46 protein-coding genes and 1 pseudogene (1 of these 47 running past the window's edge) are annotated in these 57,671 nt (G+C 43.6%); 15 read left to right on the top strand and 32 right to left on the bottom strand.

What is annotated here, in order from left to right:
• On the bottom strand, positions 1-398 hold the start of the coding sequence (gyrA, locus tag APB76_RS00270; protein ID WP_054963010.1) for a DNA topoisomerase (ATP-hydrolyzing) subunit A. 2,230 nt of this gene lie to the left of the window's left edge; the window shows 398 of its 2,628 coding nt (coding positions 1-398); its start codon is at positions 396-398; its stop codon lies beyond the left edge, outside the window.
• Between the two features lie 285 nt (positions 399-683).
• Between gyrA and ubiG the strand changes: the two genes are divergently transcribed.
• The 4 genes from ubiG to yfaE all read left to right on the top strand — a co-directional run bounded on the left by ubiG (position 684) and on the right by yfaE (position 5,663).
• A complete protein-coding gene (ubiG, locus tag APB76_RS00265) occupies positions 684-1,391 on the top strand; it encodes a bifunctional 2-polyprenyl-6-hydroxyphenol methylase/3-demethylubiquinol 3-O-methyltransferase UbiG (RefSeq protein WP_054963009.1) in 708 nt (235 codons plus the stop codon).
• Between the two features lie 468 nt (positions 1,392-1,859).
• Positions 1,860-4,142: a class 1a ribonucleoside-diphosphate reductase subunit alpha gene (gene nrdA / locus APB76_RS00260; protein ID WP_054963008.1), complete on the top strand. Its 2,283-nt coding sequence runs from the start codon at positions 1,860-1,862 to the stop codon at positions 4,140-4,142.
• Between the two features lie 84 nt (positions 4,143-4,226).
• On the top strand, positions 4,227-5,360 hold the full coding sequence (nrdB, locus tag APB76_RS00255) for a class Ia ribonucleoside-diphosphate reductase subunit beta (RefSeq protein WP_054963007.1): 1,134 nt from the start codon (positions 4,227-4,229) through the stop codon (positions 5,358-5,360).
• Positions 5,361-5,384: 24 nt separating this feature from the next.
• Positions 5,385-5,663, top strand: coding sequence for a class I ribonucleotide reductase maintenance protein YfaE (yfaE, locus tag APB76_RS00250; protein WP_049845180.1), 279 nt, complete (start codon positions 5,385-5,387; stop codon positions 5,661-5,663).
• A gap of 42 nt (positions 5,664-5,705) precedes the next feature.
• On the opposite strand, the gene APB76_RS00245 is transcribed toward yfaE, so the two are convergent.
• A complete protein-coding gene (locus APB76_RS00245) occupies positions 5,706-5,957 on the bottom strand; it encodes a hypothetical protein (RefSeq protein WP_049845179.1) in 252 nt (83 codons plus the stop codon).
• A gap of 244 nt (positions 5,958-6,201) precedes the next feature.
• Positions 6,202-7,443 (bottom strand): CinA family nicotinamide mononucleotide deamidase-related protein, encoded by a 1,242-nt coding sequence (locus APB76_RS00240; RefSeq protein ID WP_054963006.1) that lies wholly within the window; start codon positions 7,441-7,443, stop codon positions 6,202-6,204.
• Positions 7,444-7,620: 177 nt separating this feature from the next.
• Between APB76_RS00240 and APB76_RS00235 the strand changes: the two genes are divergently transcribed.
• Positions 7,621-8,517 (top strand): DUF3943 domain-containing protein, encoded by an 897-nt coding sequence (locus APB76_RS00235; RefSeq protein ID WP_049845177.1) that lies wholly within the window; start codon positions 7,621-7,623, stop codon positions 8,515-8,517.
• Between the two features lie 212 nt (positions 8,518-8,729).
• Positions 8,730-9,242 (top strand): glycine cleavage system protein R, encoded by a 513-nt coding sequence (locus APB76_RS00230; protein WP_054963005.1) that lies wholly within the window; start codon positions 8,730-8,732, stop codon positions 9,240-9,242.
• Between the two features lie 50 nt (positions 9,243-9,292).
• Here the strand turns inward: APB76_RS00230 and nspC are convergent, their stop codons facing one another.
• The 4 genes from nspC to APB76_RS00210 all read right to left on the bottom strand — a co-directional run bounded on the left by nspC (position 9,293) and on the right by APB76_RS00210 (position 19,207).
• Complete coding sequence (gene nspC / locus APB76_RS00225) at positions 9,293-10,432, bottom strand: carboxynorspermidine decarboxylase (RefSeq protein WP_054963004.1); 1,140 nt, start codon at positions 10,430-10,432, stop codon at positions 9,293-9,295.
• Between the two features lie 196 nt (positions 10,433-10,628).
• On the bottom strand, positions 10,629-11,882 hold the full coding sequence (locus tag APB76_RS00220) for a carboxynorspermidine synthase (protein WP_049845174.1): 1,254 nt from the start codon (positions 11,880-11,882) through the stop codon (positions 10,629-10,631).
• A gap of 15 nt (positions 11,883-11,897) precedes the next feature.
• Positions 11,898-14,798, bottom strand: a complete 2,901-nt coding sequence (locus tag APB76_RS00215) for a pyridoxal phosphate-dependent class III aminotransferase (RefSeq protein WP_054963003.1) — start codon at positions 14,796-14,798, stop codon at positions 11,898-11,900.
• 512 nt (positions 14,799-15,310) lie between these two features.
• Positions 15,311-19,207, bottom strand: coding sequence for a VCBS domain-containing protein (locus tag APB76_RS00210; RefSeq protein ID WP_064429676.1), 3,897 nt, complete (start codon positions 19,205-19,207; stop codon positions 15,311-15,313).
• A gap of 290 nt (positions 19,208-19,497) precedes the next feature.
• Here APB76_RS00210 and APB76_RS00205 point away from each other — a divergent pair, with 290 nt between their 5' ends.
• Both APB76_RS00205 and APB76_RS00200 read left to right on the top strand, forming a co-directional pair.
• Complete coding sequence (locus APB76_RS00205) at positions 19,498-20,811, top strand: TolC family outer membrane protein (RefSeq protein WP_054963430.1); 1,314 nt, start codon at positions 19,498-19,500, stop codon at positions 20,809-20,811.
• A gap of 1 nt (position 20,812) precedes the next feature.
• Positions 20,813-21,427, top strand: coding sequence for an OmpA family protein (locus APB76_RS00200; protein ID WP_049842943.1), 615 nt, complete (start codon positions 20,813-20,815; stop codon positions 21,425-21,427).
• A gap of 62 nt (positions 21,428-21,489) precedes the next feature.
• Here the strand turns inward: APB76_RS00200 and nhaA are convergent, their stop codons facing one another.
• The 5 genes from nhaA to APB76_RS00175 form a co-directional block, all read right to left on the bottom strand.
• Entirely contained in the window at positions 21,490-22,674 is a 1,185-nt protein-coding gene (gene nhaA / locus APB76_RS00195) for a Na+/H+ antiporter NhaA (protein ID WP_054963429.1), read from the bottom strand.
• Between the two features lie 255 nt (positions 22,675-22,929).
• Complete coding sequence (locus APB76_RS00190) at positions 22,930-24,054, bottom strand: lipocalin-like domain-containing protein (protein WP_054963428.1); 1,125 nt, start codon at positions 24,052-24,054, stop codon at positions 22,930-22,932.
• Entirely contained in the window at positions 24,055-26,508 is a 2,454-nt protein-coding gene (locus APB76_RS00185) for an ABC transporter permease (RefSeq protein ID WP_049842945.1), read from the bottom strand. It abuts the gene before it with no gap.
• On the bottom strand, positions 26,489-27,160 hold the full coding sequence (locus APB76_RS00180) for an ABC transporter ATP-binding protein (RefSeq protein WP_049842946.1): 672 nt from the start codon (positions 27,158-27,160) through the stop codon (positions 26,489-26,491). Before APB76_RS00180 ends, APB76_RS00185 begins: the two co-directional genes overlap by 20 nt.
• Positions 27,161-27,283: 123 nt before the next feature.
• A complete protein-coding gene (locus APB76_RS00175; RefSeq protein ID WP_054963427.1) occupies positions 27,284-28,660 on the bottom strand; it encodes an MATE family efflux transporter in 1,377 nt (458 codons plus the stop codon).
• A 101-nt stretch (positions 28,661-28,761) separates the two neighbouring features.
• On the opposite strand from APB76_RS00175, the gene APB76_RS00170 reads away from it, so the two are divergent.
• Complete coding sequence (locus APB76_RS00170) at positions 28,762-30,213, top strand: DUF2867 domain-containing protein (protein WP_054963426.1); 1,452 nt, start codon at positions 28,762-28,764, stop codon at positions 30,211-30,213.
• Positions 30,214-30,225: 12 nt separating this feature from the next.
• Here the strand turns inward: APB76_RS00170 and APB76_RS00165 are convergent, their stop codons facing one another.
• The 3 genes from APB76_RS00165 to rsuA form a co-directional block, all read right to left on the bottom strand.
• Positions 30,226-30,885, bottom strand: a complete 660-nt coding sequence (locus tag APB76_RS00165) for a DUF2913 family protein (protein ID WP_054963425.1) — start codon at positions 30,883-30,885, stop codon at positions 30,226-30,228.
• Positions 30,885-32,090 (bottom strand): Bcr/CflA family multidrug efflux MFS transporter, encoded by a 1,206-nt coding sequence (locus APB76_RS00160; protein ID WP_054963424.1) that lies wholly within the window; start codon positions 32,088-32,090, stop codon positions 30,885-30,887. The genes APB76_RS00165 and APB76_RS00160 overlap by 1 nt, the downstream gene beginning before the upstream one ends.
• 192 nt (positions 32,091-32,282) lie before the next feature.
• Positions 32,283-32,984 carry a 16S rRNA pseudouridine(516) synthase RsuA gene (rsuA, locus tag APB76_RS00155; RefSeq protein ID WP_049842951.1) on the bottom strand — a complete coding sequence of 234 codons (702 nt, stop codon included), beginning with the start codon at positions 32,982-32,984 and terminating at the stop codon, positions 32,283-32,285.
• A gap of 73 nt (positions 32,985-33,057) precedes the next feature.
• Between rsuA and APB76_RS00150 the strand changes: the two genes are divergently transcribed.
• From APB76_RS00150 to APB76_RS00130, 5 genes are all read left to right on the top strand, one after another.
• On the top strand, positions 33,058-34,797 hold the full coding sequence (locus APB76_RS00150; protein WP_054963423.1) for a DEAD/DEAH box helicase: 1,740 nt from the start codon (positions 33,058-33,060) through the stop codon (positions 34,795-34,797).
• Between the two features lie 69 nt (positions 34,798-34,866).
• Positions 34,867-35,265, top strand: coding sequence for a PepSY domain-containing protein (locus APB76_RS00145; protein WP_054963422.1), 399 nt, complete (start codon positions 34,867-34,869; stop codon positions 35,263-35,265).
• A 13-nt stretch (positions 35,266-35,278) separates the two neighbouring features.
• Positions 35,279-35,938, top strand: a complete 660-nt coding sequence (locus APB76_RS00140; RefSeq protein WP_049842954.1) for a response regulator transcription factor — start codon at positions 35,279-35,281, stop codon at positions 35,936-35,938.
• Entirely contained in the window at positions 35,928-37,268 is a 1,341-nt protein-coding gene (locus tag APB76_RS00135; protein WP_054963421.1) for an ATP-binding protein, read from the top strand. The genes APB76_RS00140 and APB76_RS00135 overlap by 11 nt, the downstream gene beginning before the upstream one ends.
• A gap of 158 nt (positions 37,269-37,426) precedes the next feature.
• Positions 37,427-38,194 (top strand): DUF481 domain-containing protein, encoded by a 768-nt coding sequence (locus APB76_RS00130; protein ID WP_054963420.1) that lies wholly within the window; start codon positions 37,427-37,429, stop codon positions 38,192-38,194.
• A gap of 62 nt (positions 38,195-38,256) precedes the next feature.
• Here APB76_RS00130 and APB76_RS00125 read toward each other — a convergent pair whose 3' ends face one another.
• The 8 genes from APB76_RS00125 to APB76_RS00090 all read right to left on the bottom strand — a co-directional run bounded on the left by APB76_RS00125 (position 38,257) and on the right by APB76_RS00090 (position 47,181).
• Positions 38,257-38,709 carry a hypothetical protein gene (locus tag APB76_RS00125; protein ID WP_054963419.1) on the bottom strand — a complete coding sequence of 151 codons (453 nt, stop codon included), beginning with the start codon at positions 38,707-38,709 and terminating at the stop codon, positions 38,257-38,259.
• A complete protein-coding gene (locus APB76_RS00120) occupies positions 38,702-39,400 on the bottom strand; it encodes a winged helix-turn-helix domain-containing protein (RefSeq protein ID WP_237767867.1) in 699 nt (232 codons plus the stop codon). Before APB76_RS00120 ends, APB76_RS00125 begins: the two co-directional genes overlap by 8 nt.
• A complete protein-coding gene (locus APB76_RS00115) occupies positions 39,400-42,468 on the bottom strand; it encodes an efflux RND transporter permease subunit (protein ID WP_054963418.1) in 3,069 nt (1,022 codons plus the stop codon). The genes APB76_RS00120 and APB76_RS00115 overlap by 1 nt, the downstream gene beginning before the upstream one ends.
• Positions 42,455-43,645, bottom strand: coding sequence for an efflux RND transporter periplasmic adaptor subunit (locus APB76_RS00110; RefSeq protein WP_054963417.1), 1,191 nt, complete (start codon positions 43,643-43,645; stop codon positions 42,455-42,457). Before APB76_RS00110 ends, APB76_RS00115 begins: the two co-directional genes overlap by 14 nt.
• 198 nt (positions 43,646-43,843) lie before the next feature.
• Entirely contained in the window at positions 43,844-44,293 is a 450-nt protein-coding gene (locus APB76_RS00105; protein WP_049842960.1) for a hypothetical protein, read from the bottom strand.
• Positions 44,286-44,936 (bottom strand): winged helix-turn-helix domain-containing protein, encoded by a 651-nt coding sequence (locus APB76_RS00100; RefSeq protein WP_054963416.1) that lies wholly within the window; start codon positions 44,934-44,936, stop codon positions 44,286-44,288. The genes APB76_RS00105 and APB76_RS00100 overlap by 8 nt, the downstream gene beginning before the upstream one ends.
• A 206-nt stretch (positions 44,937-45,142) precedes the next feature.
• A complete protein-coding gene (locus APB76_RS00095) occupies positions 45,143-46,435 on the bottom strand; it encodes an LssY C-terminal domain-containing protein (protein WP_054963415.1) in 1,293 nt (430 codons plus the stop codon).
• Between the two features lie 14 nt (positions 46,436-46,449).
• Complete coding sequence (locus tag APB76_RS00090) at positions 46,450-47,181, bottom strand: glycosyltransferase family 2 protein (protein WP_049842963.1); 732 nt, start codon at positions 47,179-47,181, stop codon at positions 46,450-46,452.
• Positions 47,182-47,525: 344 nt separating this feature from the next.
• Between APB76_RS00090 and rplY the strand changes: the two genes are divergently transcribed.
• Positions 47,526-47,804 (top strand): 50S ribosomal protein L25, encoded by a 279-nt coding sequence (gene rplY, locus APB76_RS00085; protein WP_049842964.1) that lies wholly within the window; start codon positions 47,526-47,528, stop codon positions 47,802-47,804.
• A gap of 447 nt (positions 47,805-48,251) precedes the next feature.
• Here the strand turns inward: rplY and APB76_RS00080 are convergent, their stop codons facing one another.
• The 9 genes and pseudogenes from APB76_RS00080 to APB76_RS00045 all read right to left on the bottom strand — a co-directional run.
• Positions 48,252-49,538 (bottom strand): ATP-grasp domain-containing protein, encoded by a 1,287-nt coding sequence (locus tag APB76_RS00080; RefSeq protein ID WP_054963414.1) that lies wholly within the window; start codon positions 49,536-49,538, stop codon positions 48,252-48,254.
• Between the two features lie 27 nt (positions 49,539-49,565).
• Complete coding sequence (locus tag APB76_RS00075; RefSeq protein WP_054963413.1) at positions 49,566-50,996, bottom strand: radical SAM protein; 1,431 nt, start codon at positions 50,994-50,996, stop codon at positions 49,566-49,568.
• A gap of 41 nt (positions 50,997-51,037) precedes the next feature.
• Positions 51,038-52,225, bottom strand: a complete 1,188-nt coding sequence (locus APB76_RS00070) for an ATP-grasp domain-containing protein (protein WP_054963412.1) — start codon at positions 52,223-52,225, stop codon at positions 51,038-51,040.
• Positions 52,222-53,193, bottom strand: a complete 972-nt coding sequence (locus APB76_RS00065) for an ATP-grasp domain-containing protein (RefSeq protein ID WP_157633165.1) — start codon at positions 53,191-53,193, stop codon at positions 52,222-52,224. The genes APB76_RS00070 and APB76_RS00065 overlap by 4 nt, the downstream gene beginning before the upstream one ends.
• Positions 53,194-53,467: 274 nt before the next feature.
• Positions 53,468-53,833 (bottom strand): adenosylmethionine decarboxylase, encoded by a 366-nt coding sequence (speD, locus tag APB76_RS00060; RefSeq protein WP_054963410.1) that lies wholly within the window; start codon positions 53,831-53,833, stop codon positions 53,468-53,470.
• Positions 53,830-55,029 carry an MFS transporter gene (locus APB76_RS00055; RefSeq protein WP_167350308.1) on the bottom strand — a complete coding sequence of 400 codons (1,200 nt, stop codon included), beginning with the start codon at positions 55,027-55,029 and terminating at the stop codon, positions 53,830-53,832. Before APB76_RS00055 ends, speD begins: the two co-directional genes overlap by 4 nt.
• Before the next feature lies 1 nt (position 55,030).
• Entirely contained in the window at positions 55,031-56,464 is a 1,434-nt protein-coding gene (locus APB76_RS00050; RefSeq protein ID WP_054963408.1) for a radical SAM protein, read from the bottom strand.
• A 367-nt stretch (positions 56,465-56,831) separates the two neighbouring features.
• A pseudogene (locus APB76_RS23545) lies at positions 56,832-56,947 on the bottom strand (IS982 family transposase); the annotation flags it as partial.
• Positions 56,948-57,002: 55 nt separating this feature from the next.
• Positions 57,003-57,671: IS5 family transposase (locus APB76_RS00045; protein ID WP_064429675.1), on the bottom strand; the 669-nt coding region annotated here is incomplete at its 5' end.

Below are 57,671 nucleotides of genomic sequence, written 5' to 3'. Positions count from 1 at the left end.
TCGTGGGCAATTTTTGCCATGCGAACTTCGGTGTAACGCATTGCTGCCGCTGAGTCACCATCGATCGAACCGAAGTTACCTTGACCGTCGACCAGCATGTAACGAAGCGAAAACGGCTGAGCCATACGTACGATAGTATCGTACACAGCGCTATCACCATGTGGGTGATATTTACCGATTACGTCGCCAACAACACGGGCAGATTTTTTATATGGTTTATTCCAATCATTACCTAGTACATTCATCGCGAATAAAACGCGGCGGTGTACAGGCTTTAGGCCATCACGCACATCTGGAAGAGCACGACCCACGATGACTGACATCGCGTAGTCTAGGTATGAACCTCGAAGCTCATCTTCAATGTTTACGGGCGTGATCTCTTTCGCTAGATCGCTCATAGAGCCATTATCCCTCTATTTATAGATCGTATGTACAATACGCTTAAGGTGCAAAAATATAACATACATTTCAGTGGTTCGGCATTACTTTCCCTCTCCTTTTATCAGGTTGTGAGCTTGGTTGTGAATCAAACGCTGAGAAATTGCACACTCTTCTGATATCTTGCTGATTAATGGTTATATTTTACTCACCTATAGAGAAAAGTGATCCCGTCTATGGAGTGTACGAACTTAACGGGTATAATGCCTTTCATTCTAGGACGCGGTTAATTTAATAGAGTAGTTATGACCCAATCACAAAATGTCGATCCAAATGAAATTAAGAAGTTTGAGGATATGGCCTCACGTTGGTGGGATTTAGAAGGCGAATTTAAGCCTTTACACCAAATCAACCCATTACGCCTTAATTATGTTTTAGATAATTGTGACGGTCTTTTTGGTAAAACTGTCCTAGACGTAGGCTGTGGTGGTGGCATCTTAGCTGAAAGCATGGCCAAAGAAGGCGCTGTAGTCACTGGATTGGATATGGGTAAAGAGCCTTTAGAGGTTGCTAGGCTACACGCTCTAGAGACTGGTACCAAACTGACCTACATTCAAAGTACTATCGAAGACCATGCTGTAGAAAACCAAGGCAAATATGATGTCGTGACCTGTATGGAGATGCTAGAGCATGTCCCTGATCCACTGTCTGTCATTCGCGCTTGTGCCGCTCTCGTTAAGCCAGGTGGTCACGTCTTCTTTTCAACACTTAACCGCAACCTTAAGTCTTATCTATTCGCGATTGTCGGCGCAGAAAAGCTGTTGAAGATTGTCCCTGAAGGCACTCATGATCACGATAAGTTCATCCGCCCTGCTGAGCTGATCAAGATGGTTGATCAAACAAACTTAACCGAGACAGGAATTACTGGTCTTCATTACAACCCTCTCACCGATACCTATAAGCTAGGTCGAAAGGTAGATGTAAATTACATTGTCCACACCCAGAAATTTTAACATTTATCACATACTAGATGTAGTGGTTACGAATAAGGCGATAGCACAAGCTCATCGCCTTTTTTAGTGCCAATTGAAGCAATTTTTGTCGGTTTGATTCCAAAATAATCAACGCAAAAATCGAAGACAACTTTGACCAAAGATCAAGGAATTTTTTTTTGTTTATGGTTACTTCTAAACCGATCTAAAAACGGTAATTAATTACAATCTTATCTACTCTAACTTCATCGGTTAGTAGTCACTTACTGTTTTTTTTAATTTTGTTAGTTATCCACAAGTCATCCAAGATCTGCAACTTGAAAAGACGCATGGATAGCACTATCTTGTAACTCGCACCTTGGTGCACCCCTATATGTTGTGTTTGTACTACAATATATAGATAGACTTTGATCACAAAGCCGGAACGATTTTTACAAGAATTACACAAAAATACGGCTTTTATCAGTTTTGTTAGGGAAATGAAGCAGAATGAACCAACAACTTACCGTTACTAAGCGTGACGGACGCAAAGAAAGTATCGATCTCGAGAAGATCCACCGCGTTATCACCTGGGCTGCCGAAGGTCTAGATAACGTCTCTGTATCTCAAGTAGAACTGCGCGCTCACATTCAGTTCTATGACGGTATCACTACCTCTGATATCCACGAGACAATTATCAAATCTGCAGCGGATCTGATCTCTGAAGAGACGCCTGATTATCAATACCTAGCGGCACGTTTGGCTGTATTCCATCTGCGCAAGAAAGCGTATGACCAGTATGAGCCACCAGCATTATACGATCACGTTGCTCACCTAGTTGATATGGGTAAGTACGACCAGCACATTCTGGAAGACTACACCAAAGCAGAACTTGATGAGCTCGATGCATATATCGACCACAAGCGCGACCTAAACTTCTCTTATGCGGCCGTTAAGCAGCTTGAAGGTAAGTACTTTGTTCAAAACCGTGTATCCGGTGAAATCTACGAAAGTGCGCAGTTCCTTTATATCCTAGTTGCTGCGTGTCTGTTCGCGAAATACCCGAAAGAGACGCGTCTTGATTACATCAAACGCTTCTACGATGCGACATCGACATTTAAAATTTCTTTGCCTACTCCGATCATGTCGGGTGTACGTACCCCTACTCGCCAATTCAGCTCGTGTGTCCTGATCGAATGTGGCGATAGCCTAGATTCTATCAACGCAACGGCAAGCTCTATTGTTCGTTACGTTTCTCAGCGAGCTGGCATTGGTATCAACGCAGGTCGTATCCGCGCTCTAGGTTCAGAGATTCGTGGTGGTGAAGCGTTCCACACAGGTTGTATTCCTTTCTACAAATACTTCCAGACGGCAGTAAAATGTTGTTCACAAGGTGGTGTCCGCGGCGGTGCTGCAACTGTTTTCTACCCATTATGGCACGGTGAATCTCAAGCTTTGATGGTTCTCAAGAACAACCGTGGTGTTGAAGAGAACCGTGTTCGTCATATGGATTACGGTGTTCAACTAAACCGCCTCATGTACCAGCGCTTGGTAGAAGGTGGCAACATTACTCTGTTCTCACCATCTGACGTACCTGGTCTGTACGATGCGTTCTTCGAAAACCAAGATGAATTCGAGCGTCTATACGTTCAGTATGAGAACGATCCTTCAGTAAAGAAAGAATCGGTTAAAGCTATCGAGATGTTCTCTATCTTGATGCAGGAGCGCGCTTCTACGGGTCGTATCTACATCCAAAACGTTGACCACTGTAATACACACAGCCCATTCGATTCAGAAGTGGCACCTGTTCGTCAATCTAACCTATGTTTGGAAATTGCGCTGCCGACTAAGCCGCTAAAGAACGTAGAAGATGATTCTGGTGAAATTGCACTGTGTACGCTATCAGCATTCAACCTTGGTGCAATTAACTCTTTAGATGATTTCGAAGAGCTTTCTGATCTTGTTGTTCGCGCTCTAGACGCACTATTGGATTACCAGGACTACCCGCTACCAGCAGCATACAAGTCAACGATGAATCGCCGTACTCTAGGTGTTGGTGTTATAAACTACGCTTACTACCTTGCGAAAAACGGTGTTAAGTACTCCGACGGTAGCGCAAATGGCCTAACACACCGTACATTTGAAGCAATGCAATACTATTTGCTCAAGGCTTCGGTTGCGCTAGCGAAAGAGCAAGGTAAGTGTCCTTTATTCGAAGAAACAAACTACGCTAAAGGCCTAATGCCAATCGACACGTACAAGAAAGATATAGATCTAGTTTGTGACGAAAAGCTTCATTACGATTGGGATGGTTTACGCCAAGAGATCATGACACATGGCCTACGTAACTCGACCCTAACAGCGCTAATGCCTTCTGAGACGTCATCTCAGATCTCTAACGCGACAAACGGTATTGAGCCACCTCGGGGTTATGTTTCAGTAAAAGCGTCGAAAGATGGCATCTTGAAGCAGGTTGTACCTGATTTCCTAGAGTACAAAGACAACTACGAACTGCTGTGGAATATCGGCTCAAACGATGGATACCTACACCTAGTAGGTATTATGCAGAAGTTTGTTGACCAAGCAATTTCAGCGAATACTAACTACGACCCAACGCGTTTTGAAAGTGGCAAAGTGCCAATGAAGAAACTGCTTCAAGATCTGCTTACAGCGTATAAGTTTGGTGTAAAAACACTCTACTATCACAACACACGTGATGGCGCGAGCGACGATCAGAAAGACGCAGTGCAACCACAAGACGATGACTGCGCAGGCGGCGGTTGTAAGATTTAAACCATAATCCTTACCAAAGGGTTATCAAGGCTTAACAAATAATTCGCCCCTCTCGCAGAGGGGCTTAAAAGGAATTGAGGCACCATGGCTTACAGTACTTTTAACCAAAACAAAAATGACCAGCTAAAAGAACCTATGTTCTTGGGTCAGTCAGTCAATGTTGCTCGTTACGATCAACAAAAATTCGAGATCTTCGAAAAGCTCATTGAGAAGCAACTGTCTTTCTTCTGGCGCCCAGAAGAAGTCGACGTATCAAGCGACCGTATCGATTACAACAAACTGCCAGAGCATGAGAAGCACATTTTCATCTCTAACCTTAAATACCAAACATTGCTAGACTCTATCCAAGGACGCAGCCCAAACGTTGCCCTACTGCCTTTGGTATCACTGCCTGAGGTAGAAACTTGGATTGAAACTTGGTCTTTCTCTGAAACCATTCACTCGCGTTCTTACACGCACATCATCCGTAACATTGTGAATGATCCTGGCCTAGTGTTTGACGACATTGTCGAAAACGAACACATCCTGAAACGTGCAGAAGATATTTCGCGCTACTACGATGAGTTGATCCAAATGACCAATGATTACCATCGCTACGGCGAAGGTAACCATACAATCAATGGCGAAGAAGTGAAGATTACTCTTCACGAGCTTAAGAAAAAACTCTACGTGTGCTTAATGTCGGTTAACGCACTCGAGGCAATTCGTTTCTATGTTAGTTTCGCGTGTTCATTTGCATTCGCAGAGCGTGAGCTTATGGAAGGTAACGCTAAAATCATCAAGCTCATCGCTCGTGACGAAGCTCTTCACCTAACCGGGACTCAGCACATGATTAATTTGCTGCGCAACGGTCAAGATGACTTCTCATTCATGCAAATTGCGGAAGAGTGTAAGCAAGAATGCTTTGACCTGTTCAAAGACGCTGCTGAGCAAGAAAAAGAGTGGGCAGAATACCTATTCAAAGATGGTTCGATGATCGGCCTAAACAAAGACATTCTATGCCAATACGTTGAGTACATCACTAACATCCGTATGCAGGCCGTGGGCCTAGACGTCGCTTACCCAGAAGCAACATCTAACCCAATTCCTTGGATTAACGCATGGTTGTCTTCAGATAACGTTCAGGTTGCGCCACAAGAAGCAGAAATATCATCTTACCTGGTTGGTCAGATCGATAGTGATGTTCGTGCAGACGACTTTAAAGATTTCGAGCTTTAAACCGCAAAGGATTGATAGATCTTTATGCCAAATATTAAAATCAACGCAGTCACGGCTATTCAGTCACATCCGTCAAATACCATTCTAGAAACAATGGAGAACGCGGGTCTAGAGCCAGAATATAACTGTAGAGATGGCCACTGTGGCGCTTGTCGATGCAAGCTTATTTCTGGTGAAGTTGAATACGTTGGTTTTGCGATGGCATACACGCAAGATAAAGAAATCTTACCATGCATCTGTAAAGCGAAAACAGACATCGAAGTAGAAGGTGTCAATTACTCGCTTAAAGAAAAACGCGCATAAGTATGCAGAACATAAAAATGGCCAGCATTACGCTGGCTATTTTTATATTTGAACTCGAACACCTGACAAAAATTCATCTGCAGTCAGCATTGAAACGGGCTTATCTGCGATCTCCCTTCCATCATCATCAAACAACGATAATCGGTAGCCTAAACAGTCACCGCTTGGCTTATCTTCTGGCGCTTGTAACCACAAAGAGATAACATCTTGATGTTTTCCGTTAAGTACTTCACCTAGAAAGACTTTTTGGCTCGCCACTTGATACCAAACGAGGATCTTTGACTGAGTAAACATGCTAACCTCCTTGAGCAATTTAATTCCCGAATTGTCATTCTATAGGTTATTTTGCCGATTGCACGTTTCAAATCTAAGACAATTTCCTGTTCTATTGAAAATCATCCAGTTAAGCTATATTCGAATTTGGCATATAAAAATAATATGCGCACAAATGAGTAATAAGAAACAGTTTCATTCACTTAATACGGAATAGCAGACTGAGCCAATTTGACAAAACTGGCTCTCTCGCCTAGTTGAATATTTATGCTTGCAACATGCTTCGAGGAACGAACATCTCTTTGTTACTAGTAAGTGAACTGTATTGAACAAACATGGGTTTGCCATTGAGGTACCGACGAAGCATATCTGCTGCAACAGTCGTAATCACCAAAGTCCGTTCTTCACGAGTATAACGGCGGTTGAAAGTCAATGTCTGTCCCCACTCACCTTCAGATGTCGCAAGTGCCACTGAAAACGTTTTGTCTGCGACTTTTCCGGTTACAATGGCGATGTCCGTTGCACATTTTTCCTTAGTCGCACCCGCTAATGCAAATGACGCTGCAAGGGGATCATCACTTTCATCACCTACAGTGACACGCTCGCCAAGCACCCAACCATGCCCACAATATTGTGCCGCCGCTTCTTTGGATTGTAGCCAGTGAGATAAAGCACCATAAGTAGATTGCTCTGCAGTCGCTATAGATTGCTTACGCTCTTGGATTAGGTACGCGACGTGGTCTTGCATTGACTCATCCACACTGACCACGTTACTTTCAATAAGGCTGAAGATGATTTGAAGCAACTTAACTCTGTTATCTAGGTCATTTCTAGGCCCGAATAGCTTTACTTCAATGTAGGGAAGATAAGAACGGTAGCCTAAGGTATATCCATCAGGAAGGTGGACCTTATCAAGTTTGTCAGACAAAGCAGATTCTGAGGTTCCAAAAGTATAGAGCTTACTGCACTCCTGCCCTAAAACATTGGTGTGTATGTTTTTCATATCAGGTAGAATTTGCTGTTCTACCATCATTTTAAACTCACTAGGCACACCTGGAGTGAAGTAGAAGTCACAACTATTAAAGCGAACTTTAAACCCACACGCAGTTCCGATCGGGTTATCGAGTAGAACTGAACCTTTTGGCAACATGGCTTGCTTGTGATTACTCTCCGGCATCGCCAGACCACGTGTAGCAAAGAAATGCTCTAGCTTTTCTAACCATTCTGGGTATAGCTCTAGCTCTGTCTCCCCAGCAACAGCCGCAGCCTGCGCACTTAAATCATCGCTCGTAGGGCCCAATCCCCCATTTACAACAACCACATCACAATTGAAGCTCAGCATCATGAGTTCCTCTACCAATGCAGACATTTCGTCCCCAACGGTAGAGCGTTTGGTGACACTGAAGCCATGTTCAAAAAATCTTTGAGATAACCACGCAGCATTCGTATCGACGATGTCTCCATGGAGGACTTCTTCCCCAGTGCTCAGCATTGCGATTTTCAACATTATTTTATCCTTAGTGGGAAAATGTCACATATTTTAAGAGTTTAACTGATATTTATTATGGTATTAGGCCAAAAAAGAACTAAGTTTCTTATTTAAGACAATTATTGGTTCCTAATCTGCCAACTTTGTCGGATACTTGTGACCGTGATCATTAAAATAACAACGATGGAGTACTCCGTGTTAAAAAAAAGCATTACCGCTTTAGTATTATCAGCCTCTGCCCACGCGAGTGCCAATGTCTATGATTCTAACCAACATATTGAGTTCTCATACGCAGTAGATCAAGCTGAATCAGACACGTTTTTCTATCACTCTTATCAATATCAGCAATCCGATCCATTTTCGCTCAGTTTGACAGAAAACGACCTAAAACTAGATGGCCCAGGCCTGCCCAAGTATCTGACAGTATCAGACGGTAAAGATTGGGATTACCTTATGGGGCAAACCTATACCATATTAGGCCTAAGTGTCGCGACAGTCGGCCTGATGACACTTCTACCTGAATCAATCACTAAGTGGGACGAGGAAGACCGCGATATAAGCGGTTTAGGCTCAAAGTGGAAAGATAATGTCACTTCTGGTCCCACTTGGGATCGCGATGAACACTTTCTCAACTACATCATGCACCCCTATTTCGGCGGCGTATATTACACTGCAGCCAGACATGCTGGGTTCAATGAGTTTGAATCGTTCCTCTACTCTGCCACTATGTCGACATTCTTCTGGGAATACGGCGTCGAAGCGTTTGCCGAAGTACCTTCATGGCAAGATATTTTTATAACTCCTTTTTTTGGTGCCGTTGTGGGCGAAATGATGTTTGAAGCTGAACAGGATATCGTCGCCTCTGGTGGTGAAGTGCTCGGCTCAGAAACCGTTGGTGATGTTTCATTGTTCTTCCTTAACCCTGTTGGTCATATTCATGGCTGGGTGAGTGGTGCTTGGGGTGGCAGTGCAGAGTTTCAGTACAGCAGTAAACCTTGGTTTGGTAATCAAGACGCAGCCAAATTCGCTCTGGATGCAGGAGCAAGCTACGACGATGTATTTTATGGCGTAGAAATGAAAGTAACGTTCTAAATCTAATCTTTTTGTAAAAGCGATGTCTTACATCGCTTTTTTTGTGCTCGTTGTAAAAGATCAGTAACAGTGACAACGATTTAGGGGGAAAACTTGACTCAGGTCAAACCTAACCTACCGCTTCATCCTAAAATGAAATTAGGCACTGAATTAGTCTTTCGTCGCTTTAGAGATTGAAAGAGCATGCCTTACTTAGTGTTAGGAGGCCCAATATGAACAGCACATTTATTGTCAATTTTGTTGGTAAAGCGACACCTGCGACTATCAAGCAGCTTGCTGCAATCACTCATGAAAATGGGGGAAAGTGGCTTATTAGTAAAGTTAACTTCATTGAAGATCAGGTCGCTGCGGTAATAAAAATTGAGTTGCCGAGTGTTAATGAACAACTCGTAAAAGACGCATTTACATCTCACCCTGATTTGTTGGTGCAATTGTCAGAATCAAATCAGCATGCTCACGATGTTGATGCAATTTACCAACTCAGACTCGACTCCAACGATCGTGCTGGGATTGTCAATGAAATCACCCATGTATTAGACGGGCAAGGAATCAGTATTTTGGATATGGACTGCCAACGTGTGTTCATTGCAGGTGGTGGCGGTGTAAGTTCAAGCTTATTTACAGCAAATCTATCGATTCGATTACCAACGCAAATCAATATCAACGATGTCGCCAATGAGCTTGAATCTCTTAGTGAAGACACTCGGGTAATGGTTGAAAGCTAGCACCAACCCAAATAAAAAGAGAGCGACCAATCGCTCTCTTTTCTCACCTACTACTTCACGGACCACTGAGACAGTGAACGTTTGAAGTCTGAATAGTCAAATTCATTTAGCTTTTGAACCTCTCCTGAGGTTCTCTCACAAAAGACCGACGGCATACGTAGACCATTAAACCAGTTAAGCTTAACCATGGTATAACCTGCGCTATCCATAATGTGTAAACGTTGGCCAATTTCGAGCGGTTGGTCGAACTTAGCGACACAGAACTGGTCACCCGCTAAGCAAGAGCAGGAGCCTATAACGTATTCGTGCTCACCATTATTCGATGCCTCAAGAATTGACGCTGGCTCATCATAAATTAAGGTATCTAAACGGTGCGCTTCTGTCGCAGAGTCAACAATCGCTGTTTTCTTTACGTTTTCGACGATATCAACCACGGTCACAACAAGGTCAGTGGTCTTGGTAATGATCGCCTCTCCCGGCTCCAAGTACAGTTGAACGCCGTGTTTGACCGAAAACGCTTTCAGCGCCACACCCAGTTTCTCAATATCGTAGCCAGGCCAGGTGAAGAATACTCCGCCCCCCATACTAACCCAATCGAGCTTGTCCAAGTAGTCGCCAAACTGTTCAGAAATAGAATTCAATAACCCAATAAACGCGTCCACATCTTTGTTTTCACAGTTCATATGAAACATTACGCCATCAATATCTTCAAATACTTCTGGTTTTATGTGGTCAACCTGTACGCCTAAACGAGAGAACTGACGAGCTGGGTTTGCCAGATCTTGACCCGCATAACTGACACCAGGGTTCAAGCGTAGCCCAAGCGACGCTTTACCCTCAACAATATGACGATAAGCAGCCAGTTGAGACTGTGAGTTGAAGATCATCTTGTCACAGATATCAGCCACCTCACGTACGTCATCTTCACTGTAACCAACACTGTACGCGTGTGTTTCGCCACCAAACGTTTCATGACCAAGCTTTACCTCAAAAGGACCAGAGCTTGTGGTGCCATCCAAGTAAGGCTTGATAATGTCAAACACGCCCCACGTAGAGAAACACTTGAGTGCCAATACCAGTTTCACGCCGGAGATTTCTTTAAGCTGTTTTGCTTTCTCCAGATTTTCAATCAACTTATCTTCGTTGATCATAAAGTAAGGGGTTTTGAGTTGTTCTTTCTGAAATGTCATCTTATGCACTCAAGCAGAATCTAATGATAAAAAGTCACCGCTGATGAAGTTGGTATTGAGTATGTTTATTTTGTCCTGTTTGAACGAAGTGAGTTACAAAATAAACATGGTTAATACCAACATCGAATAGATCGCCATGACCGAAAAAGGGAACACTGCTGTCCCCTTTTGATACCAAACTAAAAAAATTCAGTCGTTACTTTTTAAGTTCGTGAATTACTGGCAGACCTTGACCCGCTTCAAGCTCTTGAACATGCCAGTCAAGACCAATGCTTGGCATGGTTTCTAGGAATGGGTCTGGGTTTAGCTGTTCCATGTTGAACACACCTTTATCCGCCCACTCACCACGGAAGAATTGTAGCGCTGCAGTAATAGCAGGAACACCTGTAGTGTAAGAAATCGCTTGGTGTTCTACATCTTCGTAAGCCACTTCGTGGTCTGCGTTGTTGTAGATAAATACGCTACGCTCTTTACCGTCCTTCTTACCTTGTACCCAAGTGCCGATACAAGTTAAGCCAGTGTAACCCGGAGCAAGTGAAGTTGGGTCTGGAAGCAGTGCCTTCAGTACGTGAAGAGGTTGAACAACCGTACCATCATGCAGTGTTAGTGGGTCTGGGCTAAGCAGGCCAATATCACGCATACAGTTAAAGTAGTTTAGGTATTTGTCACCAAAGCCCATCCAAAACTCAATACGTTTCGCTGGGATAAACTCTTTCATTGAACGAACTTCATCGTGCGCCATTGAGTAAACTTTGTGTGTGCCACAGTTAGGGAAGTCAAACTCAAGCATACGCGAGTGACAAGGGACTTGTTTCCACTCTTGGTTTTCCCAGTAGAAAGAGTCACCCTGAATTTCTAACATATTAGTTTCTGGGTCAAAGTTAGTTGCGAACTTTTTACCGTGATCACCAGCGTTAACGTCCATTACGTCAATCGTATCGATCTCATCGAACAGATGCTTCACTGCATAAGCTGCAAATACTGACACAACACCTGGATCAAAACCTGCGCCTAGAATACCTGTAATGCCCGCTTCAGCAAACTTCTCACGGTAACCCCACTGCCAATCGTAAGCTTGAGGAACCTGCTGACCTTCAGAACATAGGTCAACCGCCACTGATGTATCTAGGTAGTTCACCTTCGCTTGGTAACACGCTTCCATGATCGTCATATTGACCCACGGAGGACCGGCGTTGATAACAAGATTAGGCTGCACTTCTTTGATGAGTGAAACTAATGCATCTACATCATCAGCGTTCACTGCACGCGCTTCCAATTTCTTCGAGCTATCTTTTAGGTTGTTCTTTTTCTGGATAGATTCGATGATTTTTTCACATTTACTTACTGTGCGAGAAGCAATAGTAATGTCACCAAGAACATCATTGTTTTGCGCTGCTTTATGTGCAACAACCCAACCAACACCACCTGCACCAATTTGTAAAATAGCCATAGTATTACGTTACCTTTAATTCGCTAGCTCAGAAGCTAAAATTTTGATTTTATTTAGTAAAGATTCAAAGTCAGAGATCTTTAAGCAAGGGTTTAAAATAGTAAATTTAAGCGCAGACTTACCATCCACTACCGTTTCTCCAAGAACGGCAATGCCGCGAGTTAGGGCTTCTAACCTTAGAGTTTTATTCAGTTCATCCAAATCACAGGCGCCGGATTCATTAAATCGAAACAGAACGGTAGAAAGCGATGGTTCTACCAGTAACTCAAAACAGGCATCATTATCGATTAGTCCCGCAACCTGCTGAGTCTGTTCAAGCAAATGATCATACATTTGACCTAACGTATCAGGGCCTACACTTTGCATCGTCATAAAGACTTTCAGTGCATCAAAACGCTTGGTCGTCGCAATCGATTTATCGACTAAGTTAGGCAATTCATCATGTTCGCGGTTGAGGTAATCGGCATGATGGAGCAGGAACTTAAAGTTCGCTTTGTCTTTTAGCAACACAGCGCCACAGCTGATTGTTTGATAGAACAATTTGTGGAAGTCAACGCTCACGGAGTCTGCTCGCTCTATACCTGATAAACGCGATTTATGACTGCTGAGAATCAACGCGCCGCCGTAAGCACTGTCAACGTGGAACCACAACTTGTTTTGTTCAGCGATATCAGCAATGGATGCAAGATCATCAATCGCACCATGGTCGGTTGTACCTGCTGTGCCGACAACAGCGAATGGGATCAAACCTTGCGATTTGAGCACTTCAACTTGTGTCGTTAATGCATCTACTTGGATGGTTCCGTTTGAGTTAGCCTCTACACAACAAACCGCGTTTTCACCAAGCCCAAGCAGTGACGCCGATTTTTGCACCGTGAAGTGAGACTTTTTTGAGCACAAGATACGAAGCTTGCTCGCGTACTCTGGTAGCCCTGACTTTTGAATCGAATGTGAATCGAGCTTATCGGCAATCCAATCGCGCGCAAGTAGTAATCCCATCAGGTTACTCTGCGTCCCACCACTGGTGAAGATACCGTCGGCTTGAGTACCCAACTCATACTTCTCGCACATCCAGTCAATCACTTTCTGTTCAACGTAAGTGGCTGCGGATGCTTGATCCCAAGAGTCCATCGATTGGTTTAGCGCAGCGATCATTGCCTCTGCAACAATCGAAGGCATCAGTGGAGGTGTGTGAAGGTGAGCGATACAATCTGGGTGCTGCACTATGATTGAATTCTTGGCAACCAAATCTGCCGTCTCACCAATCACGTCAATCAACGAAGCGTTTTTATTGTCCAAATCAATAGCATTGATTGCTTGCTCTAACTGTTTAGGCTCTAAGCCAGAGTATGGCGCATCAATTTGCTCAAACACAGCTTTCATTTTCGCTGTAGTATGATTCATGACTTTAGCGAACTCGTCACTGCCGGACTCGCCAGTGTGGACGAAATGTTGCTTCCACTCAGAATCACTATATGCGCAATCTAGATGGCGACCGCCCGCGACAATAATCGCCTCTTCAAGCACTCGCAAAGCAAAATCGATCTGCTCAAAAGAGATGATCAGCGGAGGAAGGAAACGAATCACAGAACCGTCACGTCCACCTTTCTCAACCATCAAGCCTCGCTCTAACGCAGCACGTTGAATTTTTAAGGTGAGGTCACCGTCGGCGACAGGCTCACCAAATTTATTCAGTTCATTGCCAGGCTTGCGAATTTCAACACCAAGCATTAAACCCTTACCACGAACTTCTGCGATGCAATTTACTCGTGCTTGAATCGCTTCTAGACCGTGACGTAAATACTGACCAGCAATATTAGCGTGCTCAACTAAGTTGTCGCGTTGGATAATTTCTAACGCTTTGGCACCAGAGACCATCGCTAGCTGGTTGCCACGGAATGTGCCCGTATGCTCGCCCGGTTTCCAAGTGTCATGCTGCTTGTTAATCACTAGCAACGACATTGGCATACCGCCACCAATGGCTTTCGACAAACATAAAATGTCTGGAACTATACCCGCTTCTTCAAACGCAAAGTTGTTGCCTGATTTGCCGACACCACATTGAATTTCATCAAAAATCAGCAAAATTTCATGCTCATCACAAATACGACGTAGTTCTTTAAGCCAGAAAGCCGGAGCTGGAACAACCCCGCCCTCACCTTGCACAGGTTCGACAACGATAGCCGCAGGCTTCATGATACCCGCTTCATCATCGTGTAATAGACGTTCAATGTAGCGAATGCTCGCTTTGGCACCCTCGTCACCACCTAAGCCAAATGGGCAGCGCAAGTTATATGGGAATGGCATAAAGTGAACATCGGACATTAGACCTGTTCTACGCGCTTTAGTACCAAGATTACCCATCATGCCCATGGTGCCGTTGGTCATGCCGTGGTAGGCACCGCGGAAGGCGAACATGGTGTTTCTGCCTGTTGTTTGTTTTGCAAGCTTAATCGCCGCCTCAACTGCATCGGCGCCAGACGGCCCACAGAATTGAATCACACAATCGTCAGCAAGCTCTTGGGGTAAGAACGCTTTTACCGTTTTGATAAAGTGAGTTTTCGCTTCAGTTGCAATATCAAGCGTTTGGTATGGCAGACCGCTGTCTAGCTGAGTTTTTAGTGCTTGATTGATCTCTGGATGGTTATAACCCAAAGCCAGGGTCCCTGCACCTGCAAGGCAATCTAAGAATAACTGACCACGCGTATCCTCAACAAGTGCACCATAGGCCTGTTTTATTGCAATTGGCAAACGTCGTGGATACGAACGAACCTCAGACTCATGCTGTTCTTGCTCAAGCAGTATTTGATCAGGTGTAAGATCGTAAGTGCCTTCCAAGATTGGAATCTGAGATGAAAAAGGAGTTGCGATAGTAGTGTTCGTCACTGTGTTATCGACTTCAAAGGCTATGCTCATGATTTAATCCCTTGAAATGTAGTTCTTTCCCTCATTTGAACGAAATCTAAATTGAGGGTACAGCAAGCCGCAGCGCAAATTAATTAAATAGCGCGTACGGAAAATCGATCCATCGTGGATGGATTACATATCGAGAAATTAGATCAAGGTTCAGTAATGCAACTGTCCTGTAAAACAGGGCATTGTGGAAGAACTAAGCTGATTAATGTGTGTTTGTTATGTGAGTTCAATGTTGGGTTTCCCATTCATATGCCGCACTGCGACATTAGTATCCCGTCTATCGACAAAAGGGCTTGTCGATACCTACCCTACGTGATGTCCACTCAGCCCGAATGCCATCACGCGTATCCCCCAGAATATCCTAATTTTGACTCATCTCCGAGATTGCGGCGAAAATTATCATAAATTGAAATCATCTGGCAATAATTTTTCACCTTCTCGCCAAAATAATCATTCAGCTATCAAAAAAAAGACCAACCGATAAGGGTTGGTCATTTCTCTGGCAATAAAGTTTACGCCGCATCTGTCTTAAGCACCTGAGTCAACATTTCCAGTTCATTGGTAATCGAGTTGTTTTCAACCAACCCCGCGTCTTCGAACGCGTTAGTGACTCCTTCCAAAATAATGGTTTGTTCTCGCCCGTCATCCGTCACCGTCATCACTACATCATCTCCATCGACTTCAGTGCTGATGGAGTCAATTAAGTCACCGACCAATACATTGTCATCTTCTTCTAGGATACCTCGCAAATCGATCAGGTCGTTACCTAAATCAAAGTTATCGACAACATCAGTACCGTTGTCTAGTGTTGAGTCTAACCAAGTAAACACATTGTCGTTTTCATCACCGAGCATAACTTGATTACCCAATTCTGCATCTAGATCATCCCCTTCAGCGGCAGACAGAACCTCATATTCAGGAGACTCAGACACATCAATCGTGACAGTCGATTCATTACTAATCGCAAGGTCTGAATCTACCGCAACATAATCAAACGTGACATCTTCGGTGATATCTTGCGTACCTGATAGGTATCTAAGTTCCCAGTTACCTCCCGTTGAACTCAACTCCATCTCCACAATTGGATTGTCTGGTGAAGAGTAACTGAACTCATAGAGGATTTGCTCGTTGCCAACATCACCTTCATCTTTCTGGTATTGTTCAACGTGCGTCGTACCATCAGCAAAGGTATAAGTTACTTCGACGTAGACACTGCTGTTAGTATTAAACTCCGCACCCATACCATCTAAACCAAAAGTCACCACATCAAGCGGGTTATCGCTAAAGTCAATAATCAAAGCTTCTTGTTTGTTCATCCCGTTACCATCAGTATCACCGATACCCCAACCTACATGCGGTTGATCTCCGGTGTACTGTTTGAGTGGTTTATTATTATTGTCAGTAATGGAAATACCTATGGTGTTGCCATTATCTAATGTAATAAGACGCTCAGTGTCACTCACCCACTCGCCCCAGTTATAAAAACCATCATCATCTAGCACTATGTCATCAGGGTCCCCACTGTAACCAATCTCAAATGGATCACCTGGGCCTGGGACATAGGTGAAGTTATCTGGATCAAACAGCTTCGCTGGGTCTATTTCTTCACCCATAACATGAAGGTCAGCTTCTGTTAGCACTCGTGTCTCACCAAAATCATCGGTGTAGAGTAACGTGCCATATTGAGGAAGATATGTAATCATGACATTGAGTTCAACACCATTAAAGTCATCATCTTCATCAGAGATGTGATCCAAACCCTCATCATCGGAGTCGAAAATAATCGGTACAAAGATCGCGTCTCCGGCATCAACATCAAAGTCTTCGGTAACTGGGAGTTCATTGACATTGAGTTCGCTAAGTACGACATCAATGTCTGTAGATTTCTGTATACCAAACCCTTCTACCTCTGTAGCGGTGACAACCAAAGTATGCTCATTGGCAAGCGCTTCAAAGTTATTGGTAAACGCCAACACCCCTGCTGCAGTTAAACTTATGTTCCCATTGGTTGGATTAATCTCGAATAGCGGCTCGTCGTCGTCATTAAAGATATTTGTTTTAATGCTGTAGGTGACGTCCTCACCGTCTGCATCCGTCGCAGAAACGGTACCAATCACGTAGTCCTCTGTATTGTTCTCCAAATAGGAGAATGCGTACTGGTCGCCGTCGTTTGCATCAAACACTGGCGCGTTGTCATCAAGGTTGACCTCATCAAGGTTTACCGTCACATCGGTGGTTTTAACTGGGCCTAAACCTTCGTCTTCAGTGGCAGTAACCACTATGCTGTGTTCGTTTTCGGCCAACTCATAGTCGTTGGTAAATGCAGCCACACCCGCCGCTGTTAGGCTAATTTCCCCTGTGACTGAATCGATTTCAAACAGTGGCTCTTCCGCGTCATTAAACACATTGGTCTTAATACTATAAGTAACGTTTTCACCGTCGGCATCTGTCGCAGAAACGGTGCCTATCACATACTCATCGGTCGAGTTTTCGTTATATTCGAAGTTGTATTCACCCCCTTCATCGGTGTCTTCAAATACTGGTGCGTTGTCATCAAGGTTGACCTCATCAAGGTTTACCGTCACATCGGTGGTTTTAACTGGCCCAAAACCTTCGTCTTCAGTCGCAGTGACCACTATGCTGTGCTCATTCTCTGCTAGCTCGTAGTCGTTGGTAAACGCGGCCACGCCCGCCGCTGTTAAACTAATTTCCCCTGTGACCGAGTCAATTTCAAACAGTGGCTCTTCCGCGTCATTAAACACATTGGTCTTAATGCTATAAGTGACGTTTTCACCGTCGGCATCTGTCGCAGAAACGGTACCTATTACATACTCATCGGTCGAGTTTTCGTTGTATTCGAAGTTGTATTCACCCCCTTCATCGGTGTCTTCAAATACTGGTGCGTTGTCATCAAGGTTGACCTCATCAAGGTTTACCGTCACATCGGTGGTTTTAACGGGTCCTAAACCTTCATCTTCAGTCGCAGTGACCACTATGCTGTGCTCATTCTCTGCTAGCTCGTAGTCGTTGGTAAACGCGGCCACACCCGCCGCAGTTAGGCTAATTTCCCCTGTGACCGAGTCAATTTCAAACAGTGGCTCTTCCGCGTCATTAAACACATTGGTCTTAATGCTATAAGTGACGTTTTCACCGTCGGCATCTGTCGCAGAAACGGTGCCTATCACATACTCATCGGTCGAGTTCTCATCGTATTCGAAGTTATACACTCCCCCTTCATCAGTATCATCAAATATAGGGGCATTGTCATCTTCGTTCAGTTCGGTGAATATCACATCGACATCGACGGACTGCGGCTCACCAACGCCATCACCTTCGGTCACGGTGACAACAATGTTGTGAACATTTTCTAAGATTTCGAAATCATTGACGAAAGACTCTGCCCCCGCTTCAGTAAGGCTAATAACCCCAGTATCGGGATCAATTTGGAACAAATCCTCTCCACCTTCGTTTTGGATATTGGTCGAAATGCTAAAAATTAAGACATCGTTATCTGGATCCTCAGCCGCAACTTGACCGATCGGGACATCAGCCGCGGTGTTTTCGGGAATATCGAAACTGTATACGCCATCTTCAAACGCAAAGGTAGAGAGTTGCTCATCTTCTCCACCTCCACCACCAGGAATAAAATCATCAGTTGCGACAAATTGTGGTAAGTCATTGGTACCATTAATAGTAACCGTGACACTTCCGACTGTGCCGTCGGTAGACTCAATAGGGAATACATCAATAAGAGAATCACCAATATTAAGCTCATCAAAAGCACTATTGGCAACGTAGGTCCAATTACCATCTGCATCAATAGAAAAGACACCGTTGTCACCCGCTACACCATCTTGGGGGACAAAAGTTGGGACATCAGTTTCTGTTGCGACAACCGTACCAGTAATAACCCAAGGAACATCCGTTTCAAAGACAGTAACCGCATCGTCTCCAACAAAGACCGCTTGTGCCACTAAATCTAGTAAAGTAAGACTTTGGGTCTCAGACAACCCCTGAGATTCAAGCCCAGAAGTATCAAATTGAGTTTCAGCTAATGTTTCTGCACCAGTTCGCTCAATGTCTCCCGTCCCTGTTGGACTGGAACCATTTTGCCCCCCGGCCGCGGTCGCAAAGTCTTCATTCTGAGTCGGGTCGACCCCCTCTTCAATCTGCTCGATGATCGACGCAATTTCATTGTCTAAATCAAGATTGAAGTTGTCACCACCGTCGCCTATAAGTTGCGCCTCTATCTGAGGTTCAGTCGCAGCCGTCGCTCCTTGGCCGACCACTACGATAACTTCTCCCGGCCCCGGCACTTCTCCAGGTACTAGTTCTCTTATTTCACCATTGATGTCAATTACTACAGTCGTACTAGCTAACATGAATGGTGCTAGACTTTTCGCATTCATAACCAAATTCCCATTTGTGCGATATAAGTCCCCCCACCCCCTACAACAGGTGTTAAAACTTTCGCGTACTCCCACACCTTATAAAGCTAGACTCGTCATTACTGACAATCTAGTAAATAACAAAAAAGTCCAAACGAAAGTTTATAAGTCACTAATAAGTAACCCCCGTAATTTCGCATAAAGATTCTCACTTTTGGTTTACGTCGACTAAGCTTTTGGTACTTACTGTGGGGCCATGGTGCTCCTGTAATAACTTGACTATCGACTTGGCGGATATTAAGGAGGCTCCCTTGAACCTGAAAAAGTCACTCATTGCTAGCTGTGTGGTTCTCGCGAGCTTTACTGCTTACTCTCAAACCCTGGAACAAGCAGTCGCAATCACACTCGCTACTAACCCCGAACTAAAAAGCACTTACAACCAATTTAAGAGCGCGGTAAAACAAGCTGATGCTTCAACCGGTGCTTACCTACCTAGCCTAGATCTCGATGCGGGCATCGGTTATGAAGGAATTGACCCGGCGGATTCAACCGGGAGGAGCGATACTGATCTCACAAGAAAAGAAGCAACTCTTAGCCTCACCCAACTGCTATGGGATGGTAATGCAACACTCAATGATATGGACAGAACAGCAGCCGATGCTGAATCTGTTCGCTTTCAACTGCTAGCGGATGCGTCTGATTTAGCACTACAAGTGACACAAGTCTACCTAGATGCAGTGAAAGCCACAGAGATACTTGCACTATCTGAAAGCAACCTTTCCGTGCATAAAGAAATTTATCGCGATATCCAACGCCGTGCCCAATCGGGAATTGGCTCGACTGCAGACGTATCTCAGGTCGAGGCAAGGATTGCTAAGGCACACGGCAATTTACTCGCCGCACAGAACAACTTAGTTGATACCCATACTCAATTCACACGTTTAGTAGGGCAACAACCATTAGGGTTGATCTACCCAAGAGCAGATGAGACTAAACTTCCTCTATCTTTACAAGATGCTCTGGTTGAGGCATTTGATAAGCACCCTGTTATCAAAGTCTCTCTTGTAGACGTCGATTCAGCTCGTTTTCAATACAAACAGTCTAAAGGGAACTATTACCCTACCCTCTCCATTGAAGCGAGCCAAACATGGCGTGATGATGCTGGTGGTGATCGAGGTAGCAGCGATGAAACGCTAGCTATGCTTCGTATGCGTTACAACCTCTACAACGGTGGCTCAGACAGTGACCTGTCTAAACGCGCAGCTTATCAGCTAAACCAAGCTAAAGACCTGCGAGACAACGCTTACCGACAAGTAGAAGAAAGCCTTCGTTTATCATGGAGTGCGTTAGATCTGACACTTCAACAGAAGAACTTTCTTGCAGACCATGTCGATTCAGCCTCCGAAACTGTGATTGCCTATGAAAAGCAATACCGGATTGGACAACGAACCTTACTTGACTTGCTCAATACTGAAAACGAACTGTTTGAAGCGAGAAAAGACTACTTAGATGCTCACTATGCCGAGCAGTACGCTAAATATCGCGTAATGAATGCCACCGGAAATCTACTTGATGCGCTTCTGGTAGATACACCTGACGAGTGGACTGAGCGAGTGGAGTACTGATATGAAAGTAACACAATTAATCCCATACACTCTTATGGCTTTTATACCATTCAGTGCTGTAAATGCCGATGAAGAATATGAATACATAGAAACCCCCATCGCCAATCAAATATCTGACTTGACGGATGATGATAGAGATGGCGTTGTCAATGCTCGTGACATCTGCCCGGGAACCCCCTCAGGTGCGCAAGTTGACAATGACGGCTGTGGCGCAGCGATTTTTGAAGAAGAAGAGCGACAACTTCGTATTTTATTTGCCAATGACTCTTACGAAATTAACCCCATCTTCTCAGACCAAATTCAAACAATGGCAGAATTTTTAGAACGCTACAAATCGGCATCAATTCAAATCCAAGGCTACGCCAGTAAAGTAGGCACAGCGGAATACAATCTAGAGCTATCAAAGAAAAGGGCGCACGCAGTTGAAGATGAGTTACTCTCATTTGGTACTGAACCGAGCCGAGTAACGATTGTAGGATACGGCGATACTCGACTTGAATCGGACGGTGTCGATGAAACTTCTCATGCTCTAAATCGACGAGTGACCGCTACCGTTGTAGGCCTCAATGAAGAAGTAATTGAAGAGTGGACTATCTTCACAGTATTGGAGAAATAGCATCACTTACCCTAAAAAAAGCGCCCATCTCGGGCGCTTTCTGCTTTATCTAGTGTTGGTCTTTAGTGCTGAGATTTGACCTGTGCGTTACTCTCAACACTTGCGCTCTTCTTTGGCAGCGAGATGTGCAGTAGGAAATAACCTAACAACGCTGCTGTCGTCGAGCCCATCAATATGCCAAGCCGCGCATAGGTATCAAACTCTACATTCACTGGACCAAAGGCTAGCGACGAAATAAAGATCGACATCGTGAAGCCGATACCACACAGCACCGATACTGCGAAAATATGGCGGAACGTTATTCCTTCGGGCAATTTAGCTACCCCTGATTTCACCGCAATCCAACTGAACGAGAAAATACCCAAAGGCTTACCAAGCAGAAGGCCCATTGCGATACCTAGTGGTAGCATTGAAGTCAAACCGTCTATCGATACACCCTCTAACGAAATGCCTGCGTTAGCGAAAGCGAATAATGGCAGAATACCGAATGCCACGTATGGGTGCAGTGCATGCTCCATATGCTTGAGCGGAGAATGCTCACCCTTTTTACCTTGAAGTGGAATTGCAAAGCCTATAACGACACCCGCTAATGTTGCATGCACGCCCGATTTCAATACAGCAAACCACAAGATGGCACCAACAATCATATACGGGGTCAACTTGGTTACCTTCTTGGCATTCAGTATAAATAATGCCGCCGTCATAGCAAAGCCCACTGCCAAGGCGGTCGTTGACAAATCGCCTGTATAAAATAGAGCAATGATAACAACAACACCCAAGTCATCAATGATCGCAAGAGCAAGCAAGAAAACTTTCAGGCTAACGGGTACACGCTTACCTAGTAGCGCCATGATACCCAGTGCAAAAGCAATATCCGTTGCCGCTGGAATCGCCCATCCCTGCACCGCTTGAGCATCGCCGTAATTGAACATTAGGTAAACCAGTGCTGGGGCTACCATACCGCCGACTGCAGCGATTGCCGGGAAGATAGCGGTTTCTTTTGACTTTAGCGCTCCCTCAAGCAGCTCTCGCTTAACCTCAAGACCAATCAATAAGAAGAATACTGCCATCAAACCATCGTTGATCCAGTGCGAAATCGACATACCAAAAACATAAGTGTGTAAGAAAGCTTGGTATACATCGTTAAGAGAAGTGTTTGCGATTGTCATTGCAATAGCAGCAGCAATAACTAATAGAATGCCTCCGGCAGACTCCATTTTGAAAAAATCGCGAATAATATCATTCATGATATTGTCCTTATATTTATTATGTTAATAAGCGATTAACAATGAATACAGTCGAGTTTATAGAGTTGGTTACATCAGGGAAAATCGATTGTTTGGATGATATGCTTCGGTTTTTCCGATATGCGCTTCTCAATGTTCGCCTTCATTCTCTGTTTCATTATAGGCAAAGTACCGGAATTTCCACATAAAATACAAAAAGCCACCTTCACATCATGAAAAGTGGCTTCTAGCACGTCCATGTTGGTTTTGAACGACTTAATAACCAGTTAGTTGCATGAAACCTTGGGCTGTATGGCTACCGGTCGTCAAGATCGGCCCTTCCCAATATGGCAATACAAACGGAAGCCATAAATCATCGTTCAACGTCTGGGTTTCAAGGCTAATATCAAGGTCAGGAATGTTGATTATCCAGCGAGTAGGAAGACGCTTGCCATTAGCTAAAACTGTCTCTTGTATTGGAGCAATCTCAATGTCTTGATTATTCAACGTTGTGACTTTTCCATCGTTTGTTGCAAGTGTCCCAAAAACATAAGGAAGTTGACTCTGGTGACGATAACGGTTTATCGACAATGTGGTTTCATCATCTAAGTGGAAAACAAACCAGTCCCAGCCTTGTTGATCTTCAGCCAGTAACCCACTCCCCCACTCCTTACTCATCCACCCTGTGCCTTTTACTGAGAGTACTTTACTCGGTGACAACGCCAGTTGGCCTTCTACTACAAGAAATGGCGCAGTTAGATTTAGTGAAGCAATAGGTAACAAATCATGTTTGATAGCGTAACCGCGCTCACGAGGAATAACAAAAGGACCACGCGTTGTAGTTTTCAACTTCACTTTGAATGTATCGGTTTGCGCATCTAATAAGCCTGGAAAAGGCGTTCGCCCAAGTGATCGCCATGACCAATTGTCAATCCAGATCCTAAAAGGTTTTGAAGTCATACCCGCTTGGCCAATACCACCACGCGCTACGCGCTGCTCTCGCCAAACTTTATCTTTATTCGATACCACTATATGAGAAACAAATAGCTGAGGACTTAACCATCCCGACATATTGCTATCGTTCGAAGCGATGCGAAAGTAACTCCATTGAATACCGTATGTCTCGCCATACTGATCTTGTACGTTGGCAAAAAAGTGCCACCAACCATGCTGATACTCGTTATGAAAAGCAAAATCTCTCGGGATAATGACAGGGTTGTCAGGCAGCACAGGCTCGAACACTTGAGTTGGCTTAGAGACTAAAACTGAACTGACCTCATTAGTTCGAGGCAAGTGACTGTTTTTAGCATCGCTCTGCTCATGCAAGGCTATCAAGGCAAATGCACTGAAAATGATGGTGACGATGAATACCCCAAGGAGTCTTTTGCTTCTATTGCTCATCTATAGGGAGTCTCTTAACGATTTCATTGGTGTATTCTTTACCATTCTCAAAACAGGAATTGCACCGGCAACCATAAGGGAGAACATGGCAAGAAGGCCAGAGTGAAGGTATGCAGTTGGAATAAATTGAACCTCTAGCGTCCAACCAAAAGATTGCTTGATCACGATATCAACCACCAGATTTGCGAGGGCCAGCCCAAGAGGCATAGCAATGAGAATAGCAATCGCACCAAAGACGAACAATTGCAAGCTCCCCATCATGATCAACTCTCTTCCAGACATACCTAAACAGCGCAAGAGCGAGATATGTTTTTGACGTGAAACTTCACCCGCTACAGTAGCAAAGAAAATACCAAACACAGCAATAACAAGCGTAATGTTTCCTAAAGTATCAGCGATCGAGAAAGTGCGATCAAAGACTCTCATAGCCTGACTATGGATATGGCTATTATCATAAATTCGTTCAGAGTCGAGCCTAAATATGGTTTCTAGGCGACGCTTAAGACCAATCGGATTGATCCCATCATTGAGCACAGCACCGAGCGCGACGGAACCACTACCCGCAAATGCATATAGCCAATTACGATGCGAAAGTAAGACTTGATTGTACGGATTACCGTAGTCGTAATACACCCCCACAACTTGCCAACCGGAGCCGAGCTTGCCAGTTAAATCAACATAATCACCTGGTCTAATTCCCAATTTAAGTGCCATTGATTCACTGATCATCACACCTTTCGAATGATGCAAGTGATACCAGTAATTTGGAATACCCAGTTTAACAGTTAAGGCATCAAGCTCTCCTTCAGAAGCGCCTGTACTCACAACTTGTAAAGCACCTTTGTCGGTGGAAATATCTTTTTCCCAGCGCCACCACACAGAATCCACCTCCGGCTGTTTCGTAAGCCAAGTACTCATGCGTGCTGCAGCGCTATTGTTTGGATAGATGTACAGATCTGCCGCCAAGCGTTGTGTTAACCATTTGTCGGTCGTATCGCGGAAACTACCGACCATGGTTTCAACACCAATATTAGCTGCCATAGCCAGCATGAACGCCATCGTCGCCACACCACGATAGCTCATGCTTGCTGCAGCATCAGCAAAGAACCAGCGGACTTTCACCCAACGCAATGTGTACGACAGGGTTTCGAAAACTTTCCAAATAATATAAGGCGTAAATAAAGCCACACTAAGCAGCATTAGGGCAATTATCGCAAAGCCTGTCTCCTGTGTTTGAGGCGCTTGGTAGATTGCAATCGCAGCCACACAGCAGGCACAGGCGATTAACGCTTGAATGGTAAACTCAGCACCAGCAAATCGAACCAAAGACAGTCTCGTTGTCAGTCGACTTGGCTGAGAACGCAACAAGCGAATCAAAGGCCATGCGCAGGCAACAATCGCACCAGCCAAAGAAAGATATAAGCTAGAGATACTCGCCCGCCAATCCCACACAATGGCAAGACCTATATTGGTATCGTACAAATCTCCCAAACTCGCCGATACGGCTGGAATAAGTTGATTGGCTAGTAGCATGCCTAAGATATTACCGCACAACCAACTCACAAAAACCAATACAAATAGTTCGAGGAGCAAAGCCTGAGCAAGTTGCCAACCCGAGACCCCCATTTGCCTTAAATTGCCCACCAAAGGTTGACGCTGCGTTAATGTCATCGACATGGCTTGATAAAAGATAAACAAACCAACAACGAATGCCAGCATACCCATGGCACTTAAGTTCAAATGAAAAGCTTCTGTTAAAGACTCAAGTTCGGCACGGGAGCTTCGACTAAGTACCATGCCATTGGGTAGCACAGACTTTAGCTTGGCAAGCTTGTGATCTGGCATATCGGCACATGCAATCACCGAAATGCCTGAACTTCGCTCAATCATTCGCAATAAAGACATATCTGCAATGATGCGAGTGCCGTTCAATCGACTTTCAGTATCAATGCTAATTGGGCCTAAAGCACTACCATCGTTTAAACGAATAAAATCCCCATTACCCCATTTCATATGCTGCGCAAGATCCGCACTAACAAGAACAGGATAAGGTGGACGCATTAAATTAAGTGAAGAGATATCATCCAGTAAAGAACCCGATTCGAACTCGATCATAGCAACCGGGTCGATACCGACTAACATCAAATCGGTACCACTGGCAGTACTGATACGTAAACTTTCAAAGGGAGCACATTGATGGAACCCATCGCGACGAAGCTGAACATAAAACCCCTGGGGAATCTTGTTAGCAGCATGTTTAGGGCGGATACGGTAAGGAAGTGGGTTCGAGAATAGCTTCTCACCATGTTCGTAACTCTGGCGAGCATGACTATTAATAGAACTTACACCAACAAGAAGAGAGACACCTAAAGTAAGACCGAGCCAGACAAGAATTATTTGGAAAGGGTAACGTCTGTAGTGGCCAAGTAGTGCTTTAACTACGGGCCATAACATGCAGTTGCCCTCCTTGCAATCTAACCTTACCTTCCATATGTTGTGCTACGCGCTCACTGTGTGTAACTAAGAGTAAGGTACACTCTAATTGCTTGGTCAATGTAGTGAGTAGACGCATTACAGCTTCGGCATTACGCTCATCCAAGCTCCCCGTAGGCTCATCGGCAAGCAAGATCTTAGGCTCCATATAAAGAGCGCGTGCTATAGCGGCTCGCTGTTGCTGACCACCAGAAACTTCTTCAGGATAACGGCCAAGTAATGGCATTAAATCGAGAGCAGAGAGAATTTGTCGCCATAAACCAGCATCTTCAGGAAGACCTTTAAGCTGTCTGCAAAAACGAATGTTGTCGGCGATATTAAGTGTAGGAAGGAGATTAAACTGTTGGAAAATAAGACCTATGTTGTTTCTACGATAAGCCGTGCGCTTGGATTCTGCTACTTGATGCATTGAGAACTTTGGAAAAATGACTTCTCCGGTGTCTACCGTATCAAGGCCTGCAATCAAGTTGAGTAACGTACTCTTACCCGAACCACTTTCACCCATTAACGCTATCTGTTCACCTTGCTTTAACGACAACTCAGCACCTTGTAAAACTGGATGAAATTCACCACCATCTACATAGCCTTTACATAGGTCTGTTAGCTGTAACATTAATACTCTCGTAAACCGTCGAAATAGGAGTGTGAATCTACACTAAATCGACAGTTCAAGGAAGCATTTTGGATACTAGATCACAAGATATGCACCAAAGCGCTATGAATACACGCCCAATGTCTAGTTTTCGATCAAATTTCGAATCCACTTCCGCGTTTTCATGCGATAGAGAGAGCCAAACCATTTGATTGCCTCCTCAGTTAAAAACAGTAAATAAATCCACTCAGGCTTCCAACCAAGCCCTATGGCTGCAAATGCTGCGAGCGGAATACCGATCACCCACTGGGCAACCAGATCTTGATATAAACAGAACTTAACATCGCCTCCTGCGCGAAGCACACCTACGATTGTCATCATCGGTAAGGATCTAAGTACAATACCTACACTTAACACCAGCATGAACTTCTCCGACAATGCACGTGTTTCAGGAGTCAGCGCACTAAAGACATCTAATACTAAGCCTTGTACCAAATAGAGCAATCCAGCGACAACAATCCCTACAAGCACACTGAGTAGTGTCACGCCAATCGCCTGATAATAGACTTCGTCGTATTTCTTCGCGCCAATTTGGTTACCAACCAATACTGCGGCTGCGTTTGACATACCGATCAGCAAAGCAAGAGCGATTGACTCAACGGGTGACATGACTGATAAAGCAGCCAAACCTTGTACACCCGACTGACCCATAATGGCATGGTAGGCAAACAGCCCCCCTGCCCATGCGAGGAAATTGAATGTCGTAGGCAGTGATAAGCGCAAGAACTTTGTAACTCGCGTCCACTCCACTACGTCGCGAATATCCAGCAAGCCAAATGCCAATAAGTGCTTTTTGGCATACAAGTAGCCAAACAAAGTTACCACTTCGATAGCACCACTTAACACTGTGGCAATAGCCGCTCCTTTAATTCCCATCGCAGGCACGCCAAACTTACCAAAAATGAGCACCCAGTTGAGGAATATGTTAGAGATGATGCCGATACCACTAAAAAAGGTACTTAAACCCGGTTTGTGCATGGCCCGTAAACCCACAGCCATACTTGCTACACAGGCGACGGCAAACATAGATACCGAAGTGATCACTAAATAGTCAGCACCTAGCTTGTTCACCACTGGATCACTGGTCGCTAACCCCATGACTTGCGTAGGGAATAAGATGAATAACAGCGCAGTAATCGCTGCAAAAACCATACAAACTAGCCAGGTAAGGGCAGTACTTTCTCTGACTCCTTTGCGATCACCCGCTCCCCAGTATTGCGCTGTAAGTAATGCGCCTCCGGTTGTCACACCAACTAGCATGATCGTCGTAACAAACGTTGCACGCGCAGCGACGCCGACGGCTGCGATTTCGGCTTCACCTAACTGACCTAGCATCAATACATCAACCAAACCTCGGCTGGAAAACATAATACTCTGCAATGTAATAGGTAAAGCAATCGCAATTAAACGCCGTATAAAGTCACCACGGGTATTTGTCAAAACATGGGAGAGAGTTATCAATCGCGCACCTCAAAATGCAACAGTATGAAAAGAGAGAAAAAACGAGTCGACTATTATATGATCAGTCTAGATATGAAACCATAAAAACCACAGGGGTTAGGATGAAAAACGTACTGGTCTTGGGCGCCTCTGGCTACGTGGGTTCACAACTGCTTTTACAGCTTTGTGAGCGTGGTTATAAGGTTACAGCCGCCGCCAGACAAATCGACTATCTTAAGGCTCGCGTCGAACCTCATCAAAATTTGTCGCTTTGCTATCTCGACCTTGCTGATAAAGCGGCCACAAGTGCGTTGATCCCCAAGTTCGATCTTATCTATTTTTTAGTCCATGGTATGGCGCATGGGCATGACTTTCTTGAATATGAAGTATCTTTGGCAGAAAATTTTAGTCATGCACTCGTCCAAAGCTCGGTGAAACACGTCATATACTTGAGTGCGATACAACCACAGACTGGCGACTCAAGGCACCTTACTGCTCGCCGGATGACTGGCGATATCATTCGAAAAGCTGGTGTTCCAATCACAGAACTACGCGCTGGTGTCATCATCGGTCCAGGTTCTGCCGCATTCGAGATTATGCGTGACTTTGTTTACAACATGCCAATTCTCGTGACGCCAAAATGGGTCGAATCACGAGCGAATCCGATCGCTCTAGAGAATCTCAACCACTACTTACTGTCTACTGCTGAGGAATCGCCAACCCATCACCAACTTTATGAAGTGGGTGGACCTGATACGCTCAGCTATCGACAGCAGTTCCACGTAATCGCTAATACCATCAACAAACCTATTTCGATTTGGCCCACTTCCCTGCTCACCCCACAAATGGCTTCTCATTGGCTAGGCGTCGTCACGTCTGTTCCTTCCAGTATTGGCGCAGCGCTTCTGTCAGGGCTTGAACATGATTTCATCGCAGACCATCATGCAATTGACAAGAAATACCCGCAATCCCTTATCGCGTTTAAAGACATGGTCGCCAACAGTATTGAGCAAGAGGGTAAGTTCGTGCGAAGTAATGTGTGGGGCTTTGATCCTGCAGCCCTTTCTCGTTGGCAACCTGGTTACGGTTATTACCCCAAGCAAACGAGTGCCGAAATAGAAACGCAGCTGTCAGCTAAGCAGATCTGGAACGTGGTGAAACAGATTGGCAGCAAAAAAGAAGGCTACTTCTTTGCTAACTTATTGTGGCGTACACGTGAATGGCTCGACATCTTCTTTGGAGGGGGTAAACCAGTTCGACGTTCTCCTACCGGCCCAGGACTTCAAGTGGGAGATTACATCGATTCATGGAAAGTCATTCGCTGTGAAGAAAACCAGTTCATCTCATTATTATTCGGTATGAAAGGCCCTGGTTTAGGTCGATTGGAATTTTCAATTGAAGATTTGGGAACAAAAAGAAAACTCACTGTGACAGCATGGTGGCATCCACAGGGATTTAGAGGACTACTGTACTGGTTTGCCATGATGCCTGCCCACCTGTTTATCTTTAAAGGTATGGTTAAAGCCATCATTAGAAAAGCAAAAGAGCTTCAAAATAGTAGAAGCTCTCTTTGAATCCGCTTTAGCTTACACCGTCAGACTCAGTGGAATTTCAGCTAATCGATCACCTCGGTTGGCTGGAAAGACTAAGTACTCGCCGTGATACTTCACGTTAGATTTGTAGTCCGTCACTTTATGAACCATAAAGCCAGCATTCGAGGCTTTCTCAACAAAATCAGCATGGTGACCGCGAACAAACCAGCTCATTGGCTTGATCATATCTTCACCATCAAAGCTGCTCTCACATTGCTCAGTGCACATCGCGAGTGAGTTTGGTCCCTCAGTAAAGATCTGGATTTTACCACAACCAACTAACTCTTCAGACGTTGTGACTTCCCACCCTTTCTCTTCCATCATGTCGATGAAGTCGTTGATTTCATAGTCTTTAACAATACGATCTTCTTGACCTTGCGGGAAGAACTGAGCATAGAATTTCGAAATACGTTGGAACGTTTGCATCAAACCAGCGTTGTTCCCTTTTGAGCGTCCCGTTTTCTGCCAGCGAATTAAATCATCCGCCACAATACGCGGGAACTGCTGCGACTTAATTGCTTTTGTAATCCAACGCACCAAGTAAAGGTTGTTTGCTGTTGGGCCATTGGTCAGTTTGCCAGCCTTATGCTCATTGGCAATCTCTTCCAAAGCCTTGTTTACTAATTTCTGTATTTCTACCGTATATTCAGACATTACGCCTTTCTTCCAAATATCCAATAACAAGCCGCTGAGATGATAGAGCAAGCACTCATCATTGAGATCATCGGCCATGTTACACCACCGGGCATCATTGCCACGATAGCACCAATAATTGAACCTGTGCCAAAGCGCAGAGTTCCTGCCAACGAAGACGCCGTACCTGCCATCGTTGGGTAACCACTTAATAACAGCCCCATTGTGTTGCTCCCGATTGTCGACAAGGTTCCGATAAACATTACGACAAATACAACCGTTCCCCACAGGCCTGCATCTAACAACCAGGTAACAAATAGACCGACGCCTGCGATAAGCTGTATGATCAAACCAAAACGCAGCATGGCGTGCGAACCCACCTTTTTGACCAAACGGCCATTGATACTCGTCATGACAATCATCGCGACAATATTTAAGGCAAACAGATAACCGAATAGATCTGGCCTTACGCCATAGATATCAATATAGACAAACGACCCTGCTGTTAGAAATGCAAACATCCCTGCAAACGAAAAGGCACCGGAGAAAATCAACCCCATTGCCACGGGATTTTTGAATAACCTTAGGTAGTTCCTTAGCGTATTGCGGATTCGAAGTGGTTGTTTGTTCTCTTCACTTAGCGTTTCTGGAATTTTCCATAGCACTAAACATATCACGACGACGGAAAAGCCAGCCAAAATCCAAAAAATAGCGCGCCAGCCAAACCACACAGCGACATAGCCACCGATCATTGGAGCGATCAATGGCGCAATCGTCATCACCAAGGTAACAAATGACATAGCTCGCGCAAAATCTTCACGATCAAACATATCACGTACTACGGCTTGTATGATGACCGCAGCAGCAGCGCCGGCAAAACCTTGCGCTGTACGTACCCAAGTTAACGCTTCAATGCCCGTTGTTGTCGCACTGACCACCGCCGCAAGACCAAAAAAGAACACACCCAGTATCAAAACAGGACGACGACCATAACTGTCTGCCAATGGCCCATGAATCAACTGGCCAATCGCAAATCCGGCGGTATAGGCTGTGAGCGTAATCTGCACTGCACCTTCGACAACACCAAGGTCTTTGGCGATCGTTGGCATCGCTGGCAGGTACATATCAATAGCTAAAGGGGTTAAAGCACCAATTGCACCCAGAACAAGGAATAACAGGAAACTGATTTGGGGGGCTTTGGTTTGATCTAAGGTTCTCTCAGACATAAATCTCCTACTCGGCTGCGAATCAGATGCAGCTTCCGTGCTGCAACCAAACAGAATAAATGAACACTAAAAGTGCAAGGATCTGTTGACCTCGTTCGGTTAACAGACCCTTGATGAATTGATCTATATTGAGCGAATTGCCCCTAAAAGACTAGTTCCCAAATGGAAATAAAGTATTTCCTTAATAAAGGATTATTTCCAAACAGAGTTAATTTCTTCTTCGGTTAAATAACGGTATTCACCCGGCTCTAAAGTGTCACAAAGCTCAATATTACCAATACGCTCTCGGTGCAGGTGTTCAACTTTGTTGCCAAGCGCTGCAAACATCCGCTTCACCTGATGGTATTTACCTTCGGTGATAGTCAGTAACACTTCTTTCTCTTCTTCATCGACGACTTCAAGCTTAGCTGGCAGTGTTATATCTTTCTCGTTGCGCAGTTGAATGCCTTCTGCAAACTTCTCCGCATACTCTGCTTGTAGAGGATCAACAAGCCAAACACGGTATGTTTTCTCACATTTGTGTTTTGGAGATGTGATTCGGTGAGACCATTGACCATCATCAGTTATCAAGACCAGACCTGTAGTATCAACATCAAGACGACCCGCAAAATGTAAATCTTCCATTTTCACTTCATCTAGCAACATGAAAGCCGTTTGATTAAACCCATCTTCATGCGAGCAAACAAAACCATCTGGCTTAAAAAGCATGATGTAGCGAGGGCCCGGCTTTTGAATCTCTCGACCTTGCCATTCTACCGTGCACTCTTCAGTAACCTTAGTTGCGCCACTTTTCTGCACCACGTCATTGACGGTGACATCACCACTTTTAATGATTTTTGTTGCTTCTTTACGTGTTGCCCCAAGTGCATCACATAGATATTTATCTAAACGCATGAATACCTCATCTTTGCTAGGTGGGGTATTATAGTGCGACTAGACTAAATAGTTGAGCTATTTCACACATTTTATGTATACACTTCGTCCCTATCAGACTGATTCCGTCAAAGCGGTCATTCACTACTTTCGTAAACACTCGACACCTGCAGTACTTGTACTACCTACAGGAGCAGGCAAGAGCTTGGTCATTGCAGAGCTTGCTCGTCTGGCTAAAGGACGTGTCTTGGTGTTGGCACACGTGAAAGAGTTGGTAGAACAGAACCACCAAAAATACGAAGGATACGGACTGAAAGGCTCAATTTTTTCTGCCGGATTGGGTCGTAAAGAGACCGATCAACAAGTCGTTTTCGCCTCTGTGCAATCCGTCGTGCGTAATCTCGATCAGTTTAAAAACCAGTTTTCACTTTTAGTTATCGATGAATGTCACCGCGTGCCCGACGATAAGAACACCAGCTATCAAAAAGTCATTAACCATCTTCGTGAACAAAACGCCGGGATCAAAGTTCTCGGGCTGACTGCCACTCCCTACCGTTTAGGCATGGGTTGGATTTACCAATACCATACACGAGGATTAGTTCGCAGCGAGGAGCCTCGCTTCTTCCGCGACTGCATATTCGAGCTACCCATTCGCTACTTACTCGATGAAAAGTTTCTCACTCCAGCACGTATGATGGATGCGCCAGTATTGAGTTATGACTTTTCTCAACTCAAACCCGCCAGTACTGGCCGCTATAAAGAGTCTGAAATGGATATGGTGATTGATAGGGCGAAACGTGCGACACCTCAGATCGTCGAGCAAATCATTCATATGTCTGCCGATAAGCAAGGTATTATGATTTTCGCTGCGACAGTCCGCCATGCGCAAGAAATTTTTGGCCTGCTACCCGAGGGCCAAACCGCTATCGTCATCGGTGATACGCCAACACCCGAACGCGATGCCATCATCCAAGACTTTAAAGAGCGCAAAATTAAATACCTCGTCAACGTGTCAGTACTGACTACGGGCTTTGACGCCCCACACGTTGACCTGATTGCTATTTTGCGCCCGACTGAATCGATTAGCCTTTACCAGCAAATTGTTGGACGAGGACTACGCCTGTCTCCGGGAAAAGAGGAATGTTTAGTTCTGGATTATGCAGGCAATAGTTACGATCTCTATCAACCAGAAGTGGGCGATGCTAAACCCGACTCTGACAGCGAAATCATCACCATCCCCTGCCCAGCGTGCGGCTTTAACAACAACTTCTGGGGCAAGTTAGACAGTAACGGCTTTCTTATTGAACACTTTGGTCGCAAATGTCAGGGCTTCTTTGAAGATGAGGAGAGTGGCGAACGTGAACACTGCGACTACCGATTCAGAGCCAAGTATTGTGGCGAATGCGGAGCAGACAACGATATCGCCGCTAGAATCTGCCATGAATGTGATGCCACTCTAGTTGACCCAGACAAGAAGCTTAAGGAGGCGTTGAACCTTAAAGATGCCCTTGTCTTTGAGTGCCTAGAAATGGCTTTAAGCGTTCACAAAGATGACAAAGGAAAAAGTAGCTTAAAGGTCTCTTACATTGGAGATAATCAGGCTCAGGTGAGTGAATTCTGGTCATTGACCACCAAAAACCAAAAGCAACGCTTCAAAGATCAGTTTGTTCGCCCACACCTTGCAGACAAACATAGGCCATTTGACGATGCCTCGCCGACTAAAGTGGTGAACAACCAGCACAGGTTTCGTCCACCTCAGTTTGTGGTTGCAAGGAAATCTGGCCGTTTTTGGAAAATGCGCGATAAGATTTTTGCTGACGAACTATCGAACTGAACGCTATTCACTTGGTGTTCATCTTTCAACAGGTATACTCAGTTGCAGAAATTTCAAGAAGGTAAGAATATGTTGAAGCGTCCGTTAGTCAGTTTGACAGCCCTATTGGCGTGCGTCTTTGTTTCATTTCCCACTTTAGCGGAAAAACACCATGACGAAGATGGGCATGCTCTGGTGCAAGACATGCACAAACCCGGCGCGCGAATTGAGTTTGAAGAAGACCAAGATGAAGTCTACGACGCAGTACAGAAAGGCTACGTTCGCCCATTCTCTGAAATGTTTGCTGCTGTCGAGCGTGATCTAAATGGCCGAATCATTCATGTCGAACTCGAAGAAGACGATGATATCTGGATCTATGAACTCAAATTAAACCACAATAACAATATCATTAAGGTTGAATACAACGCCGAAACCCTTGAAATGCTGCAAATCAAAGGCAGAAACATTAAAGAAGCACTAAAAAAATAGAAGATTAAAGCTTATGAAAATTCTTGTAGTGGAAGATGAACCGCGTCTTGGTGAACAAATTATCGAAACGTTAGAACAAGTGGACTGGGTTCCTGAACTATCTCAAGACGGTATCGATGCTCTATACCGAGCCACTTCAGAAGAGTGGGATGCTATTGTGCTCGACCTTGGTTTACCCAAACTCGATGGTCTGACGGTACTCAAAGGAATTCGAGATGAGAACATTAACACGCCAGTCGTAATCCTTAGCGCTCGTGACACGTTAACTCAGCGTGTAGAAGGCTTAAACGCAGGCGCTGATGACTATTTGACCAAACCATTTGAAATGGTGGAGTTGATTGCCCGCATCCGTGCTCAACTTAGACGCGCTTCGGGTAATGCCTCGCCAGTGATGCAAGTCGGTAACTTAAGTCTTGATACCCGTACTTCGAAAGTGATGTGGCAAGGTCAAGCCATTAGTCTTACAGCACTTGAATACAAGGTCGTCGCTTACTTTATGCATAACCCTGAAAAGGTCATTTCACGAACAGAACTGGTGGAGCATATCTACAAACAAGACTTTGACCGTGATTCCAACACTATTGAAGTGTTCATTGGTCGAATCCGCAAGAAAATTGCTCCGAAAGTCATTAAAACAGTGAGAGGCTTGGGGTACCAGCTTAATGCCGAATAACAAGCGTTCATTGCTTAGAAGACTGAGTTTAAAAAGCCGCTTAGTTCTGGCGGCTGTGGTCTGGTTAACTGCCATGGTAGTTGCCGTTGGCGTTAGTGTCCCAAATCAAGTCTTCAACTATATGGCTGACGACGCCAAGTCTCAGCTATCCATCTATATGGATGAAATTTCCGCTGCGATAGAAGCCGATGAATCTGGCAACATCACTCTGGCATCCAACCTTTCCGATCCTCGCTTTAATCGTCCATACAGTGGCATATACTGGTCAGCGAAAACCGATACAGATTTACTTCGCTCACGTTCGTTATGGGACCAAAAAATCGAAGCCAAGAAGAAGGGCAAAGAATACTTTGGTGCCCGTGGTGAGAAGCTCATCTACATAAAAACCACGTTGTATTACCCAGATTATGATGGGCCTATTGAAGTTCTGATCGGCATCGACGAGCAGCCGATTGAAGACACCGTTCGGGATTTGATGCGCCAACTATGGATTATTCTCGCTCTACTCTACTTTGGCGTTCTGGCAGTGATCATGTTGCAAGTTCAGTGGTCACTTAGCCCACTAAACAAGATGCAAAAAGAACTGACTCAGCTTCGCTCAGGTGATAAAACTAGCCTTGATGAAGATTATCCAAAAGAGGTGGCTCCAGTCGTCTCCGATCTCAATGCTCTGGTATTTCACTACCAAGAATTACTCGAGCGTGCTCGCCATCATGCAGGCAACCTTTCTCACGCTCTCAAAACGCCATTGTCAGTGTTAAGAAACGAAATTGGCTCGCTCGACAAAGAGGCACGAGACTACCTATTGCCACCAGTTCACCAAATACAAAGCCAAATCGATTACCATTTGGGTCGTGCGCGAATGGCAGGCTCTAAGAACATTCTTTCTGTTCGAGCTAACCCTGCTGAAAGAGTTGATGCGATCTCGATGGCGTTTGATAAGGTTTACGCGCAGAGAGGCGTCTCTTTGATTAATGAGCTCGACTCAGCCATTGAGGTTGCCGTAGACCCAACCGATCTAGACGAAATGGTTGGTAACCTGCTTGAAAATGCCTATAAGTGGTCTTGCAATATAATTCGTGTTCACTCTGTAGAAAATGAGCCCGGCACAATTGAAATTATTATCGAAGACGACGGCCCTGGCATTGAAGATGAAGATATTCAGCAAGCTCTTAAACGTGGTGTCAGGTTAGACGAAACTACACCTGGAACAGGTCTTGGCCTGAATATCGTGAATGAAATGGCACATAGCTATCGTGGCAAACTTGCCCTGTCGAGAAGTTCTATGGGTGGACTAAAAGCCGTCCTTGCGTTTAATACCTCAAACTAACCTATCTGACTATTCTTGGTACAGTAGACAACTAAAGCGACGCAATCAGCGTCGCTTTTTGGTTGTTGAGAATGATTTAGAGTGATTCATTACTGACTAAGTATATCGACACTGATAATTGTCTGACGAATAAAACACTATGCCAGCTTTGTTAGCAAATGAAGAATCCCCCTTTTACCCTAGCGCAGTTATCGTCGATTTTAAGCTTGTTGCTCTTGTCTTCACCCTCTTTAGCTGAAGAACCAGAAAAAGCTCAAGTTGAAGAGTCACCCTTCACAGCGCAGACCAAACTTGGTTTTATCTACACCGAGAACACCAGTTCATCTCTATCTGTAAACTCAGCTTTGTACCTGAACTACCAGCAAGAGTCTTGGCTACATAAAGCATCGTTTGAAAGCTACTATACCGATGCAGACAATGCCGATGATGGTGCCAATCGTTATACCGTTAATACGGGCTCAACCTACGATTTTGCGGAAAAAACTTTTGTCCGCGGGGCTGCAAGATTCGAAAATGACCTGTACGGCACCTACCGAAAACAGTGGGTTTTAATGACTGGCCTCGGTGTATATTTGGTAAATAGTGACGTAGTCAAAACATCCATCTCTCTTGGTCCGGGTTACCGAATTACGCAGAGGCAACCGTTCGATTCCGAATATCCTGATCAAATGAATTACGAAGTGATTGCGTCATCTACTCTCGATAGCGCGATTGTTTTCTCGGAAAGGCTGTCTATGGGCGCAACCCTTGATGTGGCACACGGTGAAGAGAACACCCATTACAACACTAAGGCATACATTAAGAACACCTTGATGGCGAACCTGTCTCTAGTATTCGATGTTGAGTACATCTACAACACAACTGTTGCAGAAGACCAATCACCCGATGAAATTTACAGTACGATGAGTTTAAGCTATGAGTTTTAACGCAGACTTAAGCTCTCTACAAAAACAGCGCCACTAGGGGCGCTGCTCTCTCTTGTCTATATTTATGATTCCAAATGTAGAGCCACTTTCTTGCCGACTAATATTGAGCCTTTATCACCAATATCGATAAGATTCATTAAACCATCAAACGAACCTGGCCTAACGAACAGTTGCTCAATCACGCCTCCTTTTGCACCTTCTAGGTCAAGTGGGGTGTGCATATCATGCATGAACAAGATTCCGTCTGAATCCATGCTGTATTGCCCTTTACCTGAAAAACCAACTTGGCTTTGAGGTAACATAGCAAACACGCCATAGGTGTTGTTTTCATTCAATGTCAGTTCAAGCCTCATTGGTAAAGACGTAGAGAAGACAGTGGATGGCTCTTCAATATGAATGTGGGCCACCGTACTACTAGTAAAGTGCCTGTTAGGCTGATCACCCGTATTAAAGGCAATACCAACTCCAACCCCTAAACCAAGCACCGCTGCACCCAAGATCATTTCTTTATTCACAATTCACTGCCCCACTTTGGTTACTAAAGCTAACAGAGCGACCTTGCTCATCAAGCATTAAACTCAATTCGTCAAACTTATACACTGTTGGATTCTGGTAATAGATTCTTTCGCCATTGTTTGTTGGTTCATACCAGCATTGGCTATAGCTCTTGGTCACGTACTGACTAGAGGTCAGTAACTTTTCAACTAACGTCGCACCCAAGAAACCAATCACAATCGCAGCAGCAAAAATAAATGCGGTTTTATAACAGAATGACGAACCTAATTTTGGTGCAGAAAACTTTCCCTGCTGACTAGACTGCGGTGATTTCTTCTGTTCAGGTTCAGGAGAATCGTGCTTTACCGTCGCGACTTCAGAAATACACGATATCTTTTTCACCGTGCCGATAAACTCGTAGCCAACACCGCGCTCGGTGCGGATTATTTCACCAGAGCGATCTTCTAAGCCTCGACGGCAACTGGATATGGAGTGCAGTAAACTGCTGCTCTCTACCACGATACCACGTTTATGCCACACCTCTTCCATAAGCTCATGCTTGCTCAATACTTTTCCCTTATGAGAAAACATGTAGGTCAGCAATGAAATCTCATTGATGCCAATTGGGTGACGTATCTGGCTCTTAAGGCTTTGAATATATCCACCAGTATCGTCAAGTATGTGAGTTCCGTTGATTAACAGCATCGTCATTACCCCTCTGTTGCTAACTCAAAACGTTTCGACTTTTCAGTCACTCTGGCAAACGCAACATACGCCATTGGTACAATGAACAATGAAAAGAAAGTACCAACCGTTAAGCCGCCGACTAACACTAAACCGATGTTGGTGCGACCCAATGAGCCAGGACCATCCGCCAATGCCAGTGGCAATGAACCAATAATCATCGTTAGCGAAGTCATTAGAATCGGGCGCAAACGAGATTTAGAACTCATCAGAGCTGCCGTCATCGAACTGTAGCCTTCTTTACGCTTAATGTTGGCAAACTCCACTATCAGAATACCGTGCTTAGTGACTAAGCCTACCAAGGTCAGCAATCCAATCTTTGAATACAGATTCAAGCTATGGCCAAACACACTCAAAGTCAGTACTGCACCCACTAAACAAAGAGGTACTGTAATTAAGATAATCAGCGGATCGACAAAGCTTTCAAACTGAGCGGCCAGAATCAAGAAGATGAACACCAGCGCCAAACCAAATAGGAGCTGCATCCCCGCTTCAGATTCATTGAGCTCTTTAACCACACCGTTATATTCATAGTCTTGGCCCACTTTCAGCAGTTTTGGTAATTCAGCATCGACGAACGCCTGAAGATCGCTTGCACTGAATCCTGGCATTAGATCAGCGGTGATTTCTGCCGCATCCTTACCACCATAGGTCTTGATGTTAGACTCTGCAGTCACTGGCTCAATCGAAACAAACTGAGATAGTGGCAGTCTTTGACCCGACTCGGAGCTTACGTACAGCCTATCTAGAACCTTGAAATCACCTAACGCCTGACGGTTTACCTGTACTTGAATTGGGTAAGTAAAGCCATCTTCTGCTTGCAGATCTGCCGCTTTAACTGAGCCAAGGAATGTAGAAATAGCACTCGTGACATTTCCGTAGTTAACCCCAGACAGCACAATCGCATTACGATCAATGGAGAGGTCAAAACGTAACTGATCTCGATGTGTCGAGTTGTCAATATTCGAAAGACCTTCATAGCTTTCCAGCAGCTCCACCACCTTCTCTGCGGTATCAGACAGCGCATCTAGATCGCGGTTTACCGTGGTCAATTCAAGAACTAGATTGCTTGCTACATCTAGGTTATCCGCTGAGCGCACAGAGAATGAAGTCGAATAGGCTGAAACCGTTTCGCCCGCTTTAGCCATCATCTCTTCAATAATCTCATCAGCACTTTTGTCACGCTCCTCCCAGGATTTAAGTAGAACGTGGTTAGTTGGCGCAGACTCGATGTAAGCTAGGTTTGCTTCAATAGCATCACTACCTTTGAACACGTTGTTTATCTGCTCAGCATTTTCCAGATCATAGAGACGGCCTGCGCCCGCTGGACCATGTGACGTGACCTCAATAAAACCTGTATCTTCCGTTGGTAGAAGAACCTTTGGCATAAACCATACAGCAACACCTGACAAAACAATTAGAGCTGCCGTACCACCCAGCACCATACGCGGACGTTTGAACCAAGCATTAAGATACAGCATGTACTTTTCAGTCATCGCATCTAACTTAGTTTCAACCCACTGGAACCACTTGGGTGACGTTGTCACTGACTTTAGCATGTACGCGCTCATCATCGGAGATAGAGTCAGCGCGACAAATCCTGAGATAATCACAGATGCAGCAAGCGTATAGGCAAATTGCCTGAACAGGTCTGCGGTTAAGCCAGACATTAAACCAATTGGAAGATAAACGACCGCGAGCGTTAACGTCATTGCGATAACTGGAAAAACGATCTCTTTACAGCTCTTTAGTGCTGCTTGAAACGGAGATGAGCCCTCTTCAATATGACGGTAACAGTTTTCAACAACGACGATCGCATCATCCACAACCAACCCGATCGCCAGGATGATAGCGAGAATGGTCAATACATTAATGCTAAAGCCAAGCATTGCCATGACCGCAAACACACCAATCACACATACCGGAATAGTAATCAAAGGTATCGCAGCAACGCGCAGCGAGCCAAGGAACAACACGACAATTGCAGAAACCAACACTATGGCCTCAACTAACGTCATAAAACCTTGATCGATCGCTTCTTCGATAAAGTCAGCCTGATTGTAGACCATCTTCATCTCGATACCTTCCGGTACCTGCATCGTTTCCATTGCCGCTTTGACACGGTTAGCAACCGTCACTGGGTTTTCTGTTTTAAGCGGCAGCACCTGCAGAGACATCGCCATATCGCCATCGACGTTAAGCATACTTGGCTCAAGGCTTTCTTCACCCATTTGGATGTCAGCAATGTCGCTAACTCGAATGATTTTCCCATTGTCGACGCGCAATACAAGATCGCGCACATCTTCTATGGTAGTAACTTGATTTACCGGGTTAATCGAAAAGTCACGCACTTCGCCTTTAATTGTACCTGCGGTAAAGGTTGCGTTGTAAGTGCTCAGCGTTCCAACCACATCAGATGCACTGACATTCAGTGCCGCCATGCGCTCAGGCTGTAACCACACACGAATTGCACGACTCGACCCACCATATGGCCCCCACACTCCACCAACACCTAGAACATTCTTCAACTGTGGCGAGATTTGCTGATTGATGAAATCAAACATCTCCTGTTTGTCCATCGAGCCATTGTTGACAAACGTAATGATGTTACTGGGCATTGAAGTATCAGATGAGTCATCTGTTACTGTTGGTTTATCTGTCATCGCAGGTGGGAAGTCAGAGATACCATCCACCTTGCTACGCAGGTTGTTCATCAAACTCGCATATTCAACCTCACTAATGCCGTCTTCAAATTGAATTTTTAGTGAACAACTCCCCTCCTGACAGTCGGTTGTCATCGTTTTAATTTTGTCTAGCCCAGTTACGCCGGTAATGAGTTCTTCCGCTACGTTTTGCGACATAAACTCAGCGCTCGCACCAGTGATTGAAGCGTTCACCGTTGCAGAGGCTGTTTGGCGCTCAGGAAAATACTGAATAGCCAGTTTCTGATAAGAAACGATTCCAAGTAACACAATCGCGATACTCAGCACCGAAGCGAGGACAGGGTGCTTGATGCATATTTCAGGCAGCTTCATTCGTTACCTCCGGCGACTCGTCCGTTTTAGGCTCGACGATTTGAGTTGCTTCTTTGTTAGGAGCTTCAGCGACTGGTTTTGCTTGCTGTTCTTTTTGCTGAGGCTGAGCTGGTAAGGCTCTAGTGGGTAAAGTAACGGGAGACTTGGTTCGTTGAATAGCCACTTTGACGTCTTGATGTAAGTTTTGACGACCTGTAACCACGACATGCTCTCCGATGTTTAGTCCAGAAACAATCACAACGTAACCATCATTGGTATTCTGCCCAAGCTCTACCGAACGCTTGGTTGCCCTATTGTTTTCAACTACCCAAACAAATCGCTGATCACCTGACGTGTCAACTGCAGTTTGAGAAACCACCACATCATCTGACGAATCACCAAGATTTTGCGATACCTTGGCGAACATTCCAGGTACCAGTTTGTTATCACTGTTGTCTAAGTGTGCATGTACCTCGACTCGGCCTGAGTTTTCGTCAACCAATGGAGCAATGTAATCAACTGTGCCGGTAAACTCAGTTTCACCATAAGCATCCACTTTTACCGCAACTTGTTGACCAAGTTGCGCTGTGCCTACCTCTGCTTGAGAAATTGAGTAATGCACTTCAACCGGATCGAGTTTGATGAGGCTAACTAAAGCAGTTGCAGCCTCCACTCGGCTACCCACTGAGTGCGTAAAGTTAGTCAACTGACCATCAAAAGGGGCAACAAGCTGGTAGTTTTGTAGTTCTGTTTTCTTTTGTCTGAAATCAGCTTTGGCCAAACTCGCTTGCTGCTTTAACTCTTCGACATCTTGAGCAGACATAGAATCAGGTTGTTTCTTTAATAGCGCTATTACACGCGCCAGTTTTGACTCCGCAAGTGCCAAAGAGCTTTCTGCTTTGTCTAACTCAGCTTTCGCTTGCGAGTCATCAAGTTGAGCAATGAGCTCGCCTTTTTTAACAACATCGCCGTCATTGAAATTAAGTTGCTTTAGTTTTTCGCCTGCACTAAATGTTAATGCAGCGGAGTCTGTCGCTTTTAGTTTACCAACTTCTTCGATAGTAGAAGTCGTTACCTGTTGTTTCGCGATCTCGACAGTAACAGGGACACTTTCCATAGTTTCTGCAAAAGCAGTTGAACCAATAACAATGGTTCCAATACAGAAAATAGACAGGGATAAAGTCTTAGTATTTTTCATAGTGCGACTCTGATTGATGGAAGTTGTCGCTTGTTATACCTAAGATTTTCCTGACAAAGTTAGCGTTTTGTCAGCCAGATAATGATTAATCCTTAACGAAGCTTAATAAAAATCAAGTCATTGTTTTAAAAGGATTTGCATACAAAAAAGCCGCGACAACCTGAAATTGCCGCGGCGATTTAAAACTGATTAATGACTTTATTCTGCGCGCTTTGAAAACAAATATGAGTATCTTGGAGCGACTAGAATCATCCGTTCTTGCGAGTATGGAATTACTTTAAGCTCTTCTAATGAATGCATGCCACGCTGCGAAAACATCGTTTCCAGCAGCGAGACTTGTTGCGAAGAAGGTAAGACTTGCTCGGATGTGGTTGGCATCAGAGAAAGCCCGTAACGGGTAAAATGATATTCTCCCGCCGAGTTAAAGCCGACATCCCCCTCTGTCAAAAAAAACATTTCATATTGACCTGAACGTTTAAGACTAATCGCTGACTTCATCTTAATAAGATGGATATTGTCTTCCGATTTAACCAACAAACTGGTCTCACTTTGAAACGCTTGGGTGATAGTCGGTGAATTGACGCCCCCTGCTAAGGCACCAATGATCAAACCCGAAGCAATACTGCCAGCTAGAACTTTTCTATTCACAATCCACCTCCACATCAGATGGAATAAAGCTGATCGAGCGACCATCTTGATCAACCAATATGGTTTGATTTTCAGAAGTAAAGGCTCGGACATTATTCATAACCATTGGCTCATCTTTCCCCGGTTGAGGAATAACACAACCCACATATCTACTTTCCTGATAATCAGCCTCTACCCAAGGCGAACTAAACAACGTATAGGCCATAAATCCAATGGCAGCACTCAGTGTAAATGCGATTAAATAGACGGTATTGTTACGTTTGAGCTGTTTTGGCTCATCAGCGCTCGACTCGCGCTTAATGATTGGAGACTCTATCTCTTTCGGTTGGTAGCTTTCAACATGTCCATTAAACTGGTAGCCAACACCCCGAACGGTGGTAATAATCTCTCCGCTGCGGTCTTCGAGTGCTTTACGGCATGTCGATACTGTGTGTAATAGGCTGCTTTCTTCAACCACAACCCCTTTTTTGTACCAAACCTCATCAAGAAGCTGAGCTTTTGATAGCGGCTTGTTGGGGTGTTCAATCATAAACTGCAGCAAAGCGACTTCGTTACTGCCCAGCGCGACTTTGATACCACTGTCTCGCTCTTCTAGCGTCCCCGTTATAGCGTTGAGAATGTATTTATTGTTTATCAGCAACATAGATAATAATCTGATTTTTATATTATTCCCTTAACCATATCTTAAAAATCATAAAATGGAAGAGCCCAGCGTAATGCTGGGCTCTGAGTTGTTCAATTTAAATACCTAGTTTGTGTCTGAATAGACTCGTCGCATTCGAGAAAAACGTTGACCTCTAAAGCAAACTCTTACTCATCTCTAGGCAGCATTTTACTTGTAGGCAAGTTTTATATTTCTGATCGAGAGGTAGTTTCGCTCTTAATTACCAACACTCGACCATCGGTATAGTAGTCATGCTCGTTATCTAGAGTCGTTGGCGGATGATATGCCGCAAGATCTATCGATATATTCGTCGTCGTGCTCAACACTTGTTCCGCAAGCTTATCTCTTTCAAGATCTACATTTGGGTCAATACTATGAAGTATGGTGACAATCCCTGAATATGGCGTGAGTTGCAAACCATCATCATAACTAAGCGCCCCTACCCACAGATTTTCATTTGTACTTGAATCAAGGCCTGCTTGCCACCAACGAATGTGACTGCGCTTTAAAAGATTACCCGGCAACTGAAATGCCATTTCTTGTGGCACCCCATTCCAAAACAAATCTGAAACTGGTGGCGTGTTAGATTTCAGTAGATGAACATAGTCTGTTAACTCTAAATCATTTCTCGAGAAGGTTTTATTTTCAATCCAACCTAACTCTGCCATAAGATTACGAGGATTGTTGCCAACATACGCGACGTTGATAGCTTGGGCATCAAACACCGCTGACTTACCTGGATAGGCTTTTAAAAAAAGATCGTCAATTGTCAGCCGTGGTTTACTTGTTGTTTGTTCAGCCACATTTACTTTCGATGCAAAGTCATCCGAATAAAAAAAGAAATGGGCGTAATTAGCATAAAGAATGGCTGCAACCAAAAAAGCGGTGAATTTGGTAAACATCAAACGCCAACCGAGTTTCCTGCCGATAAGGTAGAAGCCAATACTTACCCCGAAAGCAACTAAGGTGGCCTTATGCTCAACAATAAATATTTTGATCTCGTTGAGTAAAGGGAATTTATCTATTCCGTATCCAAATAGATAACCCCAAGCGACAAATTGACCGACACCGAGAAGTAGCCCAATGGTCGAGTATAAACTAAATCGAACCCAAGTAATTTTTTGAGAGCCCGCAACAAAAGGGACAACCCAGGCAACGGGTCCAAGCAGTCTAGCGAACGCCAGTACATAGTTACCCTTTTTGGCCATCAGATGGCGACACCTAGCAATAGGGCGACGTGTTTTGGGCTGCCAGCGAATTAGTTTTTTCTGAGCGGGGATACCCATCTTTCTGCCGATAAAGTAGCTGACTTGATCACCGATAAAGCCTCCCAACAATACCGCGATAACGCCAGTTACAATCCCTTGTTGCAGTTGGTATCCCGCGGCGAGCAAGAACGGCTCGCCCGGGACAAACAAATTGGGGCCAATTAACGCATCTAGTAAAGCCCCGACGAATAAGCTGAATCCTTCAAACATACTCAATTACTCGTTTATTGCTGCTCTTTATAATGGCCGAATTTGTATTCCATCTCGTTGTTGCGCATTTCTCCAAAGAAAAGACGTCGAGCATTCGCTTTAAGGTAAGTCGCTCCCATTTTGAACACGCCTTCTTCATCGAGTCGTCTTGGGTCAAACCCAAAGGTCAGCGGCAAGAAGCGGAATCGCCATGTTTTGCTGGCACGTTTTACGTAGTCACAATCTTCACAAAGTACGATTTGCTCATCAAAACCATTTAGCTGTTCATGTACGCGCTTTGTCGAGAAAATACACGCCCCAACTGCGGTAGGAAAAACAAACTGTGTGATAAATAAGCCTAAGTTAAACAACCCATAGCCAAGCTTGTGTGCTAGAGGTAAGTCTTTCGCACCCATGTAAACACCCGCCACTTCTAGCTGTTTTTCTTCTAGCTGGCTAAGCGCATTAGCAAGAAAGTTTGGCGACAATTGAACATCAGCATCTAAGAACAACAAGCGCTCATGTTTAGCAAGCTGCGCTCCGGTATTACGGCCTAAGCTGACGCCTCTTTTTTCCATTTTATGAATGGTGAGTTCTGGTAATGATGCTTCGTAAGCCGCTGCGACTTCACGTGTTGCATCTTCACTGTTTGAATCAACGAGAATCACCTCAAACTCTTTATGAGTCTGCTTGCTTAGATCCTCCATCAATCGACCGATGCGCTTCTCTTCATTTAGTGTAATCACGACAATACTGACTGGTTTCATAGTATGTTCCTCTCTCAATAAGTAGCGTTTTTTGTTAACTTGAGATGCAGAATAACGGAGCGAGACTTAACCAGCGGTGAGGTTTCTATTCAGATTCGGTTCATACGATTTGAGCGTATTTTCGGCTTCTATTTTGAATGGGTTGAATCAATCTTAACCGATTGATTCTAATTGCCCTTAAAATCGTTGATCCAGATGATTTTGAGTTGCTAGGAAACCGATAGAGTGATAGTATCCGCGCTCGCTTGAAGAGTTACTACCAATTTCTCTTCAGCGTTTAGAACACTAACAAGGTCGCATTGTTAGTGTGATCATGAAAATCTTATATTTTTGAGAGTAATACTATGAAATTTGAAGCAGTAGTACGTACTGAACTAGGTAAAGGTGCGAGCCGCCGCCTACGTCACGCTGGTAAATTCCCTGCAGTTGTATACGGCGGTGAAGAAGCAGCAGTATCTATCGTTCTTAACCACGATGAAGTTATGAACCAAATGGACAAGCCTGAGTTCTACGAAGGTCTAGTTCTAGTGATCGACGGCGCTGAAGTTAAAGTTAAGCCACAAGACGTTCAACGTCACGCTTACAAGCCAAAAGTTGAGCACATGGACTTCATCCGCATCTAATTCCCTACCAAGGAATTAATTCGGATTAAATCCAGCCTTTTGCATATAAGATAATCGGCCTTACCATCCGAGAAGTCTAAAAATTCGAAACCCCGATGCTACCAACATCGGGGTTTCACCGTTTTTGAGCCTTCAAAAACGCTCTCAATTCTCTTCAACTTACTGAAACTTAGCCACTTTACCTGAACCCACTATAACCACATCAATTTTGGGTGGATTAAGTGTGGACGAATAGTGGACTTATACCGTAGTTTCTCTCTCAACTATCTTAGACCCATTTTCACCACGACTCAAATCACTGCCCTACCTCCCCTACTTTGTTCTTTAACTCTAGAACGTATCTGAAAGTGCCTCAAAGAGCCTCTCACAAGCTTCCGAGTAAATCCCACACAGTGTAGTGGTCAACTAAAATTGGCCACAGTTTTATAAGTTTCCAGTACTACTGCTCTAATCGTAAGTGACATCCAAGTACGATTCTGAATTATTAGTCAGTTCTTCTATAGCAGATCTTCTTGTTTCACTTGAATTTAATGACCATAGGCAGTGACCTAAGAACACCTCACAGCTCTTTGTGGGATAAACATCCCCTTCAGTGAAAAAAAATTCTTGTGCTATTGGTTCTATTTTAGGAACGAAATTTACATCAGTTATTTTCTTCCCAGGTTTACCGTAATAAATCCGAAAAAAGGCACTTGTCTTTTTATTGCTGTTGTCCTGTTCAATTTCGCTTCTACGGGCTTGAAGTAAAACGCCTTCACAAAGTTCAGTGTTCAAACTCCGAATCCAACATGAAAGTAAGGATATTTTTGATGTTAAATAAACACTATCGGGTATGTAGCTTCCACCAATTCGAGGGTTGATTTCAATTAGTTCCCAGCCTCGATTAGTTTTCTTGGCTTCCACATGAAAGCAACCTGTTTCAATTCCAATCGCATCAAACACAGACTCTATCCAGCCAGTAGCTTTCAATTGCTCAGTGATAGGCAGCGAAATAGGTGGCGAAATAAGAGCAGACTCCAACGTTGTATGCATTGCACTTCTCATTTCGACTTTCTCATGAATCGCAATGGTGCAAGTGTTTTTTTTATCAACAAACACTTCAAAGCTATATTCCGTGCCGTCTAAATAGTCTTCGATAATGAAGTCTAAGTTCCCAAAGCAATGATTATGTGCTTTGTCTAAAGAAATCTCACTTTTTAAACAGCTGATGCTGCCCCATGTTATGTCTTGAGTGACTTTAAAAGCTCCATATGAAGCTATGCCAAAACGGGGTTTTATATAGTACTCTGATACTGAAAGTTTTGCTTTCTCCAATATACCTTCGCTCAAAACATCACAATATACGTTTGACACACCAAGCTTTTGAAGCTTTTTCCTCAATCTATACTTATCTCTAAGCAAACGAACCACATCGACTGATATATCATTGGCTTTCAACATGCCGTTTATTTCAGCCATAATTTCTCGGTAACCTTCCCACACGGAAATACAACCAATCAACTTATACCCAGCTGAACTAAACGCCTTCAAACAGTCACTCACTTCTGCATAAGTGAGTGTATGGTTGGTCGAAAAATACGCTTCGTGGGCACGTTCCAGTAACTCTTTATCTAGGGCTTCATTACCAGTAGAAGAAGAAACTAGAAGTATGTTTACTCCTAGTTTCTTACATTCCTTGTCTATCTGATCAAATGAAGACCTTCCTCTATGAACGAGTACAACTAAACTCAACACTACAGTATTCCTTGAATGCATCGGTATCTAGCTAAATTCTGGAGTTATTAAGACATCCCCAAGCTGCTTCTTCATGCTATTTTTTACCGTCTTGCTTTCCACGAAATCGAGTAATGATTTTTGTGAGCTTGTCGGGCTCAAGAAGAACATTAGATGGCTATTCCAATACCATGACTTTCTTGCCAGTTTATACTCATACTCGTCTTCGAGTAATACCCCTTTTTCTACGCACCGAGCTAGAGACTCTAATACTTCTGGAGCGACCAACTTTAAATTGATATCACTTTTGGAAACATAACCAAAGTAAGGCAGTTGAGCTGAGATAGGTTTACTTTGCATCACTTTGTCATCAACTAGGCAGACCTCTCCATTTACACAATCCTTCTCTAAGTTGTTAATGTATTCGTTAATACTGACTGCATTTTGCACCAAAAAATTAGTAGTCAGGCTAAATGCTCCAGCACCAAAACCAATGATGTCCCCCTTGTGTGTTCCAAGTCCTGCTTTATGGTAATAGCACAAGTAGTCTCTGGTCATTCCGTTCTCTGAGTCGACTGTTATAGTATCATCACATCTCACATACCCGTGGCCAGTGCATGGTACATAACCTTGTAACTCCATTAACTGTCTTACATACACGCCGAAAAGAGTCAGCTCTTGTTCCGACTTTGCCTCCAATTTTTCTTTCGCATAATTATCTAATAGTTTTCTATTCGATGTTACGGAGGTGAGCGGATAGAAATCAATTAGACGAACACCCAGTGATGTCACCTCAAGAACATCCTTCGCTAGCTCTTCAAGCGACTGGCCATTCATACCAAATATCATGTCGACGCTGACATTATCGAAGTGACGATTCATCAGAGATATTGCGTCAAGTAACTGCTGTTTGGTTGCCGTAAGGTCAAATAGCTTGCGATATTTAGGGCTTAGTGTTTGCCCTCCAATGTGGATATGCGTAACCCCGATTTCTTTTAATGCGATCAGTTTCTCCTCAGTAACGGACTTAGCGTTATTTTCAAAAGACCACTCCTTTAACTCAGATAAGTCAAGGTTTGTCCTCAAAGCATGGCCGATCCGTCTAATTTGATCAGGAGATAAGACTGAAGGAGTGCCCCCTCCTATCCAGATTGATTCAACAGGCACGTTTCTTATTGAATCTATTTTGGATTTAATTTCAATTTCCTTAATTATCGCACTTACATATTTATCAATTGTCGATGATGAGCAATTTATTTTCCTATTGATAGTGCAAAACGCACAAATATTGTCGGTACAAAAAGGTATGTGGAGATATATCGCGCGATTTTCTATATCAGAAATAGTTAGCTCACTGAAAGGTGCAATGGTGTCTCCATTATATTTATCAGTAACCTCTTCGCCATCAACAGGTTGATACCAAGCATGAATAGGCATTGCTTTGTCAAAAATGAGAAAGTTGTGGTCTTTTAAGTGCATTTTTTAATACTCGAATTATTACAAAATTAACGTTTACAGCTCTACATACCCTTGTAAGCCACACCTTCATGTAGTTTTTTGCATGTGCTTTTTAGTTTTGATGCCAATAAACGTTCATTCGAAGCTGAGGCAATAAACGAAGCAATACTATCCACAGAAGATTGAGCTCCTTGGTATTGCTTTCCAACTTCTGTATGTATTCTACAGGTCACGCCTTCATCAAAATCTTGCACTTCTAGAGAAGTAATTTCACCTTTTTGAGGGGGAATCAGCCCCCAACCATAAAGCTGCTCTGATTTCACTACATTATTGCTATAATCTAGGCCCAATTGCAGCCTCAGCCACCAATGTGCGAGGTTCACATTGTGTGACATTACAATGGTTTCGTTGACACCAGCTCCACCAATACGGCTTGCAATCTCACAGAAAACAAGACCTTTTTCAGTGTTAAAAACTTCCAAATGAAACCCTGAGCTTTCAGGAAAAGGGAAGGCATCAACGATTTTGTTCGTGAAATCTAACGCTTCTTTATACAACTGAGATTCATTAGACAGTTGTATGCTGCAGAGTGGTTGAGAGACTTGAAAATCTAAGCAACTCCCTAGATACTTAGATATTGATATCACTGCAATGCTCCCATTCCGAACAATCCCATCAATATGTAGCATGTCCCCTTCGATGAATTGCTCGACCAAGCAGTCATCAAAGTTAAGTGCATCAAGCTTTTGATCAAGCTCTGATTGAGATGCCACAACAAATGTGTCTACAGAACCTAGGCCGCTGGAAGGTTTAAATACTACTGGGAAACTATTAGATTCAAGAAAATTAGCAATGTCTCGCTTAGACTTAACTATGCTGTATGCTGCACAGGCTATATCATTAGCAGAAGCTATATCTTTCATGATGTTTTTTTGTCGAAAAGCAATTGCGCTTTCTATATTCTGACCGGATAGCCCCAATACGTTCCTGATTTTAGAAGCTCTAACGATATCGATTTCAGAAATAATACCAACTGCTTCAATTGGGTACTTTCTACCTAAATCAATGGCTACCTTTTCAACCTCATCATTATTGTCATAGTCATCAAAGTAAAAGCTCAATCCAAAATCATCATATTGGCCTTGATGAGATGTTGAGGCTAAAACGATTGTGTCTTGTTTAACATCATCAAGCCACTCTTTATAGGCCGTTACTGTACTTGGGTTTCTCGTTAAAACTAAATACTTCATAATTGTCCTGGATTAATTTGTACTGAGTTATGAACTAAGCAGATATCTTCACATAGCTGATGCAACGATTTATTCGCCAATGAAGTTACAAATGCAGAGCTGTTTAACGTCGATATTGGGCGAACAAGATCACCAACTTGTAGGCTCTGCTCATGTTCAACGTATGAAGGCGTATCAATCAGGTTTTCGATACCGTCGATTGATTCAATTACAACTGCATCTTTGAGATCTGGGTGGTAAACAATAGCCAAGTTCGAGGTAAACTCGTACTCTGGGGAAATGTCGCTACCTAGATAAACGTCCACGATATCACTAACAATACAGCGCTCAGAATAACGTTCCCATAAATGTGGAATCTTAGTGCCTGGTAGCCTAGCGCCAAGTTCAATTAACTGACAACGGCCATTATTTAGTTTTAGTTCCAGGTGAGCTATACCGACCTTGTGACCAAGTACCGAGCACACTGTCTTGCAGTAGGCTTCAATATCACGAGTTAGTGTTTCATCAAAAACCACGGTTTTCATATTGTAGAGGATGTTATTACAAACACCGTTATTACCCTTGGTATATTCCCAAATATCGATGATTTTAAAGGTATGCTCGGAAACAATAACGTTAACTGCAATTTCATCGCCCTCTAAATAGTCCTCAGCCAAAGCATAGCTTGTAGGCTTACCAAACAAATTTAAGTTGGATACGATAGAATCAAAGGCGAACTTAATCTCGCTTTCTGAGCCGCAGATATAAACCTGCTCTTGTCCAGCTCCTTCAGGAGTTTTCAAAACTATTTTTTGTTTTCCACTCTGAAACTGTAATGCATCAACTAGCGAATGGCACTTTTTAACAGACATTGAGAGCAAACCAGCATCGATTAATGCCTCTCTCATTGTAAGCTTGTTGCGCCTAAGGTCACTGGTTAACGGGTCATTGCCCAGTAGACCTAATTCCTTCGAAAGTTGATCTGCCAAGTGTATACTTGGCTCTGTACAAGGAATAACAGCAATGACTTGTTTTTTGGAAGATTTTATATGATCTAAAACCTCAGCTTTGTCGTCAATGTATAGGGCTTCGCAGTTCGGGGTTGACTTCAGTATTTCTTTTGCCTCTGATGATATATATGAATCACCGAATTTTTTACTATGAAGGCAAAACACGTAATAGCCCTTATTCAAAGCAGAAAATATGTATTTTTCTCCGCCTCGGATTGGGTATATGAGCAGGATCGCTTTATCTACCACATCACTACCCTCTAGTTATAGAACTAATATTGGTATGACTCGCGGATAGCCCTTTTTCCAAAGTTTTGATCACTTCTTCAGGATTGCAGGAACCACAGGTGAAAGCATCGACAAACATCGAACCTTTCTCTGGATAAGTATGTATTGATGCGTGGGATTCAGATAGCAAAGCCAGTAAAGTGACACCAGAAGGTTCGAACTTTTTCGACTGAATACTGCACAGTGTGGCCCCAGATGATTTAATGCCTTCAATTAACAAGTTCTCTAGATAACTCGTGTCATTTAGTTTTGAGCTTTCAATACCATACAGCTCACCAAAAGCATGCTTGCCTTTAAAGTCATGGACTGAATCATTTACGTTGAACGTCATACTGGTACCTTTAATTGTTTTTTAGTCTCTTTAATGCAAGTCATATAAATTATTCCAGTAACGATGCTCATCAGACTTGAGTAAACGAATAAATCAGAAACATTGAGGTGATCGATCACTAATCCACCTAACACAGGACCGAAAAAAAAGCCCAGCTGCCTAATTTCAGCTATACCAAAATAAGAGGCCTTGTTCCCTTCGGGTGATACCCTGCTAATCAATATCTCACTTGCTGGTAAACACAAAACCTCACCAGCAGTAAAGAAGGCTGTAGCGACAAACAAAATGGTGACAGAGTTTGAACCTACACTGAATATTGCGAATGAGACGCTAAACAGCACACATCCGATAACTGCCAATCTTTCTTGAGAAAGGAACGATGAAATCTTATTGGCAGGGAATTGGAGGACAATCGCAAAGATTGCATTAAATATAAGTAATGCAGGGAACACCTCCAGCGCTGTCGCGCTATCAATCTCTTTCGATATAGCAAGTGGCAGTATCATTTCGAAAAGAGAAAAAACTAAAAAGATCAGTGTTCCTGCAAGTATCAATACAGAAAGAGATTTACCTGCTTTTCGGTTTGCTTGTTTTTCTTCAGCGTGATCTTCTTGAGTCGAATCAACTTTGGTAACGACACCAAATAATCGATGAAACGACAGTAAGCACAGAGTCAATAGTAATGAAGTGGATGTACAATAGAACACTAACGCCATATTGGCTTTCGCTACCATTACTCCTATTGCTGGGCCAACAATAACCCCAATGCAAATACCTATATACCTGTATCGAAAAGCAGCATCTAGACCTATCTCATCAGAGTTAAAGCTCAGAAGAGTCTTCATGGCTGGGTCAATAAGGGCTCTCGCTATACCTATGGTTATGGAAATAAGTACGAGTAATACCATATTTTCCACAAACGTGTAGAGGGGGTAAGCTAGAGAAGCGACGGCTAATCCCAATATAACACTTAGAATCGCACCAAACCTGTCTGCAAATATACCACCCAAAAAACCTAGCAATGATGATGTAATTGGAATAGCACCAACAATTAACCCAATCTCAGTAGCACTTAAAGTGCCACCTTTATTTAGGTAAAGAACTAGAAAAGGTAATGTCATGTATATGGCGATGCAAGTAATTAGGTTGCAAGTTAGAATATATAATGTGTTTTTTGAAGCTTTAAATAAATTCATGCTATACTGCCTCAAATACATCTACAACTTCTAATTTACCCATTAAATCCGATACTCTTTTATTAGAATACTTTGACTCTACCATTGATAAAAGAGCTTTTTTATCACTCTCGGGACTTAAATAAAACATCAAGTGACTGTGCCAATACCAAGCCTTTTTTGATAATAAATAAATATCATCTTGCTCAATAATTAAGCCATGTTTAAGACAGTTCTCGAATGCAGCCTTGGTTTCATCTGATACACTATCTAAGTCCATCAAGTCTTTTTCTAGATAACCAAAATATGGAAGATGTGCACACACCGCTTTACTTTTTATTACACTAGGTTCAAGAGTAGATATAGTGGCCGTGTATTGGTCATTCTCAATACCTCGAACGTATGCGCTTATACTACCTTCGTTTTCTATCAAATAATTATTAGTAAAAGAACATGCACTCGCTCCGAAGCCAATAATGTCACCATTCTCTGTACCCATGACGGCTTTGTGATAGTAAAATGTATAGTCACTGGTGGTGGGATTGCCGTTCAACTCGATTCCAACATCTTTTCTTACATAGCCATGGCCATTATGAGGAATATACCCTTGGAGCTCCATTACTGAACGGACGAAAACATTCAATAATACTAACTCTTGTTCTGACTTAGGCTTAAGTCCTAAAGCTTTATAGTTATTTAGTAACTTTCGATTAGAAGTGACTGATGTTAGAGGATAAAAGTCAATCAACTTAACACCCAAACTAGTTACCGCAAAAATGTCTTTAGCTAGCTCATCAAGAGTTTGACCATTCATTCCGTAGATCATATCAACACTAACATTATCGAAATGCTTATTCATTTTTCTAATTGCTGTAAATAACTGTTCTTTTGTTGCAGTTAAATCAAAAAGATCTCGATACTTTGGATTTAATGATTGTCCACCGATCCTTACATGAGTAACACCAATCTCTTTCAATGCCTGAAGTTTCTCTTCTGTAACTGATTTTGCATTATTCTCAAAGGACCATTCTTTTAAATTTGACAAGTTAAATGAATCTCGAATACAAAGGCCAATTTTCTTTATTTGATCAACACTTAAAACAGATGGTGTACCCCCACCAAAAAATATTGATTCAACCTGAATTTTTCCGACACTTTCAATTTTTGACTTAACTTTTATCTCTTTAATTAACGCATTTACATATCTATCAATTTCACTATCCGAACAATTTATTTTCCTATTTAACGTACAGAAAGAGCATATGTTGTCTTCGCAGAATGGAATGTGAAAATACAGGCCTCTATGCTTTATATTGTCAACACTTACACTATTGAATGCTTTTCGCATGTCATAATTATAGTCCTCAGATACATCCTCTCCTTCAAAAGGTGAGTACCACGTATGAATTGGCATTGCTTTATCGAAGAAGAAAAAATCGTGTTCCTTTATATTCATCCCTGTCCCTATTTAGTATTTTTAAATAACCATTATTTGAAAGTGGTTTATTTTTTACATTGAACTTACAATTAAGTCAACAGTTTGAATTATAAAAATAAAACACGTAAAAGTTGCATTACAAATATATGGATTGCATTTATTAATGAAAAAGAGTTGGTAGGATGAATGTCAAGTATTAAAAACTATATCTCTATAGAAATAATTATGCATTTTACTTTCTTTTTTATCATTTAAATACATGCAATGAAAATTGCAATATTAGATTTCGCAACGCATGGCTAAGGCTTTGTTGCGTAATTCGACGGAACTAAATCAGGAACTTACGACCTGATCGGCTACGTCAATTAATTAACCTGAGATCGGTTTAAGCCATTGCCATCAGCCCCGACTTTTCGGTGTTCGTAATGTTTAGTGATGGCTTTTCTGGTTTTAGGCAATACGCAATGAGCCCCCCAGTAAGTTCAGCATAAAGCCATATAAGGGCTTTGTTGCGCTATTCGGACAGAAAACCGAACGACCCGAAATTGAACAGATCTTAAACAGTATACTGAGTTTCAGGCATACCAAGCCCTGTAAGCTTGTTCAGCGCTTTGATCATAGCGTAAGTCTCGCCAACTTGAGCGTTGTAGTTCCTCAGGCTTAATTTTCCACCTAACAACTGCTTCACTCGATACATTGCTGTCTCTGATAGCGAGCGCTTATGATAACCATACCGCTTTTTCCATTCCTTGTTAGAACCGTAGAGCTTCTGACAACCTACCGCCAAGTTGCGAGGATGTCCTCGTTCCCAGAAGGCTGCTCCTTCTCGTGGCGGAATGAGCGGAACAGCTTGCTTGACTCGTATAGCATCATGGCAATTTCTAGTGTCATAAGCACCATCACCTGATACTTCAATGATTTTACTACGTGTCTGCTTAAGTAGGTTGGGGAGTACTTCGGCATCGGATATGTTAGATAAACTCAGCTCTGCTGCGACTATTTCGTGCATGCTTGTATCTACTGCGATATGCAGTTTACGCCAGACTCTGCGCTTCCCGTCAGTACCATGCTTCTTGACTTTCCACTCACCTTCGCCATAAACCTTGAGGCCAGTGGAATCAATGGCCAGGTGTTGTATTGCTCCTCGAGTTTTGAGGTTAAATGAAACCTTGTAGTGGTCAACTAAAATTGGCCACGGTTTTGTAAGTTTTCCAGTAAAGCCTTT

Origin of the sequence: Vibrio bivalvicida (assembly GCF_001399455.2) — a bacterium.
Taxonomy (GTDB): Bacteria; Pseudomonadota; Gammaproteobacteria; order Enterobacterales; family Vibrionaceae; genus Vibrio; species Vibrio bivalvicida.
Note: the sequence above shows the minus strand (reverse complement) of the source record. Positions and strands in the feature narration are given on the sequence as shown.

Bases quoted from the DNA above. Each gene is read 5' to 3' on its own strand.
- ubiG (WP_054963009.1), top strand. From the start codon at position 684: ATGACCCAATCACAAAATGTCGATCCAAATGAAATTAAGAAGTTTGAG.
- nrdA (WP_054963008.1), top strand. From the start codon at position 1,860: ATGAACCAACAACTTACCGTTACTAAGCGTGACGGACGCAAAGAAAGT.
- nrdB (WP_054963007.1), top strand. From the start codon at position 4,227: ATGGCTTACAGTACTTTTAACCAAAACAAAAATGACCAGCTAAAAGAA.
- yfaE (WP_049845180.1), top strand. From the start codon at position 5,385: ATGCCAAATATTAAAATCAACGCAGTCACGGCTATTCAGTCACATCCG.
- APB76_RS00245 (WP_049845179.1), bottom strand. From the start codon at position 5,957: ATGTTTACTCAGTCAAAGATCCTCGTTTGGTATCAAGTGGCGAGCCAA.
- APB76_RS00240 (WP_054963006.1), bottom strand. From the start codon at position 7,443: ATGTTGAAAATCGCAATGCTGAGCACTGGGGAAGAAGTCCTCCATGGA.
- APB76_RS00230 (WP_054963005.1), top strand. From the start codon at position 8,730: ATGAACAGCACATTTATTGTCAATTTTGTTGGTAAAGCGACACCTGCG.
- nspC (WP_054963004.1), bottom strand. From the start codon at position 10,432: ATGACATTTCAGAAAGAACAACTCAAAACCCCTTACTTTATGATCAAC.
- APB76_RS00220 (WP_049845174.1), bottom strand. From the start codon at position 11,882: ATGGCTATTTTACAAATTGGTGCAGGTGGTGTTGGTTGGGTTGTTGCA.
- APB76_RS00215 (WP_054963003.1), bottom strand. From the start codon at position 14,798: ATGAGCATAGCCTTTGAAGTCGATAACACAGTGACGAACACTACTATC.
- APB76_RS00210 (WP_064429676.1), bottom strand. From the start codon at position 19,207: ATGAATGCGAAAAGTCTAGCACCATTCATGTTAGCTAGTACGACTGTA.
- APB76_RS00200 (WP_049842943.1), top strand. From the start codon at position 20,813: ATGAAAGTAACACAATTAATCCCATACACTCTTATGGCTTTTATACCA.
- nhaA (WP_054963429.1), bottom strand. From the start codon at position 22,674: ATGAATGATATTATTCGCGATTTTTTCAAAATGGAGTCTGCCGGAGGC.
- APB76_RS00190 (WP_054963428.1), bottom strand. From the start codon at position 24,054: ATGAGCAATAGAAGCAAAAGACTCCTTGGGGTATTCATCGTCACCATC.
- APB76_RS00185 (WP_049842945.1), bottom strand. From the start codon at position 26,508: ATGTTATGGCCCGTAGTTAAAGCACTACTTGGCCACTACAGACGTTAC.
- APB76_RS00180 (WP_049842946.1), bottom strand. From the start codon at position 27,160: ATGTTACAGCTAACAGACCTATGTAAAGGCTATGTAGATGGTGGTGAA.
- APB76_RS00170 (WP_054963426.1), top strand. From the start codon at position 28,762: ATGAAAAACGTACTGGTCTTGGGCGCCTCTGGCTACGTGGGTTCACAA.
- APB76_RS00165 (WP_054963425.1), bottom strand. From the start codon at position 30,885: ATGTCTGAATATACGGTAGAAATACAGAAATTAGTAAACAAGGCTTTG.
- APB76_RS00160 (WP_054963424.1), bottom strand. From the start codon at position 32,090: ATGTCTGAGAGAACCTTAGATCAAACCAAAGCCCCCCAAATCAGTTTC.
- rsuA (WP_049842951.1), bottom strand. From the start codon at position 32,984: ATGCGTTTAGATAAATATCTATGTGATGCACTTGGGGCAACACGTAAA.
- APB76_RS00150 (WP_054963423.1), top strand. From the start codon at position 33,058: ATGTATACACTTCGTCCCTATCAGACTGATTCCGTCAAAGCGGTCATT.
- APB76_RS00145 (WP_054963422.1), top strand. From the start codon at position 34,867: ATGTTGAAGCGTCCGTTAGTCAGTTTGACAGCCCTATTGGCGTGCGTC.
- APB76_RS00140 (WP_049842954.1), top strand. From the start codon at position 35,279: ATGAAAATTCTTGTAGTGGAAGATGAACCGCGTCTTGGTGAACAAATT.
- APB76_RS00135 (WP_054963421.1), top strand. From the start codon at position 35,928: ATGCCGAATAACAAGCGTTCATTGCTTAGAAGACTGAGTTTAAAAAGC.
- APB76_RS00130 (WP_054963420.1), top strand. From the start codon at position 37,427: ATGAAGAATCCCCCTTTTACCCTAGCGCAGTTATCGTCGATTTTAAGC.
- APB76_RS00120 (WP_237767867.1), bottom strand. From the start codon at position 39,400: ATGACGATGCTGTTAATCAACGGAACTCACATACTTGACGATACTGGT.
- APB76_RS00115 (WP_054963418.1), bottom strand. From the start codon at position 42,468: ATGAAGCTGCCTGAAATATGCATCAAGCACCCTGTCCTCGCTTCGGTG.
- APB76_RS00110 (WP_054963417.1), bottom strand. From the start codon at position 43,645: ATGAAAAATACTAAGACTTTATCCCTGTCTATTTTCTGTATTGGAACC.
- APB76_RS00100 (WP_054963416.1), bottom strand. From the start codon at position 44,936: ATGTTGCTGATAAACAATAAATACATTCTCAACGCTATAACGGGGACG.
- APB76_RS00095 (WP_054963415.1), bottom strand. From the start codon at position 46,435: ATGTTTGAAGGATTCAGCTTATTCGTCGGGGCTTTACTAGATGCGTTA.
- APB76_RS00090 (WP_049842963.1), bottom strand. From the start codon at position 47,181: ATGAAACCAGTCAGTATTGTCGTGATTACACTAAATGAAGAGAAGCGC.
- rplY (WP_049842964.1), top strand. From the start codon at position 47,526: ATGAAATTTGAAGCAGTAGTACGTACTGAACTAGGTAAAGGTGCGAGC.
- APB76_RS00075 (WP_054963413.1), bottom strand. From the start codon at position 50,996: ATGCACTTAAAAGACCACAACTTTCTCATTTTTGACAAAGCAATGCCT.
- APB76_RS00070 (WP_054963412.1), bottom strand. From the start codon at position 52,225: ATGAAGTATTTAGTTTTAACGAGAAACCCAAGTACAGTAACGGCCTAT.
- speD (WP_054963410.1), bottom strand. From the start codon at position 53,833: ATGACGTTCAACGTAAATGATTCAGTCCATGACTTTAAAGGCAAGCAT.
- APB76_RS00055 (WP_167350308.1), bottom strand. From the start codon at position 55,029: ATGAATTTATTTAAAGCTTCAAAAAACACATTATATATTCTAACTTGC.
- APB76_RS00050 (WP_054963408.1), bottom strand. From the start codon at position 56,464: ATGAATATAAAGGAACACGATTTTTTCTTCTTCGATAAAGCAATGCCA.